Below are 46,496 nucleotides of genomic sequence, written 5' to 3' on the forward strand. Positions count from 1 at the left end.
GCTGGCCGAAGCCCACCAGGCCGTGGAAGGACAGCGCGGCCGCCACGCCGGCGCAGCAGAACAGCAGCACGTAGGAGGCACCGCCGTAGACCGCCTCCTTGCGGCGGCGGCGCTCCTCGCTGCGCTCCCAGGAGTCGGTGTTCTCGTCGACCTTGTTGTTCTTGACGCGCAGCACGGCCACGAGGATGGCGGTGAACAGCAGGGCAGCGCCGCCGATGACGGCCCAGACCAGCTGTATGGAGGAGAGGTTCATCGTGGGTTGGGCCTCGAATTCCGCAGTACAGGGGGATGGAACGCGGTCGGGCACAGGGGATGGCCCGCGCGGGGCGAGGTCCTGACGAAGCGTCGTGGACGCCACCGCACGAGACGACGGGGACTCCTGTGCGGCACCGACGATATCGCGTCCGGAGGCCCGGCATCGTACGGGAGGCGGCGATCCACCGCCAGGCGGGGGTCTGACGGTGGCTCATCGTCGATGCCGGGGTATGGCTCTGATGGGACGATACGGAGTACGACGATTGCGGAGGGCGACCACCGGCCGGAGGGCCGGGGGAGGGGGAGGACGGACGCCATGGTCTCGGTGTGGGAGTTCCTGAAGGGGGACCGCAGCGGTGTCGACTCAGGGGGGCAGTTCAAGGTCACGCTGACCAAGTCCCAACCGTCGCACGCGCTGACAGGTGCGGCTGCGACCACCGGATACCTCTACGTGAACCTGCACTGGACCACCCGTTCGGTCGATCGCCCGAGCGGCGGCGGAGGAGGTCTGCGCAAGCTGTTCGACCTGCGGAACCTGCGGCCGATGACGCCCCAGTCGCAGGACCGGGCGCCGGTCAGCGTCGACCTCGACCTGGCCTGCCTGTACGAACTCACGGACGGCACCCGTGGAGTGGTCCAGCCGCTGGGCGGCCTGTTCGGCGACCTCACCCGGCCGCCGTACATCAAGCTCAGCGGTGACGACGTCTACGGTGCGCCGTCCGGCGAGACCATGTACATCAACCTGGAGAAGAAGGACCAGTTCCGGCGGCTGCTGATCTTCGTCTACATCTACGACGACACCCCGGCCTTCGGCCACGCCCACGCCACGGTGACGATCGTGCCGCAGAGCGGCCCGCGGATCGAGATCAAGCTGGACGAACGGGCACCGGCGGCCCGCTCCTGCGCGGTGGTGCTGATCGAGAACTCCGGCGACGGGCAGCTGACCGTCCGCCGCGAGGTGCGCTACGTGCACGGTTTCCAGTCGGATCTGGACCGGCTGTACGGCTTCGGGATGCAGTGGCAGCGCGGCTACAAGCGCCCCTCGGGGCCGGCGGCCTGACCGGGTGGGGGCGCGGGGAGCAGCGCGGTTCGCGTTCCCCGCGCCCCCGGGGCTTGTCGGGCAAGCCCCGGGTCACTGCGTCAGCGGGGCTGGAACTGCGGGCCCTGCGGGGGGAGGGCGAACCCGGGTGCCCCGGTCGGCTGGGGCTGCTGCTGGGGCTGGGGTGCCGGCGGCTGGGGCTGCTGCGGGTAGCCGTAGCCGGGGGCCGGGGCCTGCTGCTGGGGGTAGCCGTACCCGGCGGGCTGCTGCGGGGGCTGGGGGTAGCCGTAGCCGCCGGCCTGCGCGGCGGCGGGCTGCGGGTAGCCGTACCCGGCCGGCGGCGGGGCGGCGGCCGGGGTGCCGACGGTCGGCGGGGTGCTGGGCGGCGGCGGCAGCGGGGCGGCTGCGGGTGCGGCCGGGGCCAGGGTGTAGATGTCCGGCTCCTCCGGCAGGTCGGCGGCCGGTGCGGCGGGCTCCGGCTCGGCCGCCGCGGCGGCGGGCACCGCATCGGCGGGCGCCGCGTGGGCCGGCAGGGCGTCGGACACGTCCTCGCCGTCCTCGACCGCGATGCCGTAGTCGGTCGCCAGGCCGCTGAGGCCGCTGGCGTAGCCCTGGCCGACGGCGCGGAACTTCCAGCCTCCCGCGCGCCGGTAGAACTCGCCGGCGACCAGCGCGGTGACGTCCCCGCTGTCGGTCACCGGGAACTCGGCGACCGGGGCGGCCGCCTCCCCGGCGCCGACGTCGAAGACCAGCACCCGCAGCCGCGGCACCGACGGGAAGGACCCCTCCTCGGAGGAGCCCGCCAGCACCACCCGCTCGACGTCCTCGGAGAGCCGGCCGAGGTCGATCTCGACCGTGTCGGACACGTCCTCCCCGCTGCCGGACTGCTGCTTCGGCAGGTGGCGCACCAGGCCCGAGGGGTGCCTCGGCTGGTTGTAGAAGACGAAGTCGGCATCCGAACGGACCCTGCCGTCGGCGGCGACCAGCAGCGCGGAGACGTCCACGTCGGGTGCGCCGGGCGTCGCCGTCCAGCGCAGCACGGCGCGGACGGCCGTCGCCGTCAGCGGGATGTTGGCGCCCTTCGCCATCACGTGCGTCATGCCCTCATCCTGCCCGGCCCCGCCCTCCGCGGACAATGCGGGCCGCCACAGGCGGGAGGGGGGTTTTGTGTCGCCGCGGGTAACCTTCCGAGAATTCGATGTTTCAGGTCTTTGCAAAGTCCTGAAGGACCGTACGATTGGCGGCCAACGGCTCCCGGTACACCACCCGCCTCGGCGAACGCCCCCGCACGGGCACGAGGGCGACCGCGCCGCCCACCCCGCGAAACCATCGGGCCCCGCCGTTCGTCCCTGTTGTCGGGACGTCAGCGGTCCCGCCCGGCGACCGGGCCCGCCACCACGATTTCCAGGGAGAGCAGTTTGCGCCACTTCGGCCACCTCGCCGACGACGTCCGCGACCGGCTCTTCCTGCACCAGCCGGTCGCCTTCGACCTGCACAGCGACGCCGAGGTGCTGTCCACGGCGCTCGGCGCGACGCTCTACAGCCCGGCGACCCGCAGCACCCTGGCCGCCGACATCCGCAAGCAGGCCGCCCGCGGCGTGCTCTCCATGGTGCTCTGCCTGGAGGACGCGATCGCCGACCACGAGGTGCCGGCCGCCGAGGCCAACCTGGTCGCGCAGCTCGGCGAGCTGGCCGAGGCCGGCGACACCGGCCTGCCGCTGCTGTTCGTGCGGGTCCGCGCCGCCGCGCAGATCACCGACCTCACCCGCCGGCTCGGCCCCGCCGTCCGGCTGCTGGCCGGCTACGTGGTCCCCAAGTTCACCGAGGAGAGCGGCGGCCCCTTCCTGGAGGCGCTCACCGCCGCCGAGGAGAGCTCCGGGCAGCGGCTGTTCGCCATGCCGGTGCTGGAGTCGCCCGAGCTCGCCCACCTGGAGACCCGCCGCGAGCAGCTCTTCGCGATCTCCCGGCTGCTGGAGAAGTACCGCGACCGCATCCTCGCCGTCCGCCTCGGCGTCACCGACCTCTGCTCCGCGTACGGCCTGCGCCGCTCGCCCGACCTCACCGCCTACGACGTGGCGCTGGTGGCCGGCGTGATCGGCGACGTGGTCAACGTGCTCGGCCGCGCCGACGGCACCGGGTACACGGTGACCGGGCCGGTGTGGGAGTACTTCCCGGTGCAGGAGCGGATGTTCAAGCCGCAGCTGCGCCGCACCCCGTTCGCGGAGGCGCAGCCGCCGGCCGACGGCGTCCGGCAGCGCATCATCGAGCACGACCTGGACGGGCTGATCCGCGAGATCGAGCTCGACCGGGCCAACGGCCTGCTCGGCAAGACCTGCATCCACCCCAGCCACGTGCCCGCGGTGCACGCCCTGTCCGTCGTCACGCACGAGGAGTACTCCGACGCGCAGGACATCCTCAGCCGCGACGGCGGCGGCGTGCTGCGCTCCGCGTACACCAACAAGATGAACGAGGCGAAGCCGCACCGGGCCTGGGCCGAGCGCGTGCTGCTGCGCGCCGAGGTCTTCGGCGTGGCCCGCGAGGACGTCAGTTTCGCCGAGCTGCTCGGCGCCTGCCTCTGCGGGTGACCCCGCTACCCTCGTCCGAGAGTTCGAACCCCCGTACGGGGCCGGTCGCCGGAGCCGCCGACCGCAGCGCCCCGCACACCCGCACGTCTGCACCACCGAAAGCAGGAGCCTTGACTGCAGAGCACGCCGCCCCGGCGCCCTGGACCGGCCAGTGGGTCACCGACCGGCTCGGGATCGGGCTCACCGGCTCGCCGGAGCTGCGGCAGCTGATCGGGCTCGCCCTGCGCCGCAACCCGCGCCGCGCCCACCTGCTGGTCTCCCACGTGCTCGGCAAGCACGTGCCGCAGCACCCCGCCGTGGTGCACGGCGCCGGCCTGGAGCTCGGCCGCCGAGTCCGCGAACTCCTCGGCGAGCAGGAGGCCGCCCGTGCGGTCGTCCTCGGCTACGCCGAGACCGCCACCGCTCTCGGCCACAGCGTCGCCGACGGCCTGGACGCCCCCTACCTGCACTCCACCCGCCGCCCGGTCGACGGCGTCGAGCCCGTGGGCGGCTTCGAGGAGGAGCACTCGCACGCCACCTCCCACCTGCTGCTCCCCGAGGACCCGGCGCTGCTGGCCGGCGACGGACCGCTCGTCCTGGTCGACGACGAGTTCTCCACCGGCAACACCGTGCTGAACACCGTCCGCGCCCTGCACGCCGCGCACCCCCGCGACCGCTACGTGGTGGTCTCCCTGGTCGACCTGCGCACCGGGGCCGACCGGGAGCGCCTCGACAAGGCCGCCGCCGAACTCGGCGCCCGCGTCGACCTGGTCGCCACCGCCACCGGCGGCGTCCGGCTGCCCGCCGACGTGCTGGCCCGCGCCCAGGAGATCGTCGACTCCCGGCCCGCCGCCGCCCCGCTCCCCGACGGCCCGCTCGCCCCCCTCCACCGGGCCGCCCTCGACTGGCCCGCCGACCTCCCCGACGGCGGCCGGCACGGCTTCACCAGGGACCACCGCCACCGCCTCGACGCCGCCCTGCCCGACCTCGCCGCCCCGCTCGCCGAGCTGCTCGCCGACCGCCGCCGCATCCTGGTGCTCGGCTGCGAGGAACTGATGTACGCGCCGCTGCGCCTCGCCGGAGCGCTCGCCGACCGGCTCGGCGGCGACCGCGTACGCTTCTCCACCACGACCCGCTCCCCGGTCCTCGCCGTGGACGACCCGGGCTACGCCATCCGCACCCGGCTGGCCTTCCCCGCCCACGACGACCCGGCCGACCGCTCCACCGAGCGGTACGCCTACAACGTCGCGCCCGGCACCGACCCCGACCGCCGCTTCGACGCCGTCGTCCTGGTGGTCGACACCCCCGGCGACACCCCCGCCCTGCACGAGGGCCCGGACGCCCTGCTGCGCCAGCTGCGCGCGGTCACCGACCAGGTGGTGCTCGCAGTTCTCCCCGCGTACCGGCCGCAGACATCCCGCTGACGCCTCCGCCCCCCACCATCGACAGCGCACCTCCCACGTAAGGCGACCATGACCACCACCCTGCCCGCCCCGCTGTTCGGCCCCGCGTTCTCCTCGTACCCGGCCGCGGACGTGACCTGGCTGCTCAAGGACCTGTCCGGGGTGGAGCTGGAGGCGCCGACCGAGGAGCGCGAGGAGGCCGTGCAGTCCGGCGGCGCGCACTACGCCGAGTCGCTGCCGATCGAGTACCAGCCCAGCCCGGAGTACCAGGAGCTCTACCGGCAGGCGCTCGACGCGTCCGGCGAGCGGATCGCGCTGGCCGTCGGCACCGTCGCCGAGACGCTGCTGCGCGAGCGCGGCCGCGGTCTGGTGCTCGCCTCGCTGGCCCGCGCCGGCACCCCGGTCGGCGTGCTGATCCGCCGCTGGCTGGCCTTCGCCCACGGCCTGGACGTCCCGCACTACACCGTCTCCATCGTCCGCGGCCGCGGCATCGACACCGTCGCCCTGCGCCACCTGGCCGCCCACCACGACGCGGCCTCGGTGGTCTTCGTCGACGGCTGGACGGGCAAGGGCGCCATCACCCGCGAACTCGCCGAGGCACTGCAGGGCACCGGCTTCGACCCGGACCTCGCGGTGCTCGCCGACCCCGGCCGCTGCGTGCGCACCTACGGCACCCGGGACGACTTCCTGATCCCGTCCGCCTGCCTCAACTCCACCGTCTCCGGCCTGATCTCGCGCACCGTGCTGCGCGCCGACCTGATCGGCCCGGACGACTTCCACGGCGCCAAGTTCTACCGAGACCTCGCCGGCGCCGACGTCTCCAACGGCTTCCTCACCGCCGTCGCCGCGCACTTCCCGGCCGTCCGCGCACAGGTCCTCGCCGCCGCCGACGCACTGGCCGGCGAGGACCGCACCCCCACCTGGGAGGGCTGGGCGGCGGTCGAGCGGATCAGTGCCGAGTACGGCATCGACAACGTCAACCTGGTGAAGCCGGGGGTCGGCGAGACGACCCGCGTCATGCTCCGCCGGGTGCCCTGGCGAGTGCTGGCCCGGCGCGGTGCCGGAGCCGACCTCGACCACGTCAGGCTGCTCGCCGACCAGCGCGGCGTCCCGGTGGAGGAGGTGGACGGCCTGCCGTACTCGTGCGTCGGCCTGATCCACCCCCGCTACACCCGCGGGGCGACCGGTGCGGACGGCACGGCGGTGACCACCGCCGAGGGCGGCGAAGTTCTCACGAAGGAAAGTTGATGCCGAATCAGCAGCCGAGTCAGTTCCTGGTCGCGAGCGACCTCGACCGCACCCTGATCTACTCCAACCGGGCCCTGGCCCTGGACGTGCCCGACCGGCTGGCGCCCCGGCTGCTCTCGGTGGAGGTCAACGACGGCCGCGCGCTCTCGTTCATGACCGAGCAGGCGGCGGAGCTGCTCGTCGAACTGACCCGGCTCGCCGTCTTCGTCCCCGCGACCACCCGCACCCGCGCCCAGTACGAGCGGGTCAACCTGCCCGGCCCCGTGCCCGGCTGGATCCCCAAGTACGCGATCTGCGCCAACGGCGGCCACGTGCTGGTCGACGGCGTGCCGGACCGCGACTGGCACGCCGAGGTCCGCGCCCGGCTGGCCGCCGCCAGCGCCCCGCTCGCCGAGGTCGTCGAGCACCTGGCGATCTGCGCCGACCCGGAGTGGACGCACAAGCGGCGGGTCGCGGAGGACCTCTTCGCCTACCTCGTCGTCGAGCGCGCCGACCTGCCGGAGGGCTGGCTGGAGGAGCTGACCGGCTGGTGCGCCGAGCGCGGCTGGACGGTCTCCCTCCAGGGCCGCAAGGTGTACGCCGTGCCGGCCCCGCTCACCAAGAGCGAGGCCCTCGCGGAGGTCGAGCGGCGGACGGGCGCCGCCACCGTGCTCACCGCCGGTGACTCGCTGCTCGACGCCGAGCTGCTGCTGGCCGCCGACCACGGCTGGCGGCCCGGCCACGGCGAGCTCGCCGACACCGGCTGGGCGGCGCCCGGCGTCACGGCGCTCACCCAGATCGGCGTCGCCGCCGGAGAGGAGATCGTCCGGCGGATGCTGGAGCACGTCCGGGCCGGGGCCGCCGTCCGGGCCTGACCGGGCCTGCCGTCGGGGCTTCAGCCGCAGCAGCCGCCGCCGCAGCACCCGCCGCCACCGCTCGGGGCGGGGGCTGTGGCGGCGCCGCCGCTCGCCGCGCCGGTGACGGCGACGGTGGACAGCAGCTTCACCGTGTCGGGGTGGCCGTCCGGGCAGACGGCGGGGTCGTTGGCCCGGGCCATGGTGCGGCGGAGTTCGAAGGTGGCTCCGCAGGAGCGGCAGCGGAAGTCGTAGCGAGGCATAGCGGCAGGGTACCGAGGGTGCCGCTCAGACGGCAGTACCGACGGGTTCGGCCTGCCCGGCCTGCTCGGACTTGGCTTGCTCCGGCTTGGGCCGCACGTAGACCTGCTTGCGGACGCGGGCGACCACCGAGCCGTCCGAGGCCAGCACCTCGGTGTCGAACCAGACCAGCGCCTTGCTGCCGTCCGCCGTCAGCTCGCGGATCTCGGCCAGCCGGTCGTCGGTCAGGACGAACTCGGCGAAGACGTCGCCGCGGCCGGGGGAGACGAACTCGATCTCCGCGGCGCTGTCCCAGACGTAGTAGCCGGGGCCGAGGTTCTGCATCACCAGCAGCATCCAGAACGGATCGGTCATCGAGAAGATGGACCCGCCGAAGTGGGTGCCGACCCAGTTGCGGTTCAGCCGGCCCAGGCGCAGCCGGACCTTCGCGGTGCGGAAGGCGTCGTCGACCGCCAGCACCTTGATGCCGGCGAACAGGAAGGGCGGCCAGAGGTTGATGCCGCGCCGGAAGGTGGTTGCGGAGAGCGTGCGCCTGCGTGCCATGGGCGCGACTCTAGCACTAAGTTACCGACCAGTAATGTAGCCTGGGTCACACCCTCGGCGACCCGTCAGCGCGGCCCGCGGATCATCGACACCACCTCGGCGGCAGTTTCCCGCACCGCCGCCAGCTCGGTCAGGAAGTGCCAGTAGTCGGGATGCCGGCCGGCTTCGTCCAGCGCCGCCACCGCCCGGTCCAGCCGGGCCACCGCCGCGTCCAGCGGAGCCGCATGGCGCGGATCCGGAGTCTGGCGGCCCGTCATGGCCAGCCGCTGCGCGTCCCGCAGGGCGAACCGGGTGCGCTCGATCTCCTTGTGCGGGTCGTGCGAGACCTCGTTCAACTGCCGCAGCCGGTCGTTGACCGCCGTCACCGACCCCTCCGCCGTCTCCAGCAGCGCACGCACCGTACCGATCGCACCGATCGCGTCCGCCCAGCGCTGCTCGTCCCTCGCCCGCGCCGCCTCGTCCAGCTTCTGCGAGGCGGCCGCTCCCGCCTCCGCCGTCTGCACCGGCACCCGCTGCAGGTCCTGCCAGCACGACAGTGAGAAACGGCGCCGCAACTCGCTCAGCGCCGGCTCCACCGTGCCCGCACGCGTCTCCAGGGCCTGCACACGCGTCCGCAGACTCCCCACCCGGCGGTCGATGTCCCGGGCCCGCTGCGGCAGTTGCTCCGCCTGGTCGCGCACCGACTCGGCCCGCCGCGCCACGTCCTCCGCCCGCTGCAGCGTCGCCGGCACCCCGTGCCGGGCCACCCCCTCGTTCAACCGGGTCAGCTCGGGGCCCAGCTCCGCCAGCCGCGCCGCCAGGTCGTCCGCCTTCAGACCCGCCGCCCGCACCGCCTCCAGCGCCGTCGTCGCCGACAGCAGCGCCTGCCGCGCCTTCTCCACCGCCGGCGTCACCCGGATCAGCTGCGACTCGGCGTGCTGCACCAGCGGCTGCAGCCGCTGCACGAACGCGTCCAGCTCCGCCCGCTGCGCCTCCAGGTCCTTCTTGGCCTGCTCCAGCTGGCGGCGGGCCCGGCCCGCGGCCGCGGCCTCCAGCTCAGGGTCCTCCAGGTCGTACGCGTCCAGCGCCGACAGGTAGCCGACCGTCACCTGGTCGATCCGCGCCGACAGCGCCCGGAAGTCCTCCTGGGCCCGGCCGGACGCCGCACCGTTCTCCGCGGAGCGGATCGTCTCCAGCGCCAGCTGGGCGTCCCGCTGCGCCGAGTCGAGCTCGTAGAAGGTCTGCTGCGCCGCGTCCCGGGCGGCCACCGCCTCGGCCCGCGCCCCGTCGCCCCGACGCCACCAGCCGCCCCGCCCGCCGCCACCGCCGGCCACCCTCACCACGCGCTCCCTGCTAGCTCGTACGCTCGATCCAGGCCCATTCTTCCCGATCGCACCTGCCGCCCGGGAGCCTCCCGCGGACCCGCCCCGGACAGTGGCGGCAGGCGGCCCTCCGGACCAGGTACGCTAGGCCTTCGTCGTGCACCCGGGCACCCCCGCGTGCGACGGCACGGGCGCATAGCTCAGCGGTAGAGCGCCGCCCTTACAAGGCGGATGTCGGCGGTTCGAAACCGTCTGCGCCCACCGGCAGTGACCAGCAGAAAAGCCCCGGACGAGGAACGCGAAGTTCCCCGCCGGGGCTTTTGACATCCAAATCTGACATCAGCGGCGCTGACGCAGCAGCCTGTCCATGTTGGCCAGGGCGTCCCGCTGGGAGTCCTGGGTGACGTGGGCGTAGACGTTCATCGTCAGCCCGATCTGGCTGTGGCCGAGGATCTCCATCACGATCCGCGGCGAGACCCCGCAGGCGACGAGCAGCGTCGCAGTGCCGTGCCGGGCGTCGTGCATCCGTACCACCGGGACGCCGGCCGCCGCCGCGATCCGCCGGAACGACCGGTAGACGTTAGTCGGCTCGACCAGCCGTCCCGTCCGGGTGGTGAACACGTAGTCGCTCTCCTGCCACTCGGCGCCGGCCAGGTGCCGGAGAACGTCCTGGCGCATGCGGTGCCAGCGCAGCGCCACCACGCAGATCCGGGGGAGCGGGATCGGCCGACGCTTCCCGTTCTTCGTCGTCCCGCTGTACAGCTCGCCGCCGATCCGCTGGACCTGCTCGCGGACCACCAGGGTGCGGTGGTCGAGGTCCACGTCCGACCACCGCAGGCCGACGATCTCGCCGCGGCGCATGCCGAGCGCGATGGCCAGGACGAACGCGGCGTAGAGCGGGTCATTGCGGGCTGCCGCGAGGAAGGTCAGGGTCTCGTCCAGCGTCCAGGGCCGGGATTCCTTGCTCACCACCCGGGGCGGCGGCACCATCATCGCCACGTTGCGGCTGATGAGCTCGTCCCGGCAGGCCGAGGTGAGCGCCGTCCGCAGGACCTTGTGGGACTCCTTGGCGGTCGCGGCACTCGCCCGCTCCGTCACCTTCGCGAGGAAGAGCCGGACGTCGCGGGGGCTCAGGGACTCCAGCCCCTTCGATCCCAGCAGCGGGAGCAGGTAGAGCCTGACGTGCATCTCGTACTTGGATGCGGTGGTGCGCTTGCACTGCGGGTTGATGAAGTGCTCCAGCCAGTAGGGCAGCCACTCGGAGAGCTTCGCCGAGCGGGTCGGGGTCGGGATGCCCTGCTGGTCGCGCTCGACCAACTCGCGGCGCTTGTCGTCGCACTCGTCCCAGGTGTTCCCGTAGACGAACTTGCGGGCCCGGGTGCCATCGGGCTGCGGCACGTAGACGGCCGCCTGATAGCGGCCGTCCTTGCGCTTGGTCACCGTGCCGGCACCGTTCGGGTTGCGCTTGGGCATCAGGCGTTTTCCTCCATCTTGGTGCGGATGTAAGCGGCGAGGGCGTCGACCGGGATACGCCGGCTGCGGCCCTCGGAGAAGGTGGCGAGCTTCTTGGAGCGGATGAGGTCGTAGACCTTGCTGCGGCTCATCCGGAGTGCGGCCATGACCTCGGGGACGGTGAGGACTTCGGGGATGGCGGTGGCCAAGGGTGGGTCCTTCCCGGTACTGGGCGGGTGTGGAGAGCGCTGCGCATGTGTCGGAGGTGGGGATTTCTGCGTCACCGCGTCATCAGCGTCATCCGGGGCTCTGACCTGCGGCTTTGGGTGTCGCAGCGGCCAGGACCTGCGTCACCCGTGCGTCACCGGCTGCGTCACCGTGACGCAGCCGGTGACGCAGGTGACGCAGGATGACGCAGAGCCAGCCGTCTGCGTCACCCCCAACGCCGCAGTTCAGGGGCCGTTTTCTGGCGCGGGTGACGCAGGTGACGCAGCGTCTTCCTACCTAGGAAAAAAAGAGGGGGTGTCTGTAGGTAGTTAGGCGCCGCTCAGAGCGAAATGAGGAGCCGCTGCGCGGCGCGCTCTGGGGCGGCGCCGCCGCCGAACAGCAAGAGGAGCACCCCCTCGCGGGGACCGGTGCTCTTCTTGCTTTTCGGGTGGCCGCCCGGTCAGCGCAGCGGCGGCTGCTCGTGCGGCTGCTCGTGCGGCGGGCGGGTCATTTCGAGGTAGCGCCCCTCTTTCGTCCGGCCCGCCTCGATGAGCACCTGCCGGGCCGCGAGCGTGGGCTGGAGGCGCTTGAGCCGGTCGGAGAGCACCTTGCCGGTGGTCGGCCAGCCCTTCGGCAGGGCCCGCAGTTCGTCGCCGGCGTAGACGCGGCCGAGGCACGCCAGCCACTCGGTGGAGGTCATGCGCTGCGCCCCGCCGGGGGCGATGGTGTCGGCGTGCTGCAGGACGGTCTGCGCGAGCAGGTCGCCCTCGATCACGTCGTCGTTCAGGTCGTCCAGGCTGGCCCGGTACGCGGCGAGCGCGCCCAGGCCGGTCGCGGCGTCGAGCTGTGCGCACAGGTGGGCGAAGTCCGCCATCCGCAGGTCGGTCGGGGTCTCCGCCTCCACCGCCCGGACCTTGACCGTGAGGTCGAGCAGCGAGCCGAGCACGACGGGCAGCACCTCGGCGTACTCGGCCCACAGCTCCGCCTCGGTGCGGCGGACGGCGGGCCGCTCCAGCCGCAGCGGCAGGAGGCGTTCGGCGAGGTCGGGGCGGATGACGCCGACGTCGATGCCGGTCAGCAGCATCGGGCGGCGGTAGCCGACGCGGAACACGTCGCCGTCGGTGAACAGGGCCCTTTTGACGTTCTCGGCCCCGGTCACGATGCAGCACATCGCATCCGACATGTCGGGGGTCATGTGGCTCAGGTTGTCCAGGGCGGTGATCCAGCCGGCCGCCACGGCGGCGAGGAGGTTCTCCTCGTCCTTCGGGGCGCGGCGCAGGTCGCCGCTCATGCCCTCGATGATCCGCATGAGCATCCGGCCGGCGGTGGACTTGCCGGCGCCCTGCGGGCCGGTGAGGAACGGGGCCGGCACCGGCACGGACGGGCCGAGGCAGCCGATCAGCCACGCCATGGCCAGGCACTCGGAGCTGGCGTTGGCGAAGTTGCACAACCGGAACAGCAGGTCGATGCCCTTGCCGTCGGTGTCCTTCTCCGGCACCGGGAGTTCGCCGGTGAGCTGGGTGCGCCGCCAGCACACCTCCCGCGGGTCCGGAACGGCGGTCTCCCAGCCGGTGGGGTGGATGCGCACGGACAGGCCATCCGCCCGGCCCAGGTCCAGCCACGTCGCCCCGTCGAACCCGGGCGCCACCCGGATGTGCACGGCCCGCACCTCCTCCGAGAGGGCCAGCGCCTCGATCAGGTCCAACGCCTCCTTCATGGCAGTGCCGTTGAACACCCCGACCCCGTCCCGGTACAGGTTGACCATGAGTTCCTGCCGGTGGCTGCCCGTCGTGCCCTGGGAACGGATCGGACGGGCCACCGGGTGGCCGTTGCGCTGCGCGTACACCGTGCCGTCGGCCGTGCGGAAGTACCGAAAGTGCGCGCGGGCGTAGTCGGCGATGATCTCGCGGGCCGGGTTCTTCTCGTCCTCGGCCACGGTCACATCCCCAACCGGGTCAGGGCGTTGGTCCACGCGTCGGTGCAGTGCCGGGCGGATTCGCCCTTGGCCTGCGCGGCGGCGAACAGCCGGGCGGTGTGCGCCTCGGTCAGGCAACCGCACCGGCCGTGCGTGGACAGCACCGCGAGGAACGCCCCGAACACGGTCGCGTGCACCCCACTGGCCGCCTCGGCGATCCGCTGCTCGGCCATGGCGATCCCGCGCTCCAGGAAGGCCGGACTGCGATGCGGGCACCTGCCGCCCCCGGCCGGGGCGGGCACCGTAACCGGCGCCGGCCGCACCGGGGTCGGCTCCTTCACCACGAGGGCGCGGACGGCGTCCGGCAGGGCGGTGAGGGGGCCGGTGCCGGTGCCGAGCCACCGGGCGTAGGACATCAGCGACTTGACGTCCACGCCGGGCCGCACGGCGTTGGCGGAGGGCATGGTGCCCCGGTAGAGCCAGTGCTCGCCGCGGGTGGTGCGCACCGTCCGGGTGGCGGGCAGGTTCGCACCGGCCCAGGCGATGGCGTCCTCGTTGTCGAGGTCCACGACGGTGAGGCCGGCGCCGCCGGGGTGGTAGGCGACCGCGGCGGACTGGCGCCAGGCCCGGCCCCACACGCGGGAGTTGAGGATGTCGGGGTCGGTGGTGGCGGCGGCCCAGCCGTGGCAGGGCGCCGGGCAGGTGCAGGGGCCGGGGGTCTTCATGTTCGGCCGGCCGCCGCACGCGTTGTCCGCGCACCGCGGGCAGTTGCCGAACGGCACCTTCCCGGCGCGCAACGGCAGCACGGGCACGCCGCAGGCCGCCAAGGCGAGAGCGGTAGGCAGGTGCTCTCCCCGAATCATGGTCGGTTGGGTCATGCTGGACGTCTCCAGTTCTCTAGAACGGTGCTGGATTGGCGGCGGCCCCGGTTCTTGCCGGAAGGGGGCCGCCGCTGTCGTTCATCGCGCGCTCGGCGCAGACCTTGTGCGCGGGGCGGCGTGTGTGGTCGCGGAGCGGGGTGCGGTCGTAGTGGCGGGCGTCGCGCCAGTCGAGGACGGGCCCGGCCATGGGTGGTTAGCGGTTGCCGTACTTGGCGTCCCAGCGGGCGATGGCGTCTTTCTGGATGCGGTCGGCGCGGGCCTCCAGGCGGGCGGTGGACTTGCCGCGGTTCTCGGCGCGCACGACGCGCACGCCGATGAGGAACAGGCGGGCGGCGTCGGTGAGGTTGTCGGCGCCCATCTGCCGCGGGTCGAGGTAGCTGCGGGGTTCCTTGGCCATGGCGGTGTTCTCCCTGTCTGGGTTCAGGCGGCGCGGCGGTTGGTGGTGGGGAAGGGCAGGACGGTGGCGAGCCGTACCGGCTCGGCCTCGGTGGTGTCGGGGGCGGGCTCGCCGCCGCGGGGCGGGGTGCCGTTGTCGGCGGCGCGGTGGGCGGCGGATTCGGCGAGGACGGTTTCGACGGCGGCGGCGTCGGTGCGCCAGCCGCGCTGGGTGTGGAGGTAGGCGGCGGTGCCGGCGATACCGGGGCCGAACAGGACGGCGGCGGTGACCAGGTCGGTGGCGGTGCTCACGGGGTGGTGCCTCCGTTCGCGGTGGTGGCGAGGACGTCGAGCAGGTCGGTACCGAGCACGGCGAGGCGGTGAGTGATGGCCTGCCAGGACTCGTTGTCGATGTGCATCAGGGCGGCGAGGGCGGCGGCGGGCTGGTGGTCGGCGGCGGCGGTGAGGGCTTCGCGGAGGTGGACGGCGGCGAGCGGCCGGATCACGGGCTGGGCCATGGTGGGAACGGTCCTTCCCCGGGGCCGCCCTGCCGGGGCCGGGCGGCGGGTGGTTAGGGTGCGCGGGTGCGGATCGTGAGAACAGTGCTGCTGGTGGCGGGGATGAACGGTGCCGCCTGGCTGGTGCTGAACTGGCTGGGGGCGTCGGCGAGCGTGCAGAGCCTGGTGGCGGTGACGCTGGTGGCCTGCATCGGCGCTTTGGCCGCCGAACCCCGTCGGCGGCGCCGCTGAGCCTCGGGGTCAGAGGTTGCCGAGGGCGTGGACGGCGGCGGTGAGCAGGGCGTTCACGGGGCCGGCGAGGCCGGTGGAGGCGGCGGTGAAGCCGGACAGCCACAGGACGGTGGCGGCGCCGGGGCCGAGGCGGCGGAAGTACAGGAGCGCTCCGGAGGTGGCGGCCATCAGGAGCGCGGCGGAGACGGTGACGAGCACGGCGGTTCTCCCCTCGGGGTTCAGTGGTGGGCGTCGTCGCGGATGCGGCGGGCCACGTTGCGGGCGGTGGTGGTGTGGTTGTGCAGGCGGCGGCCGATCCGCAGCCGCCGGCCGGTCGCCTGGCAGCGTCGGCAGGGCCTCGGGCGGCGCCGCAGACGGCCGGTCGGTGCCTGCCAGCCGGTGCCGGTGCACTTGCGGCAGCGACCGAACGGGCTCACCCAACACACGATGCTGTAACCGAGAGTGATGGCGAGTAGGCAGGCGAGTGCCAAGGCGGTGGGGGTCATGAAGGAGCCTCCCGGGGCGGTTTCGAGGGTTTGCCCAGGTGGGCGCTATCCGCTAGCGGCCAGCTCAGGGCAGGGATGAGGCGCTAGCGGGGGTGCTACCGGTAGCGGGCCCACCCGCTACCGGTAGCACCGTTGCTTGGGGGTCAGGCGGACCGCTGTCCGTCACGGCGCGTGATGGCCTCCGTGATGCGGTCGCGCTCCACGCCGCGCCGGTTGGTCTGCCGGCCGTCGACGCGGCGGGAGATCTGCACCGTCTCCACGCCGTGCGGCTTGAGGGCGGCGGCGAGCTGGTCGGCCTCCCACCCGGCGTACCGGTCCTCGTCCAGGGCAGCGAGCGCGGCGACCAGCGTCTCGGACCAGACCTTGGCCTCCCCGGCGGGCCAGATGGAGATCAGGTCGTCCAGGATGCCGCCGGTGTTCTTGGCCCGCTCCGGGGTCTCGCCGGCGGCGAGGCCGGTGAGGGTGCCGGCGGCGATGCGGGCGGCGCGGGCGCGGTCCATGATGCGTCCGGCGGCGGGGCCGTCGAGGTAGTAGGAGCGGACGATCTGCGCGTCGGTGGCGGCGCCGACCAGGTAGCCGATGCCCTTGTCGTTCGCGGTGAACGAGGTGGCCCGCAGCCCGTTCTTGTAGCTGGAGGTGCCGAGGACCATGTCGTTCTCGGTCTGGCCCATCACGCGCAGGCAGAACCGGATGCCGACGTTCGCCGAGACGCCGGAGGGCAGGGACTTCACGTCGGGGCGCTGGGTGGCGAGCAGCAGGATGACGCCCATGGCGGGGCCGCGCTTGATGATGGCCTCGGAGAGGGTGCCGGCCTCCTTGCCGTAGGTGTCGTGGGAGTAGAGCTCCTGGCACTCGTCGATGATCAGCACCAGCGGGTGCAGCCCCAGCTTGCGGTCGGTGGCGAGCTCTGGGGTGACCTTGTTCTCCGGGCGGCGCTCCTTCGGCAGGGAGCGGATGACCGCGGCGCGGCGCTCCAGCTCCTTGTAGGTGTAGCGCAGGGAGCCGATGGCGCCTTCGATGGTTTCGTCGTCGGCGCCGGAGCCGTAGTCGGCGGCGACCTTGGCGGCGTCCTCCAGGTCACCGGTGCCCTTGAGCTCCCACACGTGCAGCTCGGCCGTCGGGTCGAGCGCGGCGGCGAGCATCAGGACGCGGAGGGCGAAGGTCTTGCCGAAGCGGGGCATGGCGCCGATCAGCACGTTCGCGAACATCAGCAGCATCGACACGGAGCGGCCGCGCTGGTCGGTGCCGAACGGCAGCGGCTTGAACAGGCTGATCGTGCCGGCGGTGGCGAGCGGCCAGGCGGGGGCCTTGGTCTGGGACATGTCCTGGTCGCCGACCCACAGCATGAGGCGTCCGGCGTGCTGGTCGTGGACCGGCTCCGGCCACACGCAGCCGAGCGGCCTGCGGAGGCCGGAGGCGAGGCGGTCGCGCTTGTCGATGATGTCGATCGCGGTCACGCCGTAGGGGAGGTCGATGTCGGCGCGCCAGCCGTTGCCGTCGCGGGTGATCGGGGCGACGAACTTGATGCCGTCGCCGCCCTTGGCCATCGCCTTGTTGATCTCCGCAATGCCCATCGCGCCCAACGCCCGCACCACGATGTCCGAGGTGAGGCGCTGCACCTTCGTGGCCACGACGGCCCGGTCGATCAGCGGCTGGTCGGCCTGCCCGCCCGCCGCGCCAAGGGCGAGGGCCGCGGCGGTGGCCAGGGCGAGGGTGGTCCAGCCGGGGGTGGCCACCATGAGCACCGCCGTGAACGCCACCCCCAGCACCGCGGCGAGCAGGAGCATGATGCCGCGGGCGCGGACCCGACGGTCGCGCTGCCGGGACAGGATCAGGTACTGCTCCACGTCCTCCCGGCGCACCGAGGCGGCGCGCACCGGGCGGCCCTCGGCGTCGGTCACCCACCGGTACGTGCCGCCGACCAGCCGGGCCGTGCCGCGCGGCGCCCGCGCCAGCAGCTTCCCGGCATAGAGCGGGGAGCGGACCGCGTGGTAGCCGGCCGTGTGCGCCATGTTGCCGCCCAACCACCGGGCGTAGGAGACGAGTTCGGCCTTGGAGCAGGCCCAGGCGGGGATGATCGGGCGGCGCTTCGCCGAGCGCGCGGTCGCCGTCCGGTCCACCGACGCTGGGTCGCGCGGGTCGCGGGAGTCGACATACACCGACGGCAGGCCGTCGTCCGCCTCGGCGGGGCGGCGGTCGGCACGGGCCTTGTCGAAGTCCAGGACGGTGGCGCCAATCATGCGGTCGGTGGCCATGTCCGCCTCCAGAGCGGCGAACAGTCCGTCCGGGTCCTCGGGCTGGTTCGGGTCGGGCGTGTGGTGCTGGTTCACTGGAGGTCCTTCCTCACAGAGTTGCTGTGCGGGAATGGGGCCCGGGACGGCCGGTCAGCTTGCCGGCAGGAGCGGCCGTCCCGGGTGTGGTGCCAGTGGTGCAGGGTGCTGGTCAGTCCTGGTCGCCGAAGGCGGGCCAGGGCAGCGCGCGGCAGTCGGCGGCGTGGGCGTTGGCCCGGTTGCGGGCGGTGCCGCGGAGTTCGGCGTAGTAGCTGCAGTCCCGGCAGCCGTTGCAGGACCAGTGGAAGGTGGGGGCGCCGTGCTCGTTGGTGCCGCCGGTCGGGAACAGGGCGACCAGGGCGGAGCCGAGGGTGAGGAACACGGCCTCGGTGCCGACCGGCAGACCGGTGGCGGAGTCGGTGCGGATGAACGTGCCAGACACGGGGGTTCTCCTCGCGTGATTCAGGCCGCGGCGGCGGGGGTGCCGTCGGCGCAGGGCAGGCAGGTGCCGAGGTGGGCGGGCAGGACGTAGCCGGCGTCCCGCTGGCAAGTGGGGCAGGTGCGGCGGGCCCGCATCGCCGCGGCGAGCGCGGCGGCGCGGGCCTCGGTCATCGGCCGGACCGGCTTGGCCAGACAGGTGCGGTAGAGGTGCGCGGCGCGCACGCCGTTGCTGCGGCGGGAGTGCCACAGGATCTGCGCTGCGACCGGCTGACCACCCGGCCGCAGCCCCCGCTTACGGAGCTGGCGGCGGGTCAGCAGGCCGTCGGGGGCCATCCGCCACGGGTACGTGGGCAGGCCGAACCGCTCCCCGTGCGGGTCCCAGAACCGCGGCCGGCTCACTGTTCGGCCTCGCGGCCGGGGGTGTAGTAGCCGATCAACTCGACCGGTACGCCGGCGAACTCGGCCGTCGTGCGCAGCCACGCGAGGTGCGTGGTCTCGCGGTGGTCGATGGTCTCCGTCGGCACGGCCAGCGCTTCGCGCCACTGCTCGAAGTGGGCCAGGCCGGCGTGGATGTCGACCCGCAGGCCCCAGTCCGTGTTCGCGCTGGGGTCGGGCTGGCGCAGGCAGATGTCGGCGGCGGGCAGGTCGGCGAACGCGGTCAGCAGGGCCAGCAGTGTGCCGGCCGCCCGGATCTGGTCGGACGTGGTGGCAGTCACGATGCCTGCTCCTCATTGCCCTCGCCGGTCTCCGGCGCGGGCCCCTTGGCGGCGGCCGGCAGGTCGTCGGTGTCGGGCACGGCGTGCAGGCCCGGCCGCCCGGCGGCGCGCTCGGCCTTGAGCGCGTCGCGCAGGGTGCGGGCGCGGTCGGCGGAGGTGCGGACCGCCGCCCGGATGCGCTCCGCGGTCAGCTGGTCGTCGGGCCAGTCGGTGGTGGCCGTGCGGGCCTCGGCGAGCAGTTGCTCGGGAGTGCGGGTCGGTCGTCCGGTGCGGGCTGACTGCGGCACGGTGCCGGTCGCCCGTCGGGGCCGACTCGTCACCGCCGCGACCGCCCGCACCGGACGAACCGGCACGGCCTCGACGACGGGCAGGGTCGGGTCCGCGGTCGGCGCGGGGGCGGGTGTGGGGTCGGGCGACTGGTAGACCGACTCCGTTGGGTCCGGGTCGGCCTGTTCGCGCAGCTCAGACCCCGACCGATTTACGATGGTCTGGGTGTTTTCTGCCGGTTCGGGCTTGTGGTGGAGGACCTTCGCCACCAGGTCGGAGCCGAAGAAGATAGAGCCGACCGGCAGGCTGCTGGCGAGCAGGACCAGTGCCCAGTGGGCGGGTGCCCAGTCGGCCAGTCGGGCCCGACCGGCGGTGTGCAGAGTCGGCACCAGGCCGTGCACGTAGTTGAGGACCAGCGAGGCGGCGGTGTACCCGGCGAGCACCCGCAGCGCGAACTTGCGGTCGGCCTGCGGCAGGACCAGCGCGGCGACCAGGGCGAGGGCCATCAGGCCGTCGACCACGAGCGGGTAGACGAACGCGGCGTCGGCGTCGGCGCCGATCGCGGTGGCCACGTCCCGCAGTGCGTTCCACGACACCCGGAACGCCATGCCGACCACGGCCAGCAGCCCGGCGACCATCCAGAACTTTGCCCAGCGGCTCACCGGAACCACCTGCGCTTCGGCTGGTCGCCGTCGGTGGTGAAGCCGGCGTATCCGCCCTCGGGCGGCTCGGCGTGGCCGAACATCGTGTCGGCGGCGACGGCCGCCGCACCGAGGGTGGAGATGACGGCGGCGGCGACGGGGTGGCCGTGGTCGGCGGCGAGGTGCGAGAGCATCGCGCCGCCGGTGGCGGCCCGCCGGTCGGCCGCCGGGGCGCCGTGCCGGTCGGTGCAGAACGAGGTGACCGCCCGTTCGGCGGCCTGGCGGAGGCGTCCCATCAGGCCGCCACCCCCAGCCCCGCCGTCCGGCGGACGGTGCGGCGGGAGCGGAGCGGGACCGGCGCGGTGGCCATCAGGGCCTCGGCGTAGGCGGCCAGCTCCGGGTCCTCCAGGCGCAGGTCCGCCAGCACCGCGGCGGCGACGTCCATCCGGGCGGCGCGGTCGATCGCCGACTCGCCGGGCACGCCGGCGAACAGCTCCTCGTCCACGCCCAACGCCAGCTCCGCGAACTCCTCGGGGTTCGCGGCGTGCTGGCCTGCAACAATCGACTTCACGGGTCTACCTCTTCCAATCAGGCGGTGGGCCCGAGGGCCGTCGCGCGTTCCTTGGCCGGAGCGCGGCGGCCCGTTCCGTTGGGCCCAGACCACTCGTCACGCACGAGTAGCCATGGGTCCCGACCTGCCCTGATGAGGGCAGGTCGGTCACCAAAGTGACTCGTTCGTTGATCAGCACACTGTGGAGTTCTCAAGGAACGCGCGCTTCCTTCGGGCGGCTCTCACCCCGGCCCTCCGGGCGCGTTTGTGCAGCTCAGAGCAGCCAAAGAAGGGCTGCCAGTTCACCAGCCTCGCCATGCGAGACATGTTGAACATGTCTCTTACGATGGCGCTGAAACGACGTTCCGTCAAGTCCTCTTCTCTGCTGTGCCGGTAGTGCCCGGCTGCACACCACAAGGTTCGCGCCGTCGACCGTGTCGAGATACGGCGCCAGTGGACGGCCCGGAACCGACTTCGCTACGGTCGAGTCGTCCCGCATCGTCCACGCGCCACCGGATCGTCCAGGGGAGGACGAGATGGCCAATGAGCGGCTCAGAGCAGCGATCCTGGCAAGCAAACTGACGATCGAGCAGATCGCCGAGCGAATCGGCGTCAGCCCGCGGACAGTGGAGCGGTGGGTCGAGGCCAAGGACCAGCGCAAGCCGTACCGGCGGTTCCAGTACGCCCTGGCGAACCTTCTCGGCCGGGACCTGTCGGACCTGTGGTCAGACGAGCAGAGCACCGGCCAGACCGCGGAAGCTGGCCGGGCCGAACTGGTCAGGCTCTACCCGCACCGCTCCGTGGTGCCAAGGGAGTTGTGGACCTCGCTGTACGCGAAGTCGACCCGACACTTCGACCTGGTCGTCTACGCCGGCTTCTGGCTCTCGGAAGACCCACTGTTCTTCCGGCTGATCAGAGAGAAGGCCGCGGCCGGCGTGCCGGTTCGCATGATGCTCGGCGACCCCGACTCAGACCTCATCGCGCGGAGAGGCGAGGACGAAGGTATCGGCCCCGCGATGGCCGCCAAGATCCGCAATGCGCTGTCCAACTACGGGCCGCTGTTCAACCTGCCGGGAGTCGAGTTCCGCGTCCACGCGACGACGCTGTACAACTCCCTGTACCGGGCGGATGACGAAATGCTGGTCAACGGCCACGTCTACGGGGTAGGCGCCTACCTCGCGCCTGTACTGCACCTCTCGCAGGTGCCCGGCGGCGAACTGTTCAGCACGTACGCCGCGAGCATCGAACGGATCTGGGAGAGTTCCCGGAAGATCAGTTCCCCGAGGCTGGAAGGCGAGGCGGCATGAGCCGGATCGACTACATCAACGACCCCAACGCGCCGGCAGCGAACTCGGTCGTGCCGTCGGTGGTGGCCGTCGTCCAGGACGACGCCGGTCGGGTGCTCATGATTCACAAGACGGACAACGGACTGTGGGCACTCCCCGGGGGCGGCCACGACATCGGCGAGTTCGTCGCGGACACGGTGGTCCGTGAGGTACGGGAGGAGACCGGTGTCGATGTCGAGGTAGCGACGGTGACCGGCCTTTACACCGATCCGGGGCACCTGATGGCGTACGACGATGGCGAGGTTCGCCAGCAGTTCTCCATCTGCTTTCGGGCGCGGATGCTCGGCGGCGAACTCCGGACCAGCGACGAATCGAAAGAGGTCCGCTGGGTGGACCCCGCGGACCTCTCCGGCCTCGACATTCACCCGTCCATGCGGCTGCGGATCGGGCATGCACTCGACCCGAACCGCACCCAGCCGTACATCGGTTAGGCCAGCGCCAGCCGGCCCTCGACGCGCTGAGCAGCGGCATGAATGTCCGGCTCCGCCCGGCGGATGAACCGTCCGACGATGCTGTCCGGTCCGTACCGGCCCACGATTTCCGCGACACGTGCGGGCGTGGTCGTGGGCGTCCCGTCCGGTGTCGTGGTCATGTCGCAGTAGATCAACGCATCGACTAGCGCGGGTTCCTCCAGAGGAAACTCCGTCTCCAGTTCCTCCCGGAGGCCACGTTCCTCCGCCTCCAGCAGCGCGCAGGAGTGATGGGCGACCAGGCGGACGATGCGCTCGTCTACGTGCTCCACGTTCCGCAGGAACCGCGCGCCGTCGAGAGGATGGAACCCGGTGTCGACGATTCGAGGCGAGTAGCCGATATCGTGCAGGACTGCCGCGGCTTCGAGCAGTTCGGCATCAGCCCCGAGAATCGCTGTGAGCGTACGGGCCCGCCCGGCCACCCCCTGCGAGTGAGCCCAGCGGCGGGGAAGGTCGTCGGAGAGAAGTGCTTGAGCGAGGTCGTAAGCCCACACAGCAGCATCCGTTCCTAGGAAGTGGGTGACGTGGTGTTGGTGCCCGGCAGCGCCCGGACGAAGCGGCCCTTGCCCTGCCGGACCTCCAGGACGCCGGCACCTTCGAGCTGGGCCAGTACGCGTCGTACTGTCCCTCGCGACGCGGACGTCAGTTCGCAGAGCTTGCTTTCCGGCGGGAATGAGTCGCCGGGCATCAGCTTCTCATCAGCAATCACGCCCACGATCACGTCGTAGACCGTAGGCGTTGCCGCTGAGGCGGCCACAGTACGGCGAGCGCCCTGCTGGGATCGGACCAGCCCCTCAGACGCAAGGATCTTGAGTGCACGTCCAACCGTGGTACGGGCAACACCAAACCTTGCCATCAGCTCGGCCTCGGACTGCAGCACGGCGGTCTCAGAGCCGTTGCTGATCTCTGCGCGCAGTACATCGGCGATCTGCAGGTAGGTGCCGCGGGGGCTTCGCTCGGTCACTGATCACCTGTCCTCTCACGTTCGGCAGCCACGATGAAGGATGCCTTAGGTCGGGAGCCAATATCGACAGACCAGCGCAGCCAGGGGCCGTGCCGCAGCCATGCGGATGCCGACAGCTGGCCATCACCGACGCTGAGGGTTGTTACGAGTTTCGCTACTTCATCAAGGGCGCGCACGGCGCGCCAGCGCGCGGCCCTGGCCGCCCGCCGACGCTCCTGGCTTCGCCCCGCTCCGGCGGCGGCCCGGCCGCCAAGTGGCAGAGATGGGCTGAGCCCAGGACCCCGCCGTGGCGGGGGTGGGCGGCTCCGCGGTTTTACCCACCTCTCCGGACCGGGACCCGGGTCGAGCAAGACCGGGAGGCCACTCGGCCAGATTGCGGCAGGCGAGGAGCCTGCCCGAGATCGCGGCAAGCTTACGGCCCCGATCATGCTCGACCCCAGACCGGACAGGACACCGGCCAAAACCGCTCCACCACCCGCGTACACCGCCCTACGCTGTACCGCGGAAGGTCGCAGAGAAGGGGTGCCTGATGTGGCTTCGCGAGATAAGAGCTGCCGGATTTCGCGCATTTTCAGAGGTGTCGTGGGAGTTTCCCAAGACGGGCCTAGTTTTTGTTGCTGGCGCAAATAATTCCGGAAAGTCATCCCTTCTTGCAACTCTGGACGCAATCGTTGGGTCGGAGGAGGGAGACCCGGCCATGCGAAAGCACTCTGCCGCCACCGACCCTCCGACGCTTCATGCCACATTCATGCTTAACGACATCGAACGCTCGAAAATTCTTCAAGATAATGGACTGGTCGACACTCTGGACGGTTCCCGCTTCAGATCTATCGAGTTCATTTTTTCGGAGATCGAGGGATCTCTTCGGATTTCATCGATCGATGTCGAGTGGCTGCCTGGAGAGATGAGGAAGTTCGCGTATCTCGAACCAGACATTCGGGAAAATAGGGCGACTCTCAGGATGCTAAGCCTGCCGCCCAACAGCCCTGCGGATATGGTTCCGGGAATTGCAGTGAAATCCTCGTTCGTTCTGGGTATTGCATTGGAGTCTGCGACCCAGTACTCTCCCGAGCTCGCGGAAATTTGGCGCGGACTTGCGAAATGGAGATCAAGTTTCTTTCACTTTCGCGCTCTTCGCATGGGGACATCGCGCTCGACTCACCTTGCAAGTGAGCCAAATCTGGCGCCATCAGGTGTAAACCTTCCGGCAGTACTTCTTGACCTCACGACTAACCGACCCGGCCTGATGAACCGGCTCCGAGAGCTCATCTCCGAGATTGTTCCGGATGTGGGAAACTTGGAGACCCCGACATCGGGGAACAGTCTTGAGATCGCATTTTCTGACCCTTTTATTGATGGATTCCGCCACAATCTGAAGGAGCTCGGAACTGGCGTCGAGCAGCTCCTTATGACAATTGTGGTGGGGCTCACGCAGAAGACTCCGTGCACATTGGTCATCGAGGAACCGGAAACCAACCTCCACCCTGCCGCTCAACGCGCGATGCTTGGCTTGCTCAGAGAGTGGTCAGCGGACCGTCTAATTGTGGCCGCAACGCACAGCCCGGTAATGCTAGATCGGGCAGGGGGGCAAGATCGGGTCTACCATGTAACTCGCGCCAGTGGCTCATCGGTCGCAAGTCTCATTGATTCAGCTCCCCTTAACCTTTTCGAATCCCTTGGCGTCCGGCTTTCTGACGTCCTGTCTGCAGATCGGATTCTTGTGGTTGAAGGCCCCTCGGATGAGGAGGTACTTGCCGCATGGTTCCCTGAATATCTGCGAGACCCGAGACTTGCAGTAATCTCAGGAGGTGGAGGGGATAGCGCCAGGCATGCCGGAACCTTGGCAACTTGGCTTGACGTTGTAGACCGCATAGGGGAGCGGAATGTGGTATTCATGCGCGACCGAGACGAGCTTTCGCCGGAATCAATCACCCTTCTTGAAAGATCCCCAACAGTTTACGTGCTCCAAAGGCGAGAGCTTGAAAACTACCTTCTTGATCCCGAATCTGTGGCGCAACTTCTGGCGACTCTTCCCTCAGTGGCTACAGCCCCTGAAGTTGAAGATGTCCGGGCTGCCATCTTGGACGCTGCAAATGATTTGAGGCCGGTCGTCATCGTCAATCGGGTAGTCAGGCATCTGCAGCCGGTTCGACTGATGGACAATAAGCTTCGCCAAAACCTTGCGAAGCGGCGAGTCGGCCCAGATGAAATCAAGAGGGAAGTCACGAGGCTCATCCCTGACGCCGCCGGAGTGGAAACCGATATCGACCGTTGGTGGGCCGAAAGCAAAGCGCAGGTCGATAATCTGAATTCGGACGAAATCCTCAGAGTCGCCCCGGGGGAAGAAATTCTTGACTCCGTCTTTATGAAGTTCGCCAAGGTTCACTTCAAAAAGCGGGCGCATGCCCCGGAATTGGCCAAGATGATGCAGGGGCCGCCCGAGGAGCTTCGGGCGCTGCTTGCCGATTTCATGAAAGTTTAATTTATATTCGCTTATCATTCCCCTCCCGCAGCGGTGCGCTATCGGAGTCCAGTAGCGGTTCGGCGCTGTCGCCTTCTCGGTCGGCCCAGCCGCCGTGCCACAACCCGTGCCATGTTGGGCGGGGAGTCATGGGGAGCTGCGGGTGACGGCGGAGGAGGAGCCGCCAACCACGCAGCACAGCAAGCTTGCAGGTCAGTCAGGTAGTGCAACGCTCGTTCTCCTAAAGCGGGGATTCGTCTGCGCTGCTGATCGCCAGGTCATGCAGACGCAGTGCCGTTTTCTGGAGTGACCGCTTCAGTTTGTCGCGATTTGCCCCGTAAGTCTTTAGGGCATGGCAGTTGGGGCAGAGCGCGATCATGTTCCACGGTAGGTCCGCTCCACCCTTGCCGAGGTCGTGGATGTGGTCGACCTGAAGGATCGGCTCACCAGCAGTGGTGAGTTCGCTTGGGTGGCCGGCGCAGGACGGGTTCTCGCAGGAGCCGCCGCTTCGGCGGATGACTGCTGCCCTGGCGCTGGCGCTTCGGATGTAGCGGTCCGCCGTGGAGCGCCGGGTGCTTTGGGAACGTCTGGCGACGCTGGCTTCTGCGGAGTCCGTGAGCCGCCGGTATGCGTCTTGGTCACTCTCGGGGTGGTGCCGCTCGCTTGGATCGACGTCGCCCGGTTCGTAGTCCCCTGTCTCGTCGTAAAGCTCGCCACTCTCGTCTTCGAGTGCTGCGATGACATCGGCCGGCCATGACTCGCGCAGTGGTGAGGGTACGGGGGCGAGAATCCAGAGGAACTCGCGACGCCATTGGCCGTCATCTCCGCGGCCCCAGCGGTAACGCCTCTGTACGATGATCGCCCAGGTCTCGAACGAGAACTCCTGCTCAAACGGCTTGTGCCAGTACCGTAGGGGTCGCTGTGCGGCCTGGTACTCCGCCAACATCTTGTTGCCGTCGACCAGCTGCTGATCGCCGGAGAGGCCATCGCCGACGTAGGAGATCCATCCGGTGTCGGGGAGTCGGCCATCGGCGTACGGCCCCTTGTCGTCCGAGAAGACGCTCAGGATGCCGTCTGCCAAGTATCCGATCCCAGCCATCTTCTGCCCGCCATAGACGGACCAGATCGCTTCGCGGTCCTTGAACTGCTCGCCGGGAAGCGGCCGGAGAGAGTCAGCCCACCTGCCGCCCAGTAGTTCCGTAAGGCCGAGGTCTTCCAGAAGACCGGCTGGCAGAGGGTAGAAATATCGGAGCAGTAGGCCAGCTGCGGCTTCGGCAGCCTTCTCGGGATGGGACTGCAGGAACTCGAAGTCCTCTTCCGGGAACCCCGCCTTGGGGTCGAGGCGATTGAGGGACTCTGCCGTGTGGCGGTGCACCTGATTACTGGAGAGTGCCGAGTGTGCGTCACCCGCGATGACCCACAGGTCATCGCGGACCAGGGCAAGAAACGGATAGTGAGCAGCTTGGCGGCCGTCCCGTACCTCTCCGTATTTCTCCAGCAGAGGGGCCAAGGCTGCACGTGCGACAGACCAGGGCTGCTCGCGGGGCGCGCCGGCCACGGCCTGGCCTATCGCCCACAGCAGCAGCAGAGGTCGGTGAGGAGCTGGCCCGTTGCGGCGAGTCTGGGGCCGTACATCGCCGATGCGCCGGAGGAAGGTTTTGGGAGGCTTCACCACCGTGAACCCTTCCCGTTCCAGCCATGCCACCGCGTGATCCTTGCCGCCGCTGAACTCCGACGGCTTGAGGGCACGACCGAAGTCGTACTGGTGAGCCACGCCCGCGATCGCCTTCGAGTCGTACTCCTGCCCGTCATGCACCAGCCGGTAGGCGGCAGCCGAGCGGAACCGGTAGGTGGCGCGAAACTTCTCCACACCGAGTCGCTTGTGTTCAGCTATCGCCTGGAGAACCCCAGCGCGCGTGATCCCACCGATCTGCATGCCAGCACGGTAGAGCATGCCGCTGACAGGCTGCTGCGTGTGATCTGCGGTTTCGATGCGGCTCTGACGGGCGGCGGAACTCTGCATGATGGAGCGCCGACAGTGCCTGCGACGAAGCCTCGGCGGAGTGACGGCTGGCAGCTTGTTCGGCGACAATGGGACGGGCGGCAACGGGGAAGGGGACCGGTGACCTACCAGGACTTCGCGGACTACTCCAACGCGAACGAGCTCACCCTGGCCATCGCCAGGCTGCGGACCCAGGAACGGATCAGCCTGGACAAGGGGGATTACCGGGCTGCCGACGACGCCAAGATCGCTCTTGGTCGTGCCCAGGCTCGGCTTGCCGAGCTGTACCGCGAGCGTGGCCTGCTCGACGGTGCGGTCCCCGCCGGCGCCACAATGACCCCGGCGGAGCGCGCTGCCAAGGGATGGGAGAGCGTCCTTGCCAACCCGTTTTTGGAGCCTCCACCAGGGCCGCCTATGCGCGAAGAGAGTAGAAAATCAAAGCCGAAGAAGGCCACGGCCGCGCCTGCTCCCAGGCCGGACGACCTGGAGCGGACGCTGACTTACAGCACGAAGCGCCTGGCGGGCGTGATTCGAGCCCGGAAGCTGACGAAGCAGGATGAAGCGGAGCTGGCCTGCCTGCCGACCAGTGCTCTTGTGTTTCTGCCTAAAGCCACGCAGCCGTTGTGCACTGCAACAGACCTGGAGGCTCTCGGCTGGAGCCGACGCCTGATCATTGAACTGGGCTCCCCTGCTGACAAGATGAGGTATCGCCGAACGCAGATCCTCCACCGCGCCAGTGACGATGACTTCCAGCGTGAGCTCGCGCGGCTTTACCAGATCCGGCTGGAGGATGCGTGGCACGAGCGGAGGCGGCGTGAGCACGAGCGGGATCTGGAACGCCTAACCCCTTGGCCGAAACGTGAGAGCGAGGCCGCCCGCAGATGGAAGGAGGAGAACGCCCGCTACCAGGAGATACTCAACACCCGGAAGGCCCTGGAAGCAGGTGCAACTCCGGCAGGCAAGGAACCGGACCTGACCGTGACGCCAATCCGGTCGATCGCCGCGCAGGCAACGGTTAAACCCGGACGGACAGGCGATGTTCGGGTCGGCGTGTGCCCGGTGTGCAACAAGGGCGGCCTCCCGCGCGGCTGGGTCCGGCACCAGCGATGCCAGGGGATGACCCGGTCCCAGAAGACTGAGAAGGCTTCTCCGGTTCCAGCGGAAGCCGCCCCCGCGCCGGAGCGCAGTGGGCGCACGGCCGTGCCCGGGCCGGACGGGTCTGCGGAGTACCGGCGACTGGTTGCAGTGGTAGAGAAGAAGGAGGCGGCGGCGCAAGGGAAACGGGCGGCCGGATCAGCTCGGCCGGTACGCATCCCAGAGGCCCGCAGGGCGGTGCTGGAGCGATGCGAAGGCCGGTGCGAGAACCCCGGGTGCACGGGCCAGCCGGATGACGTCACGTACGACGGTTTGCCGCTGCTGGAGGTCGATCACGTGGACGAGATAGCTGACGGCGGCCGGGACCACCCGTGTGCGATGGTCGCGCTCTGCCCGAACTGCCACGCGATCAAGACGCGCGGGCGGACAAAAGTACAGCTCACGGAGGTGCTGCGCGGAGTCGCTGAGCGGGCGCATGCAGTGGCAAGCAGCAAGGAAGCGTAGATATAGCAGACTTGCATCGCCATGCAACGCTGCAGGGCGGTGTGCCACCTCGCGCCCTGGCTTGTAAAGGCAGTGAACCTGAGTAGAAAGCTTACGTGCCGCGACCTGACATCAGTAGCTGACATCAACGGCGGCAGATCATGGCGGTCGCCCCTGGCTGTGTGAGCATTGGCGAACGGCCTTTGAACAGGCAAGACACCGCTTGTCTGGCCATCCGGTCGAACTTACAAGGCGGATGTCGGCGGTTCGAAACCGTCTGCGCCCACCAGCTGTGAACACCGCGAAAGCCCCGGACCCTTCCCGGTCCGGGGCTTTTGACATGCGGGGCCGACCTATCCGCCGAGGCGCGCGATCGCCTCGCGGGCGATGCCGATCTTGCGCTGCTGGAAGGCGGTCAGCCGGGTCAGGACCGAGGACTTCTCCTCGATCATGCGGGTCTGGATCGCCGACTCGGCCGCCGTCCAGGTCTTCAGCAGGCCCGTCTCGGTCTTGCAGTCCATGTCCGCCAGGGCCACGGCCTTCTCCCGCGGCGTCGGCTCCGGGGTGTCGAACGCCCGGTCCCCCACGGACGCCAGGGGGTTCCGGTAGCGGTGGCCGTGGCGTTCCATGCAGGCCGACCACGCGTTGAAGGCGCCCACGACCGCGGCGTCCTCCAGGGACTGCTTGAAGCTGTCCGTGTCGATGGCCGATGCCGCCGCGATGTCGGACTCCGGGCGCGCTCCGCCGTCCAGCCGGGTCTCGGCGTCCCCGTAGCAGCCGCCGGGCGGGATCGGGCGGCCGTCGGGGGTCGCCGACTGCGGCTCTCCCGTGCGGGTCACCCCGAGGAGGATGGCCTCCTGCGCCTCGGTGGGCTTCGCGGGGACGGCCGTCCGACCGGGCGACGGGGGGAGGTGGTACCCGCGGCCGCGGGCGGCCTCGTGGTCCGCTATCCCGTAGCGCCTGGAGGGTTCTGCGGCCGGCGGCGGGCTCTCCGGAATCCTGTAGTCCAGCCCGAACCCCCGCAGGCACTCGTTGGTCAGGAGGACCTTGGCCCGCTCGACGGCGTAGGACTCGTCGGCAGTGAGGGTGAACCTCTCTATGGGCAGGGGGACCCGGCCCGGGGACGCCGGGGGCGAAGGCATCGCCGAGGACTGCCCTGCCGAGGGGCGCACGTCCGCACCCCTGTCGGCGGTTCCGCGCCCGGCCGCCGAGCAGGAGGCCGTCGCCGTCAGCACCGCCGCGACGAGCACGAGCGCGCGTGACGCGCCGGCCGGCGAACCCTGTCTTCCCACAGTCACCGCACATCTCCACGAGGAACACGGCGGCCGCGCGGGAGGCGCGGCCGCCACGGATTCACGCCCGGATCAGCCGAAGTTGGCGCAGTTCTGGCTGACCGGGGTGTTCCGGAAGTACACCGACGCGTTCTCGTTGTACGTGTTCTTGAGCTGGTACGCGGCCGGGCCCTCGACCTTGTGGAACTTGTCGCAGGGGCCGGAGTAGCCGCTGTTGTAGTAGACCGTCACGCTGGAGTCGATGCCCCAGATCCGCGCCTTCGCCGAGGCCGCGTTGTTCTTCAGGCTCTGGCCCTGACCCTTGCCGCCGCTCAGGAAGGTGTACTCGGCCAGGTTGTAGACGCCCTCGCCGGCTCCGGTGGTGGTGGAGTGGATCGTCGTGTGCGAGCCGGCGTAGCCGGTGTTGAAGTAGAAGGTGATGCACTGGGCGTCGCAGTCGTTGTTCGTGTTGACCGTGATCGCAGCGTTCGCCGGGGCGGCGGTGACGATCCCGCCGAGGACGGCGGACACCGCCACGGACGCGGTGACAAGTGCTTTACGGACAGAGAGCATTGCTTCCCCAGGTGCTGAATCGTGTTCGGGTACCACCGGCGGAGTGACGGCGCATCGGCGCACCTCCGCCCACCTGGGGAGTCTTCATGATCACCGTATCGTCCCGGTAGCGCGGGGCCGGGTGTCCCTCACGGGTTCGCCGACCACGCTTCGTAGGCGGCGACGGCGGTGGGGAGGGTGGGGAAGATCCGGTTCTCGCCGACGGCGGCGGTGAGGCCGTATGCGTCGAGGTCGTCGCGGAGGTCCTGCTTGACGCGGGCGAGGGCGAAGACGATGCCGCGGTCGGTGAGTTCCCGGCGCAGGGCGTCGACGGAGTCCAGGGCGGTGATGTCGACCTCGACGTTGGCCTCGGTGTTGAGGACGAACCAGCGGACGGGGAGGGGTTGGTCGTCGACGGCGGCCAGGGCGCGGCGGCGGAAGTCCTCGGCGTTGGCGAAGAACAGCGGGGAGTCGTAGCGGTAGACCACCAGCCCGGGGACGGTGGTGGCCTCGGGGTAGTCGTCCACGTCGTGCATGCCGGCGAGCCCCGGTACCGTGCCGAGGACGGCGTCGTGCGGACGCGCCACCCGGGTCAGCAGTTCGGCGATCGACAGGCCCACGGCGACGAGCACCCCGTAGAGGATGTCCAGGGCGAGGACGCCCGCCAGGCAGCCGAGTGCCAGCAGGAACTCCCCGCGGCGGAAGGACAGCAGCTGCCGGAAGCCCGCGAGGTCGATCATGCGGACGGCGGCGTAGACGACCAGCGCGCCGAGGACGGCCGTCGGCGTGCGGCTGAGCAGCGAGCTGAAGAAGAGCAGGACGGCGACCACCGCCAGGCCGGAGGTCAGCGCGTACACCTGGGTGCGGCCGCCGGCGGACTGGGCGAGGGCGGTACGGCTGGCGCTGCTGCTCACCGGGAAGCCGTGCAGCACACCGGAGCCGACGTTCGCCGCGCCGAGGGCGAGGAGTTCCTGGTTGGCGTCCAGCCGGCTGCCGTCGCCGGGGGCGGCGAAGGCGCGCGCGGTGAGGATCACGTCGGTGTAGCCGACCAGCAGGACGCCGAGGGCCGGCAGCACCAGCTGGGAGAGGTCGGAGAGGCCGGGGAACTCGGGGCTGGGCAGTCCGGGCGGGATCTCGCCGATCACCTTGATGCCGTATGCCTCCAGGTCGAAGCCGGAGACCACGGCGGTGCCGAGGACGAGGGCGAGCAGCGGCCCCGGGACGCCGCGGAAGCGGCCCGCGACGAAGAGGAAGAGCAGCGTGGCGGCGCTGAGGACCACGGTGGCCGGGTGGATGTCCGAGAGGTTCTCGAAGAAGGACACCAGCTGGGGGAAGAAGCCCTCGCCCTCGGTCTCCACGCCGGTGAGCTTGGTCAGCTGGTCGACCATCATGATCAGTGCGACACCCGCCAGGTAGCCGATCAGCACCGGGCGGGAGAGGAGGTCGGCGACGAAGCCCAGCCGCGCCACCCAGGCCACCACGCACAGCAGGCCGACGACCACGGCGAGGGCGGCGGCGAGGACGGCGTACCGGGAGCTGTCGCCGGCGGCGAGCGGGCCGATCGCGGTGGCGGTCATCAGCGCGGTGGTGGACTCGGGGCCGACCGAGAGCAGCCGGGAGGAGCCGAGCACGGCGTAGAGCAGGATCGCCGGGAGGATCGCCCACAGGCCGGCCACCGGCGGCAGGCCCGCGACGCTGGCGTACGCCATGACCTGGGGGACGAGGTACGCGGCCACGGTGATGCCGGCCAGGAGATCGCCGCGGATCCAGCTCCGCTGATAACGCCGGAGCACGGTCCAGCCGGGTACGGCGGGCACGAGGCGGCGCCACCACTGCGGTTCGGAGGCGTCGGTCTGCTGCGGCATGGCTCTCCCTTCGCCTGGGGACATGATGCCCCCGAACCGTCCGGGCGCAGGTCAGGCCACGCACACGGGCTGCGGGAGCCCCCAGCGGTCCCGGTCGGACGGTTTTCTGACGGAAAGTCAATCGCATTGCCGTGCGAGGTGTGGGTATGTCTCCGGCATGGGACCCCTTGAGCCGAACCCTGTGGAATTCGTCATCGGTCTGATCTGCTTCTTCTTCCTCTTCCGGATACTCGGCAAGCGCGTGCTGCCGCGGATCGAGCGGACGCTCGCGGAGCGCGAGGAAGCCACCGGGGGCCGGCTCGCCCAGGCGGAACGGGTGCGCGAGGAGGCCGTGCGGCTCCACGAGGAGCGCCGCACGCAGCTGGACGCGGCCCGCCACGAGGCGGCCCGCATCCGGCAGGAGGCCGCCGAGGAGGGCGCCGCCCTGGTGGCGGCCGCACGTGCGGAGGCGCTGCGGGAGCGGGAGGAGACCGTCCTGGCGGCGCAGGTGCAGCTGGCGGCGAGCCGGGTGGTCGCCGAGGCCGAGCTGCGCGAGGACGTGGTGGCGTCGGCGCTGGAGCTGGCCGGCCGGGTGGTGGGCGAGCCGCTCGCGGGGCTGCCGCGGACGGAGGCGGTGGTCGCCCGGTTCCGTGCCGAGCAGGAGGCGGCGGCGGGCTGAGAGGGCGGTGCGCCGGCCGCGGGGCGTTCAGTCCTGCGGCCGGCCGAGCAGTTCCCCGAGGCGGTGCAGCAGGGGCAGCAGGGCGCCGCGCTCGGTGGGGGTGAGGTCGGCGAGGGCGCCGTGGACGGTGCGCATCTCGGCCCGGATGCGGCGGGCGAGCCGGTGCCCGTCCGGGGTGGCGCTGACGGTCTTGCTGCGGCGATCCTCGGGGGAGGGGGTCCGCACCACCAGTCCGCGGGCCTCCATCCGGGCGACCAGCCCGGTGGCGTTGGAGGCGTCGCAGACCAGGTGTACGGCGAGGGCGCTCATGGTGAGCGGCCGGTCGAGGGCGATCAGGGCGCGCGCCTGGGTGGTGCTGAGCCCGTGCCGTCCGGCGACCGCGGCCAGGTCGTCGTAGTAGCCGCGGACGACCCGGGCGAGCGGCTCGACCAGTTCCGAGGCATCTGGATTCACTTGACATCCTCAAGTATCCGGCGTTTCCTGAAGACAGGTAGTTGAGGATATCAACCATTCCCTGCGAGGACCCCCATGAACGACCGCCCGGCCGAGCAGCCCGCCGACCTCGTCGCCCGCCTCCGCGCCGCCCACCGCACCGGCCGCACCAAGCCGCTCCCCTGGCGGACGGAACAACTGCAGCGGCTGCGCGCGCTGCTCACCGAGAACGGGCCCGAACTCGCCGCCGCGCTCGGCGCCGACCTCGGCAAGAGCGAGCAGGAGTCGATGCGCACCGACGTCGACTTCGTGGTCCGCGAGATCGACCACACGCTGGAGCACCTGGAGTCCTGGCTGCGCCCGGAGGCCGCGCCGGTGCCGGAGCGGCTGGCGGGCGCCCGGGCGCGGACGCAGTACGACCCGCTCGGCGTCGTCCTGGTGATCGCCCCGTGGAACTACCCGGTGCAGCTGCTGCTCGCGCCGGTCGCCGGGGCGCTGGCGGCCGGCAACGCGGTCGTCGCCAAGCCGAGCGAGCTCGCGCCGGCCACCTCCGCGGTGCTGGCCCGGCTGATCCCGCGCTACCTGGACCCGGAGGCCGTCGCGGTGGTGGAGGGCGGCGTGCCGGAGACCACCGCCCTGCTGGCACAGCGCTTCGACCACATCTTCTACACCGGCAACGGCGCGGTCGGCCGGATCGTGATGCGCGCGGCCGCCGAGCACCTGACCCCGGTCACCCTCGAACTGGGCGGCAAGTCACCGGCGTTCGTGGACGCGGGGGCGGACCTCGAGGTCGTGGCGGAGCGCCTGGTGGCGGGCAAGTTCCTGAACGCCGGCCAGACCTGCGTCGCCCCGGACTACGTGCTCACCGACCCGGCCACCGCGCGCGCCCTGGAGCCGCTGCTCGCCGCGGCCGTGGAGGCCCGGTACGGCAAGGACCCGGCGGCCTCGCCGGTGTACAGCCGGGTGGTCAACGAGCGGCACTTCGACCGGCTGGCCGCCCTGCTGGACTCCGGCCGCACCGTCGTCGGCGGCGACCGCGACCGGGCCGCCCGCTACATCGCGCCGACCGTGCTGGCCGACGTGGCACCGGACTCGCCGGTGATGCAGGAGGAGATCTTCGGCCCGATCCTGCCGATCGTCGAGGTCGCCGGGCTGGACGAGGCGATCGACTTCGTCAACGACCGGGACAAGCCGCTCGCCCTGTACGCCTTCAGCCCCTCCGAGGAGACCCGGCGCCGGCTGGCCGAGGAGACCTCCTCGGGCGGTCTCGGCCTGGGGCTGCCGCTGGCCCACCTGACCGTCTCCGACCTGCCGTTCGGCGGAGTGGGGGAGAGCGGCACGGGCAGCTACCACGGGCGGTACTCGATCGAGGCGTTCAGCCACCGCAAGGCGGTGCTGGAGATGCCGCTCGGCTGACGCAGGAGAGGGCGGGAGCCGGTACCGGCTCCCGCCCTTCTGCTTGAGCATCTCAAGCAGTCTGCTGCATCGGGGGATGCTCAGCCGATCGCCTTGAGCAGCTCCTCGGCCAGCGGGCCGGAGGAGGCCGGGTTCTGCCCGGTGTACAGGTTGCGGTCGGTCACCGTGTACGGGGCCCACGGCTCGCCGGCCGAGTAGTCGGCGCCGAGCGCCACCAGACGGTCCTCCAGGAGCCAGGGGGCGCGGTCGGCGAGGCCGGCGAGCCGCTCCTCGGTGTTGCTGAAGCCGGTGACCCGGCGGCCGGCGAAGGACGGCGTGCCGTCCGGGCGCACCGCGGCGAGCAGCGCGGCCGGGCCGTGGCAGACCACGCCGAGCGGCAGGCCGGCGTCCAGCGCCGCGGTGAGCAGCCGGCCGGAGTCGGCGTCGACCGAGAGGTCCTGCATCGGGCCGTGGCCGCCGGGGTAGAAGACGGCCGCGTAGTCGCCGAGGTCCACGTCGGCGAGGACGAGCGGGTGCTTCAGCGGCTCGGCCGCGGCGATCCCGGCCGCCACCTCGGCGGCGCCCTCCGGGCCGCCGTTGGCCCCGGCGGACAGGCTGCCGGCGTCGGCCGTCGGCACCGTGCCGCCCGGGGTGGCGACGACCACCTCGTGGCCGGCGCCGGTGAAGGCCAGGTACGGGGTGAGGAACTCCTCGGCCCAGTAGCCGGTGGGGTGCTCGGTGCCGTCGGTCAGGGTCCAGCGGTCGGCGCCGGTCATCACAAACAGGATCTTCGCCATGTCGGCGGTCACTCCTTCGTTCGGCTTCTCCCGGTCCCGTCCGGTGCCGTCCTGCCGCACCCGCCGGGACCGCTTCGGCGGTCTCGTCTACGGGAACGACGCTAGGCGGGGACGGGGCGGCCGGGCCAATAGCAGGACGCATGGCTCCCATCGGGATTCCGATGGGTCGCCTCGCAGGTCGGCGGCCGTGCCGGTCATTCGTCGATCCGCACCAGCGCCAGGGTGATGTTGTCCGGGCCGCCCGCGTCGATCGCGGCGCGCCAGAGTTCGAAGGCGGCGCGCCCGTCGTCGTGGCCGTCGAGGGCCGCGGCCAGTTCCTCGGGCGGCACCGGGTCGGTGAGGCCGTCGCTGCAGACCAGGTAGCGGGTGCCGGGGGCGGCCGGCAGGCGGCGCAGGTGGGGCTCGACCTCCCGAGGGGCGACCGTGCCGCCGAGGGTGCTGGTGACGATGTTGGTGGTGCGGCGGCCGGGCGGGGGCGGCGGGCTGTCGTCGGTGCTGAGCTGGTGCAGCCGCGGCTTGCCGTCCTCCTCGAGGATCTCGAAGACCTGGCTGTCGCCGATGTTGAAGACCAGGACCTGCTCGCCGCTCAGCACCAGCCCGGCGACGGTGGTGCCCATGCCGGTGAGGTCCGGGTCGGCCGCCGCGGCGCCGTACAGGGTGTCGTTGCAGACGCGGAGTTCGGCCCGGACGGCCTCCTCGGAGTCGAGTCCGCTGCCGGTCGCGGCCAGCCGCCGGACGGTGAGCGAGGAGGCGACCTCGCCGGCCGGGTGGCCGCCGAGCCCGTCCGCCACCGCGACCACGCAGGGCGAGCCCAGCGGGAAGAGCAGCGTCTGCGGGCTCTCGGTGACCGTGGCGCAGAGCGTCCACGGGCCGATGACCAGGCTGTCCTCGTTGTGGTCGCGGATCAGGCCCTCGTGGCTGAGCGCGCTGACGGCGATGTACGGCATGAGGTTTCGCCCCCTCTCACTTCCCATTGTGGTGCCCGCCCATTGTGGTGCCCGCCGTCTCCGCCGCGCCGGAATCTGCAACGTTCTGTTGAAACCTACGTTGACGACTCCGCCTGCCCCGGCTTAGCTTGATTTCGCAGTTCAGAAGTTTCATTCCGTATCGCGGAAGTCCGCGCCCCGGGCAGGAGTAAACCGATGCCTCGTATGACAGCCGCCCGTGCGGCAGTGGAGATCCTCAAGCGCGAGGGCGTGACCAATGCGTTCGGTGTGCCCGGCGCGGCGATCAACCCCTTCTACGCAGCCCTCAAGGCCGCCGGCGGCGTGCACCACACGCTGGCCCGCCACGTCGAGGGCGCGTCCCACATGGCCGAGGGCTACACCCGCACCAACCCCGGCAACATCGGTGTCTGCATCGGCACGTCCGGCCCGGCCGGCACCGACATGATCACCGGCCTGTACTCCGCGATCGCGGACTCCATCCCGATCCTGTGCATCACCGGCCAGGCGCCGGTCGCCCGGATCCACAAGGAGGACTTCCAGGCCGTCGACATCGCCTCGATCGCCCGCCCGGTCACCAAGGCGGCGACCACCGTCCTGGAGGCCGCCCAGGTCCCCGGCGTCTTCCAGCAGGCCTTCCACCTGATGCGCTCCGGCCGCCCCGGCCCGGTCCTCATCGACCTGCCGATCGACGTCCAGATGACCGAGATCGAGTTCGACCCGGAGACCTACCAGCCGCTGCCGGTCTACAAGCCCACCGCCACCCGGGCCCAGATCGAGAAGGCGATCGACCTCCTGCAGGCCTCCGAGCGCCCGCTGATCGTCGCCGGCGGCGGCATCATCAACGCCGACGCCGCCGACCTGCTCGTCGAGTTCGCCGAGCTGACCGGCGTCCCGGTCGTCCCCACCCTGATGGGCTGGGGCACCATCGCGGACGACCACGAGCTCAACGCCGGCATGGTCGGCCTGCAGACCTCGCACCGCTACGGCAACGCGACCTTCCTGGAGTCCGACTTCGTCCTCGGCATCGGCAACCGCTGGGCCAACCGCCACACCGGCAGCCTCGACGTCTACACCAAGGGCCGCACCTTCGTGCACGTCGACATCGAGCCCACCCAGATCGGCCGGATCTTCGCCCCCGACTACGGCATCGCCTCCGACGCCGCGGCCGCCCTGGAGCTCTTCGTCGAGGTCGCCAAGGAGCGCAGCGCCGCCGGCGTCCTCAAGGACCGCAGCGCCTGGGCCGCCTCCACCCGGGAGCGCAAGGCCACCCTGCTGCGCCGCACCCACTTCGACAACGTGCCGCTCAAGCCGCAGCGCGTGTACGAGGAGATGAACCGCGCCTTCGGTCCGGAGACCCGGTACGTCACCACCATCGGCCTCTCGCAGATCGCCGGCGCGCAGATGCTGCACGTCTACAAGCCGCGGCACTGGATCAACTGCGGCCAGGCCGGCCCGCTCGGCTGGACCGTCCCGGCCGCGCTGGGCGTCGCCACCGCCGACCCCGGGACGCCGGTCGTCGCGCTCTCCGGCGACTACGACTTCCAGTTCATGATCGAGGAGCTGGCGGTCGGCGCCCAGCACCGCATCCCGTACGTCCACGTGCTGGTGAACAACTCGTACCTGGGCCTGATCCGGCAGGCGCAGCGGAACTTCGACATCGACTTCCAGGTCAAGCTGGAGTTCGAGAACCTCAACTCGCCGGAGCTGGGCGTCTACGGCGTCGACCACGTCAAGGTCGCCGAGGGCCTGGGCTGCAAGGCGATCCGGGTCACCGAGCCGGACCAGCTGCTGCCGGCCTTCGAGGAGGCCAAGAAGCTCGCCGCCGAGTTCCGCGTCCCGGTCGTCGTCGAGGCGATCCTGGAGCGGGTCACCAACATCGCGATGAGCGGCACCGACATCGCCAGCGTGGTCGAGTTCGAGGACCTCGCCACCGAGCCGGGCCACGCCCCGACCGCCGTCCGCCCGCTGGCCGGCTGAGGCCGGCAGGCCCCCCGATCCACCCGCATCACCCTCAGAGGCCGCCCGGGCGATTCCGTCGCCCGGGCGGCCTTCGCCGTGGACGGGCCCTAGCGGGGGAGGAGCGAGGTCAGCCGGGTGGCGAAGGCCCGGGGGTGGGTGAGGTTGCCGTTGTGGCCGCCGGGGAACTCGACCGGGTCGGTGCCCAGGTGGCCGGCGAGGATCTCGGCGCAGCGGCGGTCGAAGACCTGGTGCGGGGTGGTGCGTCCGACGGCCGGGACGATCCGGGTCGGGCCGTTGCGCAGGGCGTCGAGGTCGGCCGGTTCGAGGCCGCCGCCGAGGATGGTGTCGATGTCGCGGGTGAGGAAGCCGGCGAAGTTCGCCGCGCGGGCCTCGGTGATCGGTTCGGCGGTGACGTCCGGTTCGGTGTCCTGGTGGTGCGGGTCGATGCCGAGCACGGCCGTGACCCGGCGGACGGCCGCGAGCCAGCCCTCCTCCCGGTAGGTGCGGGTGACGGCGCGCAACTCGCGCTCGGTGTCGGCGCGTTCCCCGGCGGGCAGCAGTTCGGGGACGGCCGGCTCGTGGGCGATCAGCGTGTGCAGCAGCCCGGGACGACGCGCCGCCAGGTGGAGGCCGATCGCGGCGCCGAAGCTGCAGCCCAGCATCAGTGCGGGCCGGTCGGTCAGCTCGGTCAGCAGTCGGTGCGCGTCGTCGGCGTGCGTGGCCATCGCCACGGGTTCCGACGGGTCGTCGGGCAAGCTGCGGGACAGGCCGCGGCGGTCGTAGGTGACGACGGTGAAGTCCGCGGCGAGCCGGTCGACCAGGTCGCGGCTGCGGTCGGCGTCCCCCTCACCGCTCTGCGCGACGAGGAGCAGCGGGCCGCTGCCGCGGACCTGGTGGTGGAGGAGGGCGCCGGGAACGGGGAGCAGGGCAGTGGGGGTCATGACTGCCACCGTAAAGCATCAAGAGAGATGCATCAAGAGAGATGTATATATTTGAGATGCATCTGGCCGGATGTAGTCTGGGGCGGTGAACGGACTGGAACTCGTCACCCTCGGCCGCACCCTGATGAAGATCGGCGAGCAGGCCATTCCCACTGCGGGGATCGGCCCGCAGTCCACCGGCACCCGTGCCGTCCTGGTCGTCCTCGGCGACATCGTCGAACACCCGGGCAGCGCCGTCGGAGAGATCGCCGCCCGTACCGGCCTGCCGCAGAGCCAGGTGTCCGGCTGCGTCGCCCGGCTCCGCGAGGCCGGGTCGGTCGTCACGGAGACCGACCCGGCCGACCGCCGCCGCTCCCTCGTCCGCAAGGCCGCCGAGGTCTCCGAGCGCTCGGCCCTGGCCGCCGCCGCGCCCGTCGACCCGGCCGTCGCCGCCGCCCTCGGCACCGACGACCCCGCCGCACTCGCCGAGGTGCTCGCAGCCCTCGACGTCCTCGGCCGGTACCTCACCCCCGAGTCCGTCCGGCGGATGCGGGACGCCGGCGCGGCCGACCGGGGGTGAGGGCGGCTCCGCTCCCCCTCGGGCGCCCGGCTCAGGACGGGTTGCCGGCGTGGGTGAGGGTCTCCCAGGCGGTGAAGAGATTGTCGGTGCCGGCGGGGCGGCGCTGCTCGGTGAGCTTCTGGGTGTTGTCCATGCCGTAACCGAGGCGGTTGTGCAGGGCGTTGAAGCCGACCTCGGTGACCGGGCCCATGTGCTGGGAGAGCTTGCCGCCGCAGAGCCAGGACGGGACGGCGGTGCCCAGCTCGTACTTGGACTGGAGGCCGAGGGCGTGGCGCAGCCGGTCGGCGACCTCGGGGTAGAGGTCCTGGCCCTGGATGCGGCTGGTCTCGGCGACGTGGGCGATCGCGGAGAGCCCGTACCCGGTGTGGGTGAGGTCCCGGCAGGTCTCCTGGGTGAGGCCGTCGACGAAAGTGGTCTGGCCCTGCCAGTACTTGACGATCTCGTCGCGGGTGTCGAGGCCGCTGCCGGGCGAGGTCTTCGGGAGGGCGCCGTCGGAGGCCAGGTAGACGTAGGCGGGCACCCGGCCGCGGAAGGTGGCGACCGCCTTGTCGTAGACCGTCCGGTCGTTGAGGAAGACGGCGATGCCGATGGTGGCCTCGGTCATGCTGAGCTCCCAGTTGCCGTTGGAGCGGGAGCCGTTGACGACCTTCGGCAGGTAGACGTTGCGCAGCATCTGCCCGAAGCGGTCGACCTTGTCGGCGGGCCAGCCGTTGTAGGTGTAGCGGATGATCTCGGCGGCGCGCGGCCAGGTGGAGGCCGACCAGGCGCTCTGCAGCGGGGCGTTGCTGTTGGTGTGGTCCTTGACGGTGCCGGACCAGGCATCCATGATCTGGACGGCCTTGGCCGCGTAGCGGCTGTCCCGGGTGATGTACCACTCCAGGGCGAGGGTGTAGGCCGCCAGGGCGTCCTCGCGCTCGTCGGTGCAGCCGTAGTTGGGGTTGGAGTACGAGCCGCACTCGACGACCGCGCGGGGCTTGGGCGTTCGAGCGAGCGAGGCGTACTTGCTGGCGTGCATCTGGTCGTAGGCGGCCTTCCACGGCTGCGCCCCGGCCTGCACCTTGCCCCGGACGAACTCGAGTTGGGACTTGCTCACGAGCACGCCGGGGTGGGCGAAGGCGGGCGGGGCGGCGTCCGCGGACGCAGTGGCACTGATGCCGACGGGTATCGCGCAGACGAGGGCGAGCAGCGCGGCGGCCGCGGGCGGCCGACGGCGGCGATGGCGGCGGTGCATTGGTCCTCCGGTCGGTGGGGGCGACGGGAGCTGGAGTCAACTAGCCCGGAGGTGGTCACGTCAAGTCAACTGGAAACTTTCCTTTCAGATGATTCGTCAACTTTTGCGGCCGGATGAGGCGGCAAGCGCTCTCCGTCTTCAGGAGTTGATCGAATGTTGGTCGATACCAATGACTTGACGGTGCATCGGCATCAGGAGTTGAATCTCGACCGCCGGCCGGCAATCGCGCATCCCCATCCATCTCCGAACGAAGGCGGACACGATCATGGCCTGGCCCCCACCCAACCATGCCGTCCGTACGCGCAGGACGGCCGCCGTCCTGCTCTCCGGCGCCCTGGCCGCCACCGGCCTGCTGACCGGCGCGCCCGACGCCCGTGCGGCGGGCGAGACCGTCAACGTCTGGCTCACCACCACCGACGACGCCGGCGGCCGCCACGTCACCCGCGGCCTCGCCCAGCAGGCCGCCTTCACCTTCGACTCCGGCTCCGGCAGCGGAGGCCAGCTGATCTCGGTGGACGAGTCCACCCGCTACCAGCAGTTCACCGGCGGCGGCGCCTCCTTCACCGACACCGCCGCCTGGCTGATGAACAGCAGCGGCGCCCTGAGCGCAGCCACCCGCGACGCCACCATGCGCAAGCTGTTCTCGCCGACCGAGGGCATCGGCCTGTCCTTCCTGCGCAACCCGATGGGCTCCTCCGACCTGGCCCGCTACGGCTACACCTACGACGACCAGCCCGCCGGATCCGTCGACCCCGGCCTGAACGGCTTCACCGTCGGCCACGACCTCGCCGACGTCCTGCCGCTCACCAAGCAGGCCAAGCAGCTCAACCCGGCCCTCACCACCATGGCCTCGCCGTGGACGGCGCCCGCCTGGATGAAGGACAACGGCAGCCTCAACGGCGGCTGGCTGAAGGCCGAGTACTACGGCTCCTACGCCCAGTACTTCGTGAAGTACCTGCAGGCCTACCAGGCCCAGGGCGTCCCGGTGAACTACGTGACGGTCCAGAACGAGCCGACCTGCTGCGCCGGCTACCCGTCGATGAGCTGGAACGGCTCAGGCCTCGCCTACTTCACCAAGAACAACCTGCTGCCGGCCCTGGCCGGGGCCGGCCTGTCCACCAAGGTACTGGCCCTGGACTGGAACTGGGACCAGTACAACGGCTACGCGGCGCCCGTGATGGACGACGCGGCCGTCCGCACCCACCCCAACTTCGGCGGCATGGCCTGGCACGGCTACGGCGGCGACGTCTCGATGCAGACCACCGTGCACAACCAGTACCCGACCGTGGACGCCTTCGACACCGAGCACTCCGGCGGCACCTGGATCGGCAACCAGCAGCAGGAGGACATGCGCAACATCATCGACTACACCCGCAACTGGGGTAAGTCGGTGACCAAGTGGAGCCTGGCCGTCGACCAGAACATGGGCCCGCACTACGGCGGTTGCGGCACCTGCACCGGCCTGGTCGCCGTGCACAACGGCGACTCCCGCAGCGGGCAGGTCGACTTCACCGTCGAGTACTACACCATGGGCCACCTCACCAAGTTCGTGAAGCCCGGTGCCCACCGGATCGCCTCCACCGCCAACTCCGCGGTGCCGAACGTGGCCTGGCAGAACCCGGACGGCTCCAAGGCGCTGATCGCGTACAACGACAGCGGCAGCGCACAGACCGTCCGGGTGGTCTGGGGCGGGCAGAACTTCAGCTACAGCCTGCCCGCGAAGACCTCCGCCACCTTCACCTGGGCCGGCACCCAGGGCGGGGGCGGCGGGGCGACCGGCCGGATCACCGGCCTGTCCGGCAAGTGCCTGGACGTCGCCGGCGCCAACTCCGCCAACGGCACCGCCGTCCAGCTCTACGACTGCAACGGCAGCGGCGCCCAGAACTGGACGGTCGGCGGCGACGGGACGATCCGCGCACTCGGCAAGTGCCTGGACGTGGCGGCCGGGTCGACCGCCGACGGCGCCAAGACCCAGCTCTACGACTGCAACGGCACGGGCGCCCAGCAGTGGACGTACAACCCGTCGACGCACGACATCGTCAACCCTCAGGCGAACAAGTGCCTGGACGTGACGGACAACAGCCCCTCGAACGGTGCACGCATCCAGATCTGGAGCTGCACCGGTGCGGCCAACCAGAAGTGGACCGCACCGACGGCCTGACGGCCGACCCGACCGGTGCGCCCGGTCCCGCCACAGGGGGCGGGACCGGGCGCACTGCCGCACCGGATCAGGCGCCGAGCTGCCACACGGTGCCGTGTCCGGCCAGCGTCACCGCGGCGAGCACCGCCAGGTCGGCGACGCCCAGCGCGATGCCGAGCAGGGCCCGGCCGCGGCGCCCCGTGCCGCGCACCAGCGCCAGGGTGCCCAGCGTGATCGCGACCGGGCCGAGGACGATGTTGAAGAGCAGCAGCCCGGGCAGGGCCAGCAGGAACGAGGCGACGGCCATCTGGTCGCCGTCGGCGGTGGTGCGGGTGGCGAACTGTGCCATGGCAGGACTCCGGTGGGATGTCGTGGTGCCGGGTACGGGTCGACGGCCGGTCGGTGCCGTCAGTGGTGCCGGGCGCGGGCGAGCCGCTCGCGGACGCCGAAGGCCAGCAGCCACAGTGCGATCGCGGAGGAGGCGGCCAGGAAGACCGGCATGGAGGTGTGGATCGCGGCCCCCGCGAGGAGGCCCATGGCGACGATGACGATCAGAAGGCTCACGGCAGGTGTCCTCTCCCCGGTCGGCAGCCGATTCGGTGTACGACTGTTCGCCGACTTCTCCATCGTACGCGCTCCGGCGCTCGCCAAAGTCGGCAAACGGTTGTTTACTGAATGATGTGAGTCACACCCCCGGGGTCCGCCAGGCCCAGAAGCAGCAGAGCCGCCGCGCCCTCCTCGACGCCGCCCTCGGGCTGCTGGAGCACCAGAACCTCAGCGGCGTCGGCGTCCGCGAGGTGACCCGCGAGGCCGGGCTCTCCCCGGCCGGCTTCTACCGGCACTTCCGCGACCTCTCCGAACTGGCCGTGGTGCTGGTCGAGGAGTCGCTCGCCAGCCTGCACGGCATGATCCGCCGGGTGCTGGCCGAGCAGGACGGCTCCGAGGAGATCATCGACCGCAGCGTGGAGCTGATCGCCGACCACGTCCGCGAACACCGGGCCCACGTCCGGTTCCTGGCCCGCGAGCGGCACGGCGGGGTGCGGCCCGTGCGGGAGGCCATCGCCGCCGAATTCGGGCGCTTCGCGGACGAGGTCGCGGCCGGGCTCGCCGCCCAGCCGGCCTCCGAGGGGTGGCCGGAGGCGGACGTGCGGATGCTGGCCGAGCTCTACGTCGAGCACATGGTGGCGACCGCCGCCGCTTTCCTGGAGGCCGGGCCGGCGGGGGAGGAGCGGATCGCGCGGACCGCCCGCACCCAGCTCCGGCTGATCACCACGGGGCGGCGGCACTGGCTCGACGAGGGCTGAGTCGACCCGGGGCGTGGGGGCTGTGCGGCCTCGGGGTGCCCTGATCGGCGTGTGCGCCGCTCCCGCACTGCGCAGTCCCCCGCGCCCCTGTTGTGGTCGGCCTTCCCTGCGCCCCGGGGGCTCCCGCAGGCGGTTGTTGTAACCAGTAATTCATACGGGCATATTGACGTAGCGTCATGAACACGCCAGGTTTGGAGGACCCCCACTCCGAGAGGCCCTCCCATGAAGAAGCCGCTCATCGGCGTGTCCCTGGCCCTGCTGCTCGGCGGCGCCACCGCGCTGGCCGGTGCCGCTCCCGCCTCGGCCGCGACCAAGGGCGCCGCGGCCGGCACCGTCGACTTCGCCGGCACCGTCGCGCTCAGCAACTGCTCGGGCTCGGTCGTCCGGCTCCCCGGCTCGGTCTCCACCGATCCGGCGCTGGTGCTCACCAACGGCCACTGCCTGGAGACCGGCATGCCCGCGCCGGGCCAGGTGATCACCAACCGGTCGTCCAACCGTAGCTTCACCCTGCTCAACTCCTCCGGCGGCAGCCTCGGCACGCTGCGGGCGAGCAAGGTGGTCTACAGCACCATGACCGACACCGATGTGACGCTGTACCAGCTCACCACCACCTACGCGTCGATCAAGTCCCGCTACGGGATCAACCCGCTGACCATGTCGGCGAGCCACCCGGTGGCCGGTACCTCCATCAAGGTGGTATCCGGCTACTGGAAGCGGATCTACTCCTGCAGCATCGACGGCTTCGCGTACCGGCTGAAGGAGGGCGACTGGACCTGGAAGGACTCCGTCCGCTACACCTCCAGCTGCAACACCATCGGCGGTACCTCCGGCTCCCCGGTGGTCGACACCGCCACCGGCCAGGTCGTCGCCGTGAACAACACCGGCAACGAGGACGGCGAGCGCTGCACCGTCAACAACCCCTGCGAGGTCGACCAGCGCGGCACGGTGACGGTCCGCAAGGGCATCAACTACGCCCAGGAGACCTACCTCATCCCCGCCTGCTTCGCCGCCGGGAACAAGCTCGACCTGAACCGGGCCGGCTGCACCCTGCCCAAGCCGTAGCAGGCCCCGCCCGTGTCCGTACGGGCCCGAAAGCCGACTGCCGCCCCCTCCCGAGGGCCGCCCCCCCCCCCCCGCGGGGGCCCCCGCCGGGGGGGGCGCCCCGGCCGGGCCCCCCGACTGCTCGTCAGGGGTGGTTCCCGCTCGGCGTCACCAGGCGGACGGCGCC

At 71.0% G+C, this 46,496-nt stretch carries 50 protein-coding genes, 1 tRNA gene and 1 pseudogene (1 of these 52 only partly in view); 17 read left to right on the forward strand and 35 right to left on the reverse strand.

What is annotated here, in order from left to right; translation table 11 throughout:
* Window positions 1–253, reverse strand: partial view of a DUF2637 domain-containing protein gene (locus AB0M03_RS08765; protein WP_363489944.1) — the 5' portion only. It extends 812 nt beyond the left edge of the window; 253 of the gene's 1,065 nt are visible here — the first part of the coding sequence; it begins with the start codon at window positions 251–253; its stop codon lies beyond the left edge, outside the window.
* Window positions 254–571: 318 nt separating this feature from the next.
* On the opposite strand from AB0M03_RS08765, the gene AB0M03_RS08770 reads away from it, so the two are divergent.
* Window positions 572–1,315 carry a Tellurium resistance gene (locus AB0M03_RS08770; RefSeq protein ID WP_363489946.1) on the forward strand — a complete coding sequence of 248 codons (744 nt, stop codon included), beginning with the start codon at window positions 572–574 and terminating at the stop codon, window positions 1,313–1,315.
* Between the two features lie 80 nt (window positions 1,316–1,395).
* Here the strand turns inward: AB0M03_RS08770 and AB0M03_RS08775 are convergent, their stop codons facing one another.
* Window positions 1,396–2,394 carry a TerD family protein gene (locus AB0M03_RS08775; protein WP_363489948.1) on the reverse strand — a complete coding sequence of 333 codons (999 nt, stop codon included), beginning with the start codon at window positions 2,392–2,394 and terminating at the stop codon, window positions 1,396–1,398.
* 318 nt (window positions 2,395–2,712) lie between these two features.
* Between AB0M03_RS08775 and AB0M03_RS08780 the strand changes: the two genes are divergently transcribed.
* The 3 genes and pseudogenes from AB0M03_RS08780 (at window position 2,713) to AB0M03_RS08790 (ending at window position 7,363) form a co-directional block, all read left to right on the forward strand.
* The gene (locus AB0M03_RS08780; RefSeq protein WP_363489950.1) at window positions 2,713–3,879 is read left to right on the forward strand and encodes an HpcH/HpaI aldolase/citrate lyase family protein; all 1,167 of its coding nucleotides are present in this window, start codon (window positions 2,713–2,715) and stop codon (window positions 3,877–3,879) included.
* 110 nt (window positions 3,880–3,989) lie between these two features.
* Window positions 3,990–6,509 (forward strand): annotated as a pseudogene (locus tag AB0M03_RS08785) (phosphoribosyltransferase).
* Window positions 6,509–7,363: an HAD family hydrolase gene (locus AB0M03_RS08790; RefSeq protein ID WP_363489952.1), complete on the forward strand. Its 855-nt coding sequence runs from the start codon at window positions 6,509–6,511 to the stop codon at window positions 7,361–7,363. The pseudogene AB0M03_RS08785 and the gene AB0M03_RS08790 overlap by 1 nt, the downstream one beginning before the upstream one ends.
* A gap of 20 nt (window positions 7,364–7,383) precedes the next feature.
* Here the strand turns inward: AB0M03_RS08790 and AB0M03_RS08795 are convergent, their stop codons facing one another.
* From AB0M03_RS08795 to AB0M03_RS08805, 3 genes are all read right to left on the reverse strand, one after another.
* Window positions 7,384–7,605, reverse strand: a complete 222-nt coding sequence (locus AB0M03_RS08795) for a zinc ribbon domain-containing protein (RefSeq protein WP_363489954.1) — start codon at window positions 7,603–7,605, stop codon at window positions 7,384–7,386.
* Window positions 7,606–7,630: 25 nt separating this feature from the next.
* Window positions 7,631–8,146 (reverse strand): DUF4442 domain-containing protein, encoded by a 516-nt coding sequence (locus tag AB0M03_RS08800; RefSeq protein ID WP_363489956.1) that lies wholly within the window; start codon window positions 8,144–8,146, stop codon window positions 7,631–7,633.
* Between the two features lie 65 nt (window positions 8,147–8,211).
* Window positions 8,212–9,465 carry a hypothetical protein gene (locus AB0M03_RS08805; protein ID WP_363489958.1) on the reverse strand — a complete coding sequence of 418 codons (1,254 nt, stop codon included), beginning with the start codon at window positions 9,463–9,465 and terminating at the stop codon, window positions 8,212–8,214.
* Window positions 9,466–9,636: 171 nt separating this feature from the next.
* Between AB0M03_RS08805 and AB0M03_RS08810 the strand changes: the two genes are divergently transcribed.
* Window positions 9,637–9,708, forward strand: a tRNA-Val gene (locus AB0M03_RS08810).
* A gap of 78 nt (window positions 9,709–9,786) precedes the next feature.
* Here the strand turns inward: AB0M03_RS08810 and AB0M03_RS08815 are convergent.
* The 8 genes from AB0M03_RS08815 to AB0M03_RS08850 all read right to left on the reverse strand — a co-directional run bounded on the left by AB0M03_RS08815 (window position 9,787) and on the right by AB0M03_RS08850 (window position 14,795).
* Complete coding sequence (locus tag AB0M03_RS08815; RefSeq protein WP_363489960.1) at window positions 9,787–10,920, reverse strand: tyrosine-type recombinase/integrase; 1,134 nt, start codon at window positions 10,918–10,920, stop codon at window positions 9,787–9,789.
* A complete protein-coding gene (locus tag AB0M03_RS08820; RefSeq protein WP_363489962.1) occupies window positions 10,920–11,108 on the reverse strand; it encodes a helix-turn-helix domain-containing protein in 189 nt (62 codons plus the stop codon). The genes AB0M03_RS08815 and AB0M03_RS08820 overlap by 1 nt, the downstream gene beginning before the upstream one ends.
* 458 nt (window positions 11,109–11,566) lie before the next feature.
* Complete coding sequence (locus AB0M03_RS08825) at window positions 11,567–13,042, reverse strand: ATP-binding protein (protein ID WP_363489964.1); 1,476 nt, start codon at window positions 13,040–13,042, stop codon at window positions 11,567–11,569.
* Window positions 13,043–13,044: 2 nt separating this feature from the next.
* On the reverse strand, window positions 13,045–13,899 hold the full coding sequence (locus AB0M03_RS08830) for a bifunctional DNA primase/polymerase (RefSeq protein ID WP_363489966.1): 855 nt from the start codon (window positions 13,897–13,899) through the stop codon (window positions 13,045–13,047).
* A 19-nt stretch (window positions 13,900–13,918) separates the two neighbouring features.
* Window positions 13,919–14,089, reverse strand: coding sequence for a hypothetical protein (locus AB0M03_RS08835; RefSeq protein WP_363489968.1), 171 nt, complete (start codon window positions 14,087–14,089; stop codon window positions 13,919–13,921).
* 6 nt (window positions 14,090–14,095) lie between these two features.
* Window positions 14,096–14,299, reverse strand: a complete 204-nt coding sequence (locus AB0M03_RS08840) for a hypothetical protein (RefSeq protein WP_363489970.1) — start codon at window positions 14,297–14,299, stop codon at window positions 14,096–14,098.
* 23 nt (window positions 14,300–14,322) lie between these two features.
* Window positions 14,323–14,589: a hypothetical protein gene (locus AB0M03_RS08845; protein WP_363489972.1), complete on the reverse strand. Its 267-nt coding sequence runs from the start codon at window positions 14,587–14,589 to the stop codon at window positions 14,323–14,325.
* A complete protein-coding gene (locus AB0M03_RS08850) occupies window positions 14,586–14,795 on the reverse strand; it encodes a hypothetical protein (RefSeq protein WP_363489974.1) in 210 nt (69 codons plus the stop codon). The genes AB0M03_RS08845 and AB0M03_RS08850 overlap by 4 nt, the downstream gene beginning before the upstream one ends.
* 75 nt (window positions 14,796–14,870) lie before the next feature.
* Between AB0M03_RS08850 and AB0M03_RS08855 the strand changes: the two genes are divergently transcribed.
* Window positions 14,871–15,026: a hypothetical protein gene (locus tag AB0M03_RS08855; protein WP_363489976.1), complete on the forward strand. Its 156-nt coding sequence runs from the start codon at window positions 14,871–14,873 to the stop codon at window positions 15,024–15,026.
* A gap of 9 nt (window positions 15,027–15,035) precedes the next feature.
* Here the strand turns inward: AB0M03_RS08855 and AB0M03_RS08860 are convergent, their stop codons facing one another.
* The 9 genes from AB0M03_RS08860 to AB0M03_RS08900 all read right to left on the reverse strand — a co-directional run bounded on the left by AB0M03_RS08860 (window position 15,036) and on the right by AB0M03_RS08900 (window position 20,417).
* Complete coding sequence (locus AB0M03_RS08860; protein ID WP_363489978.1) at window positions 15,036–15,224, reverse strand: hypothetical protein; 189 nt, start codon at window positions 15,222–15,224, stop codon at window positions 15,036–15,038.
* Window positions 15,225–15,244: 20 nt separating this feature from the next.
* Window positions 15,245–15,511 carry a hypothetical protein gene (locus AB0M03_RS08865; protein WP_363489980.1) on the reverse strand — a complete coding sequence of 89 codons (267 nt, stop codon included), beginning with the start codon at window positions 15,509–15,511 and terminating at the stop codon, window positions 15,245–15,247.
* Between the two features lie 143 nt (window positions 15,512–15,654).
* Window positions 15,655–17,841, reverse strand: a complete 2,187-nt coding sequence (locus tag AB0M03_RS08870; RefSeq protein ID WP_363489982.1) for a cell division protein FtsK — start codon at window positions 17,839–17,841, stop codon at window positions 15,655–15,657.
* Window positions 17,842–17,953: 112 nt separating this feature from the next.
* On the reverse strand, window positions 17,954–18,223 hold the full coding sequence (locus AB0M03_RS08875; RefSeq protein ID WP_363489984.1) for a hypothetical protein: 270 nt from the start codon (window positions 18,221–18,223) through the stop codon (window positions 17,954–17,956).
* A gap of 20 nt (window positions 18,224–18,243) precedes the next feature.
* Window positions 18,244–18,621 (reverse strand): RRQRL motif-containing zinc-binding protein, encoded by a 378-nt coding sequence (locus tag AB0M03_RS08880; protein ID WP_363489986.1) that lies wholly within the window; start codon window positions 18,619–18,621, stop codon window positions 18,244–18,246.
* On the reverse strand, window positions 18,618–18,938 hold the full coding sequence (locus tag AB0M03_RS08885; RefSeq protein WP_363489988.1) for a hypothetical protein: 321 nt from the start codon (window positions 18,936–18,938) through the stop codon (window positions 18,618–18,620). The genes AB0M03_RS08880 and AB0M03_RS08885 overlap by 4 nt, the downstream gene beginning before the upstream one ends.
* Complete coding sequence (locus AB0M03_RS08890) at window positions 18,935–19,867, reverse strand: DUF2637 domain-containing protein (RefSeq protein ID WP_363489990.1); 933 nt, start codon at window positions 19,865–19,867, stop codon at window positions 18,935–18,937. Before AB0M03_RS08890 ends, AB0M03_RS08885 begins: the two co-directional genes overlap by 4 nt.
* Window positions 19,864–20,142 (reverse strand): hypothetical protein, encoded by a 279-nt coding sequence (locus tag AB0M03_RS08895; protein WP_363489992.1) that lies wholly within the window; start codon window positions 20,140–20,142, stop codon window positions 19,864–19,866. The genes AB0M03_RS08890 and AB0M03_RS08895 overlap by 4 nt, the downstream gene beginning before the upstream one ends.
* Entirely contained in the window at window positions 20,142–20,417 is a 276-nt protein-coding gene (locus tag AB0M03_RS08900) for a hypothetical protein (RefSeq protein ID WP_363489994.1), read from the reverse strand. Before AB0M03_RS08900 ends, AB0M03_RS08895 begins: the two co-directional genes overlap by 1 nt.
* A gap of 515 nt (window positions 20,418–20,932) precedes the next feature.
* Between AB0M03_RS08900 and AB0M03_RS08905 the strand changes: the two genes are divergently transcribed.
* Window positions 20,933–21,703, forward strand: a complete 771-nt coding sequence (locus AB0M03_RS08905; protein WP_363489996.1) for a helix-turn-helix transcriptional regulator — start codon at window positions 20,933–20,935, stop codon at window positions 21,701–21,703.
* Window positions 21,700–22,173 carry an NUDIX domain-containing protein gene (locus AB0M03_RS08910; RefSeq protein ID WP_363489998.1) on the forward strand — a complete coding sequence of 158 codons (474 nt, stop codon included), beginning with the start codon at window positions 21,700–21,702 and terminating at the stop codon, window positions 22,171–22,173. Before AB0M03_RS08905 ends, AB0M03_RS08910 begins: the two co-directional genes overlap by 4 nt.
* On the opposite strand, the gene AB0M03_RS08915 is transcribed toward AB0M03_RS08910, so the two are convergent.
* Window positions 22,170–22,706, reverse strand: coding sequence for an HD domain-containing protein (locus AB0M03_RS08915; RefSeq protein WP_363490000.1), 537 nt, complete (start codon window positions 22,704–22,706; stop codon window positions 22,170–22,172). The genes AB0M03_RS08910 and AB0M03_RS08915 overlap by 4 nt on opposite strands.
* Before the next feature lie 14 nt (window positions 22,707–22,720).
* A complete protein-coding gene (locus tag AB0M03_RS08920; RefSeq protein WP_363490002.1) occupies window positions 22,721–23,176 on the reverse strand; it encodes a GntR family transcriptional regulator in 456 nt (151 codons plus the stop codon).
* A gap of 529 nt (window positions 23,177–23,705) precedes the next feature.
* Here AB0M03_RS08920 and AB0M03_RS08925 point away from each other — a divergent pair.
* Window positions 23,706–25,658: an AAA family ATPase gene (locus AB0M03_RS08925; RefSeq protein WP_363490004.1), complete on the forward strand. Its 1,953-nt coding sequence runs from the start codon at window positions 23,706–23,708 to the stop codon at window positions 25,656–25,658.
* Between the two features lie 220 nt (window positions 25,659–25,878).
* Here the strand turns inward: AB0M03_RS08925 and AB0M03_RS08930 are convergent, their stop codons facing one another.
* Window positions 25,879–27,660 (reverse strand): HNH endonuclease signature motif containing protein, encoded by a 1,782-nt coding sequence (locus tag AB0M03_RS08930; protein ID WP_363490006.1) that lies wholly within the window; start codon window positions 27,658–27,660, stop codon window positions 25,879–25,881.
* A 99-nt stretch (window positions 27,661–27,759) separates the two neighbouring features.
* Here AB0M03_RS08930 and AB0M03_RS08935 point away from each other — a divergent pair, with 99 nt between their 5' ends.
* Complete coding sequence (locus AB0M03_RS08935) at window positions 27,760–29,238, forward strand: HNH endonuclease signature motif containing protein (protein ID WP_363490008.1); 1,479 nt, start codon at window positions 27,760–27,762, stop codon at window positions 29,236–29,238.
* 332 nt (window positions 29,239–29,570) lie between these two features.
* Here AB0M03_RS08935 and AB0M03_RS08940 read toward each other — a convergent pair whose 3' ends face one another.
* The 3 genes from AB0M03_RS08940 to sulP form a co-directional block, all read right to left on the reverse strand.
* The gene (locus AB0M03_RS08940) at window positions 29,571–30,359 is read right to left on the reverse strand and encodes a hypothetical protein (protein ID WP_363490010.1); all 789 of its coding nucleotides are present in this window, start codon (window positions 30,357–30,359) and stop codon (window positions 29,571–29,573) included.
* Between the two features lie 222 nt (window positions 30,360–30,581).
* Window positions 30,582–31,025, reverse strand: a complete 444-nt coding sequence (locus tag AB0M03_RS08945) for a peptidase inhibitor family I36 protein (protein WP_363490012.1) — start codon at window positions 31,023–31,025, stop codon at window positions 30,582–30,584.
* A 164-nt stretch (window positions 31,026–31,189) separates the two neighbouring features.
* Window positions 31,190–32,905, reverse strand: coding sequence for a sulfate permease (gene sulP / locus AB0M03_RS08950; protein WP_363490014.1), 1,716 nt, complete (start codon window positions 32,903–32,905; stop codon window positions 31,190–31,192).
* Window positions 32,906–33,062: 157 nt separating this feature from the next.
* On the opposite strand from sulP, the gene AB0M03_RS08955 reads away from it, so the two are divergent.
* Window positions 33,063–33,563: a hypothetical protein gene (locus AB0M03_RS08955; protein WP_363490016.1), complete on the forward strand. Its 501-nt coding sequence runs from the start codon at window positions 33,063–33,065 to the stop codon at window positions 33,561–33,563.
* 27 nt (window positions 33,564–33,590) lie between these two features.
* On the opposite strand, the gene AB0M03_RS08960 is transcribed toward AB0M03_RS08955, so the two are convergent.
* Complete coding sequence (locus tag AB0M03_RS08960) at window positions 33,591–34,016, reverse strand: MarR family transcriptional regulator (protein ID WP_363490018.1); 426 nt, start codon at window positions 34,014–34,016, stop codon at window positions 33,591–33,593.
* A gap of 75 nt (window positions 34,017–34,091) precedes the next feature.
* Here AB0M03_RS08960 and AB0M03_RS08965 point away from each other — a divergent pair, with 75 nt between their 5' ends.
* The gene (locus AB0M03_RS08965; RefSeq protein WP_363490020.1) at window positions 34,092–35,411 is read left to right on the forward strand and encodes an aldehyde dehydrogenase family protein; all 1,320 of its coding nucleotides are present in this window, start codon (window positions 34,092–34,094) and stop codon (window positions 35,409–35,411) included.
* 80 nt (window positions 35,412–35,491) lie between these two features.
* Here AB0M03_RS08965 and AB0M03_RS08970 read toward each other — a convergent pair whose 3' ends face one another.
* Both AB0M03_RS08970 and AB0M03_RS08975 read right to left on the reverse strand, forming a co-directional pair.
* Window positions 35,492–36,187, reverse strand: a complete 696-nt coding sequence (locus tag AB0M03_RS08970; RefSeq protein ID WP_363490022.1) for a type 1 glutamine amidotransferase domain-containing protein — start codon at window positions 36,185–36,187, stop codon at window positions 35,492–35,494.
* 194 nt (window positions 36,188–36,381) lie between these two features.
* Window positions 36,382–37,134, reverse strand: coding sequence for a protein phosphatase 2C domain-containing protein (locus AB0M03_RS08975; RefSeq protein WP_363490024.1), 753 nt, complete (start codon window positions 37,132–37,134; stop codon window positions 36,382–36,384).
* Between the two features lie 195 nt (window positions 37,135–37,329).
* Here AB0M03_RS08975 and gcl point away from each other — a divergent pair, with 195 nt between their 5' ends.
* Window positions 37,330–39,111 (forward strand): glyoxylate carboligase, encoded by a 1,782-nt coding sequence (gcl, locus tag AB0M03_RS08980; protein ID WP_363490026.1) that lies wholly within the window; start codon window positions 37,330–37,332, stop codon window positions 39,109–39,111.
* 89 nt (window positions 39,112–39,200) lie between these two features.
* Here the strand turns inward: gcl and AB0M03_RS08985 are convergent, their stop codons facing one another.
* On the reverse strand, window positions 39,201–40,034 hold the full coding sequence (locus AB0M03_RS08985) for an alpha/beta hydrolase (protein ID WP_363490028.1): 834 nt from the start codon (window positions 40,032–40,034) through the stop codon (window positions 39,201–39,203).
* 85 nt (window positions 40,035–40,119) lie between these two features.
* Here AB0M03_RS08985 and AB0M03_RS08990 point away from each other — a divergent pair, with 85 nt between their 5' ends.
* The gene (locus AB0M03_RS08990) at window positions 40,120–40,593 is read left to right on the forward strand and encodes a helix-turn-helix domain-containing protein (protein WP_363490030.1); all 474 of its coding nucleotides are present in this window, start codon (window positions 40,120–40,122) and stop codon (window positions 40,591–40,593) included.
* Between the two features lie 31 nt (window positions 40,594–40,624).
* On the opposite strand, the gene AB0M03_RS08995 is transcribed toward AB0M03_RS08990, so the two are convergent.
* The gene (locus tag AB0M03_RS08995; RefSeq protein ID WP_363490032.1) at window positions 40,625–41,824 is read right to left on the reverse strand and encodes an alginate lyase family protein; all 1,200 of its coding nucleotides are present in this window, start codon (window positions 41,822–41,824) and stop codon (window positions 40,625–40,627) included.
* Between the two features lie 265 nt (window positions 41,825–42,089).
* Here AB0M03_RS08995 and AB0M03_RS09000 point away from each other — a divergent pair, with 265 nt between their 5' ends.
* Entirely contained in the window at window positions 42,090–43,985 is a 1,896-nt protein-coding gene (locus AB0M03_RS09000) for a ricin-type beta-trefoil lectin domain protein (RefSeq protein ID WP_363490034.1), read from the forward strand.
* Window positions 43,986–44,052: 67 nt separating this feature from the next.
* Here the strand turns inward: AB0M03_RS09000 and AB0M03_RS09005 are convergent, their stop codons facing one another.
* Window positions 44,053–44,313 carry a DUF4190 domain-containing protein gene (locus AB0M03_RS09005; protein ID WP_363490036.1) on the reverse strand — a complete coding sequence of 87 codons (261 nt, stop codon included), beginning with the start codon at window positions 44,311–44,313 and terminating at the stop codon, window positions 44,053–44,055.
* A gap of 59 nt (window positions 44,314–44,372) precedes the next feature.
* Window positions 44,373–44,528, reverse strand: a complete 156-nt coding sequence (locus AB0M03_RS09010; protein ID WP_363490038.1) for a hypothetical protein — start codon at window positions 44,526–44,528, stop codon at window positions 44,373–44,375.
* Between the two features lie 116 nt (window positions 44,529–44,644).
* On the opposite strand from AB0M03_RS09010, the gene AB0M03_RS09015 reads away from it, so the two are divergent.
* Both AB0M03_RS09015 and AB0M03_RS09020 read left to right on the forward strand, forming a co-directional pair.
* Window positions 44,645–45,268, forward strand: coding sequence for a TetR family transcriptional regulator (locus AB0M03_RS09015; protein ID WP_363490040.1), 624 nt, complete (start codon window positions 44,645–44,647; stop codon window positions 45,266–45,268).
* Window positions 45,269–45,490: 222 nt separating this feature from the next.
* Window positions 45,491–46,330 (forward strand): serine protease, encoded by an 840-nt coding sequence (locus AB0M03_RS09020; protein ID WP_363490042.1) that lies wholly within the window; start codon window positions 45,491–45,493, stop codon window positions 46,328–46,330.
* The last annotated feature ends 166 nt before the right edge of the window (window positions 46,331–46,496 follow it).

The organism is Kitasatospora sp. NPDC051914 (genome assembly GCF_040680995.1).
GTDB lineage: Bacteria > Actinomycetota > Actinomycetes > Streptomycetales > Streptomycetaceae > Kitasatospora.

What these genes read in the sequence shown, in the direction of transcription:
- AB0M03_RS08770 (WP_363489946.1), top strand. Translation starts at nt 572, where the DNA reads ATGGTCTCGGTGTGGGAGTTCCTGAAGGGGGACCGCAGCGGTGTCGAC.
- AB0M03_RS08775 (WP_363489948.1), bottom strand. Translation starts at nt 2,394, where the DNA reads ATGACGCACGTGATGGCGAAGGGCGCCAACATCCCGCTGACGGCGACG.
- AB0M03_RS08790 (WP_363489952.1), top strand. Translation starts at nt 6,509, where the DNA reads ATGCCGAATCAGCAGCCGAGTCAGTTCCTGGTCGCGAGCGACCTCGAC.
- AB0M03_RS08795 (WP_363489954.1), bottom strand. Translation starts at nt 7,605, where the DNA reads ATGCCTCGCTACGACTTCCGCTGCCGCTCCTGCGGAGCCACCTTCGAA.
- AB0M03_RS08800 (WP_363489956.1), bottom strand. Translation starts at nt 8,146, where the DNA reads ATGGCACGCAGGCGCACGCTCTCCGCAACCACCTTCCGGCGCGGCATC.
- AB0M03_RS08815 (WP_363489960.1), bottom strand. Translation starts at nt 10,920, where the DNA reads ATGCCCAAGCGCAACCCGAACGGTGCCGGCACGGTGACCAAGCGCAAG.
- AB0M03_RS08830 (WP_363489966.1), bottom strand. Translation starts at nt 13,899, where the DNA reads ATGACCCAACCGACCATGATTCGGGGAGAGCACCTGCCTACCGCTCTC.
- AB0M03_RS08835 (WP_363489968.1), bottom strand. Translation starts at nt 14,089, where the DNA reads ATGGCCGGGCCCGTCCTCGACTGGCGCGACGCCCGCCACTACGACCGC.
- AB0M03_RS08840 (WP_363489970.1), bottom strand. Translation starts at nt 14,299, where the DNA reads ATGGCCAAGGAACCCCGCAGCTACCTCGACCCGCGGCAGATGGGCGCC.
- AB0M03_RS08850 (WP_363489974.1), bottom strand. Translation starts at nt 14,795, where the DNA reads ATGGCCCAGCCCGTGATCCGGCCGCTCGCCGCCGTCCACCTCCGCGAA.
- AB0M03_RS08865 (WP_363489980.1), bottom strand. Translation starts at nt 15,511, where the DNA reads ATGACCCCCACCGCCTTGGCACTCGCCTGCCTACTCGCCATCACTCTC.
- AB0M03_RS08895 (WP_363489992.1), bottom strand. Translation starts at nt 20,142, where the DNA reads ATGGGACGCCTCCGCCAGGCCGCCGAACGGGCGGTCACCTCGTTCTGC.
- AB0M03_RS08905 (WP_363489996.1), top strand. Translation starts at nt 20,933, where the DNA reads ATGGCCAATGAGCGGCTCAGAGCAGCGATCCTGGCAAGCAAACTGACG.
- AB0M03_RS08910 (WP_363489998.1), top strand. Translation starts at nt 21,700, where the DNA reads ATGAGCCGGATCGACTACATCAACGACCCCAACGCGCCGGCAGCGAAC.
- AB0M03_RS08925 (WP_363490004.1), top strand. Translation starts at nt 23,706, where the DNA reads ATGTGGCTTCGCGAGATAAGAGCTGCCGGATTTCGCGCATTTTCAGAG.
- AB0M03_RS08930 (WP_363490006.1), bottom strand. Translation starts at nt 27,660, where the DNA reads ATGCAGAGTTCCGCCGCCCGTCAGAGCCGCATCGAAACCGCAGATCAC.
- AB0M03_RS08940 (WP_363490010.1), bottom strand. Translation starts at nt 30,359, where the DNA reads ATGCCTTCGCCCCCGGCGTCCCCGGGCCGGGTCCCCCTGCCCATAGAG.
- sulP (WP_363490014.1), bottom strand. Translation starts at nt 32,905, where the DNA reads ATGCCGCAGCAGACCGACGCCTCCGAACCGCAGTGGTGGCGCCGCCTC.
- AB0M03_RS08955 (WP_363490016.1), top strand. Translation starts at nt 33,063, where the DNA reads ATGGGACCCCTTGAGCCGAACCCTGTGGAATTCGTCATCGGTCTGATC.
- AB0M03_RS08965 (WP_363490020.1), top strand. Translation starts at nt 34,092, where the DNA reads ATGAACGACCGCCCGGCCGAGCAGCCCGCCGACCTCGTCGCCCGCCTC.
- AB0M03_RS08970 (WP_363490022.1), bottom strand. Translation starts at nt 36,187, where the DNA reads ATGGCGAAGATCCTGTTTGTGATGACCGGCGCCGACCGCTGGACCCTG.
- AB0M03_RS08975 (WP_363490024.1), bottom strand. Translation starts at nt 37,134, where the DNA reads ATGCCGTACATCGCCGTCAGCGCGCTCAGCCACGAGGGCCTGATCCGC.
- gcl (WP_363490026.1), top strand. Translation starts at nt 37,330, where the DNA reads ATGCCTCGTATGACAGCCGCCCGTGCGGCAGTGGAGATCCTCAAGCGC.
- AB0M03_RS08985 (WP_363490028.1), bottom strand. Translation starts at nt 40,034, where the DNA reads ATGACCCCCACTGCCCTGCTCCCCGTTCCCGGCGCCCTCCTCCACCAC.
- AB0M03_RS08995 (WP_363490032.1), bottom strand. Translation starts at nt 41,824, where the DNA reads ATGCACCGCCGCCATCGCCGCCGTCGGCCGCCCGCGGCCGCCGCGCTG.
- AB0M03_RS09000 (WP_363490034.1), top strand. Translation starts at nt 42,090, where the DNA reads ATGGCCTGGCCCCCACCCAACCATGCCGTCCGTACGCGCAGGACGGCC.
- AB0M03_RS09005 (WP_363490036.1), bottom strand. Translation starts at nt 44,313, where the DNA reads ATGGCACAGTTCGCCACCCGCACCACCGCCGACGGCGACCAGATGGCC.
- AB0M03_RS09020 (WP_363490042.1), top strand. Translation starts at nt 45,491, where the DNA reads ATGAAGAAGCCGCTCATCGGCGTGTCCCTGGCCCTGCTGCTCGGCGGC.